This is a genomic window from Vibrio halioticoli NBRC 102217 (assembly GCF_000496695.1).
Classification (GTDB): domain Bacteria; phylum Pseudomonadota; class Gammaproteobacteria; order Enterobacterales; family Vibrionaceae; genus Vibrio; species Vibrio halioticoli.
On sequence record NZ_BAUJ01000030.1, the window covers coordinates 1 to 57,671 of the forward strand.

Below are 57,671 nucleotides of genomic sequence, written 5' to 3' on the forward strand. Positions count from 1 at the left end.
GTGACAAGCCTTTCTAATACTAATGTGTTTATTCGCCACCGAATACTGAGCCATTAAACGACGCTCACAGGGATTTACCACTTTTTTGCCATAGCTTCAGAGATCACTTCGGCTTTGAGGCGCTCCTCTGCATACATCTTCTTCAGTCGTCGATTTTCATCTTCTAACTCTTTCATACGCGCCATTAATGACGCATCCATGCCGCCATATTTTGAACGCCACTTGTAGAAGCTAGCTGTGCTCATTCCATGCTCTCGGCAAAGCTCAGGGATCGGTGTTCCAGCTTCAGCTTGCTTTAAGATCGCTAAGATCTGACTGTCCGTGTAACGTGATTTTTTCATATCGAATCTCCTGTATTAACTATACGAGAAAATTCTACTTTTGCATGCTGTTACTTTGTGGGGGGATTACCCTTCCTTAGCGAAAGCTTCAAGTTCTTTCTTATTCATATTGCCTATCCTTAGCCTTTAAGGCTTAGTTTAGGCAATTACACAGAATTTAGGACAGTCTCTACTGAGGTAATATTCAATGATATCATCAAATTTATCGGTGACTCGATAGTAGTTGAGTCACTCCGTGCTTTTGTTGAATTTCTTCTATCTCTATGAATTGTGTGGTTTATAGAGCTCTTTAGTGTAAGGGTTAGTGATTTCCGAAATTTCCCCACTTTTTAGGAGAAGAACCCTATCTGCAGTTGCAATCATCTTTGGACGATGAGCGATCATGAGTATAGGTAAGCCTGTATCTCTTAACGTCTTGCAAATCAATGATTCGGTTTCTATATCTAAGCTACTAGTTGCTTCGTCTAGGATCAAACAAGCTGGTTTCTTATATAATGCTCGCGCGATTAATATGCGTTGCTTTTGACCTGCAGATAGACTAGAACCCATTTCTCCTATTAGAGTGTGATACCCCATATTTAAGCGTTCTATATCCTCATGTATGTGAGCTCTTTTAGTGCAATAAACTAGCCATTCCTCATCAATATCTGTACTCCAAAAGGTTATATTATCAATGATGGAGCCACTAAATAATTGGTCTTCCTGACAAACAGCGCCTATACGCATCCTTATTTCTTTAATTGAAAGCTTAGAAGAACCAAAATACTCTATGCTTCCGGATGTTGGCTCGTAAAGACCAAGCAACAATTTTAAAATGGTGGACTTTCCTTCCCCAGAAGGACCAACAAGCGCAACAACCTCTCCTTGATTCAGCTGAAATGAAGCTTTTTCTAATAAAAGAGGTTCGGATACACCATAGGAGAAAGAGAGGTTACATACATTTATACACTCACTGCTTTTATCCACTTTTTCTTGTTTTATCTGCATCAAGTTTTGTCTACTACTCGCTTCTTTTTGTGTTAATACGATATCTGCTAGTCTCTCACTGTATACAGAAAGCATTTTGTATTCGAAAAATATATTAATTAATGAACTAATACTCCCAGAAAAACGTCCTTGATAAGACAAAAAAGCCACAAGCATTCCAATGGAAAATTGTTCACTTAATACTAAGTTTGCGCCAAGCCAAAGCACCGTTGCAGAAACTATACTGATCACACTAACATTGATTGTGTTGTAAATCATTTTTAGCTTCAATTCATGAAGTTGAGCATTTCTCCGGCTGATATTTAAATTTTTCCAAACAGACTCACGCCACGGTAGTGTTCCATTAACTCGTAAGCTTAAGACTCCTCTGACAGTTTCTAAAAAGTAACTATTTTCTCTAGCATGTGATTCCCAAGTATTTTCTTCGGCATGCTTAAATGTATTGAACCATGCGCAACGCAATAATATATATACTAGGGCAGCGATAATGGCGACGAATGAAAGCATTGGGCTATAAATGAGCATTACTGTTAGTGTTCCTAGTACAAGAATCGTATCAAGTAGAGCTTGTATTAGCCCAGTTGTGAGTGTGTTTTGAATAGTACTAATTGCAGAAAACTTGGCATTAATACCACCTATATTTCGTTTTTCAAACCATTCAATTGGCAATCGAAATAAGTGATAAAAGATATTTGCGGTCCATTGCATATTGAAATTTACAGACAAAGTGATGGTGGCCCACTCCTTTGCTAAACCGATTAGAGTTTGAGTAGCAACAATAAGAAGCATAGATAAAATGATTAAGATTAGTAAATTTTCATCATAGCCGACGAGCACTTCATCAATAACTATCTGGTTAAGCATTGGAATGAGTAAAGCGAGAAACTCTAAAACTAGAGCAAGAATAAATATTTTAAATAAAGATAATTTCAGACCAATAGTATTACCAATTAATGTCGAAATTTTAATTTTTTCTTTTACATCTTTCTCTTTGAATTCGTGAGTAGGTGATAGCTCAAGTGCTATACCAGTGAATTTTTTGTTGACATCACTTAAAGTTAGGTGCATTACTCCGTTAGCAGGATCATGAATAACAACTTTTTTTCCTGTAACAGATTTAAGTACTACGAAATGATTTAAATCCCAATGAAGAATGCAAGGCGTGTTTAATTTTTTTAGTTCATCAAGTTCGAGTTGGAGAGCTCTCCCTGAGAGCTTTATCTCTTCAGCACACTCCATGACCCTAGAAAGCGACATGCCGTGTTGAGTAGTTCCAAACATCTCCCTTAAACATCTTAAATTAACTTTGTATCCATGCCAGTCTGCGACCATGGCTAAACAAGCAACACCACATTCTGCATTTTCAGTTTGGCGCACTAAAGTTAATTTTTTGCCCCATCCCCAATCTAATTTACTATCTATTCTCACGCGTTAGATCTTCCCTTTAATGGTGTACAGCGGCTCTAATATCCACTCATAAATTTTCCGAGTATCAAGCTCTACATCTGCTGTCACCATCATGCCTGAAATGAGTGGTTCTTCTCGTCCATATACTGTGATAGTTGGCTTGGATAGCTTTACTCTGATTTGATACAAGCCTTCTACCATATGATTTTTTATTAATCGTTGGTTGTCGATCATGTCAGGAGCTACTGCTGACTTTGAAATGCTATCAATGACACCTATCTTAGTTCCAAATTTTTCATAGGGGAAAGCATCAAATCGTAGCCTCACTTTTTGTCCCACTTTCATGAATCCGATATTACGACTCGAAGCATATAGCTCAACAAAGGTATCATTACTTTCTGGAACAATTATGAGTAAAATTTGTCCCTCACTAACGGAATGCCCTTTTTCGATTAATATTGACGTTACAATGCCTTTAGTAGGAGAGCGAACTTGACTGTCACCGTGGGATAAAAACTCCACCTTATTTTGTGTTATTACTTCAAGTTGACTATCGAGGTTTTTAAGAGTTATTTTTAAATTAATATCGAAATTTTTACGGGTAGTGATCAAGTTTCGCCTCTCCCTCACTAACCTTTGAAGGCTCAAATTGTGACTTTCAACGTTAGATTGCTTAGACAGAAAATCCAATTGTTGCTTTTGATATTCGACTTCTGACAAATAGTTTTTATCAAGTAATTTTTTTTGCTTTCTTAATAAATTATTTGCTAATTTCAGCTCTTGTTTAGATAATTCAAGTACATTCTTCAAAATCCCTATTTCTATATCTAAGCGTTCTATATCCTCTGTTACAGCTTCATGTTCTAACGTAGCTTTATGTGATTCTTGTGATTTACGCTCTACAAGCAATTGATGCTGTTTCTCAATAGAAGCCAGTATCCTTTCTTTAGTCCCAATACCAGAACTATCAAATCGCTCGGTTTTTATTTTATAGAGAGGGGTTAGGTTATTTACCTTGTCACCCTCCTTGACAAATATTTTGTTGATATAGCCAAAGTCATTGGACTTAACTTTAACCATCCCCCCGATAGGGCTAACGATACCAGTCAATGTATCGCGCTTAGTGTATTCACCTAGCGCTACAAAGGAAACAATGAAAATTAGAATAAGTACTGAGAAAAAGAGAAAAATATTCTGATTAAAGGAAGAGACAATTAGTATATCACCACTATTATTTGTACTTTTTTCTTTAAAGTATTCAGCTCGATATAGTCCTTTATTTCTCTGCATAGATTTGATTTTACCAATCATATAATGGAACGCTTTGATGGTTCCATTGAAATTTTCCACGGGCAAGCCCGTGGAGGTTTTATTTCTTTAAATTTAAATGTTGTTCAATCGCACTTAATCGTTTAGATAGAATAAGCTCGTCAACGCTAAAATAAACTACACATAGTGCAATTAAAGTAACAAACTCAGTATTGTGATATCTATAAAATGTCGCTATTAATAAACTCGACTTTATAATTCTACCAAGCAATTCCGTGTTTTTGAAAGTCATCAGTGATTTCCACCATTTCTTTCCCATCCTCCAGCGAGTGCAGTTCCAGCACCTACCGCACCAACTATACGTCCAGGAACTCCTGGGACTACAGCACCAATGGCGGTTAAAGCCAAGCCAGTATTACGCAAATCTGAACGAAGTTTATCAGTATCACCGGGATTATTCTCACGCATGGCTTGTGCTCTGGTTCTATCTGGGCCATGAGTATTGTAGGCTCCTTCTGCCTCGCGGCCTCCAGATATTTTATTTACTTCAAACTTTGTTAATTGCTTCATTTTTATCTCCTTTTTGTTAATAAAGCACATATATTAGTAACATTCTGCAAGTGTTTGTTTCAAAGAATAAGGTGGATGTTGTGAACTAAATCAAATCGATATGCATGCATGAGATTATGCTTTACTATTAAATCTACCATTTAATATGCATCACCATTCACACGGTGCAGTAAATATACCTACTGAAATGAAGTTAAGCCCGAAATATATGAATATGGTATTATTCCCGTAGTTCAATATAACTTTGCGACAGAATCATATTAATAACCTGAACAAAGAGTTAGTCGATAATACCAATTCCGTTAATTTTATGATCTAATAATGAACTCTTAAAGGAGTAATGCCGATCAGTTAAGAAATTTTTCAGATCATTTGACCGATCTTTAAATTGCTTCAAAATACGATATTAGGAAATTAATATCGGATTTTTTATGTCTCTAGAAATCCAACTAGCCACTACCTTTAAGTCATGTAATACCTTCCATCACTTTGATAGATACTCTTATATTCTTAGTCCAGAGCTTATTCAGCAAGGCTTTGAGAAAGCAGGTGTAGCAACGGTTCGAAGACGACGGTTACCTCTTGAGGCCTTGCTTTGGTCTGTTGTTGGTATGAGCCTTTTTCGTCAGCAATCAGTTTGGGACATAGCTAACCAACTCGATATTGTCCTACCAGACAAACAGCGCTTTGTTGCTCCAAGTGCTGTCGTTCAAGCAAGGCAGCGGCTTGGCGAAGAAGGGGTTAAACAAGTATTTAAGGCGATGGCAGCTCAAAGCTACAAAACTTCTAGCTTTGAAAAATGGTGTGGATTAAATTTGCTTGCCGTTGACGGCGTTGTTTGGAGAACGATAGATACTCCCGAAAATCATCAAGAGTTTAAAGCCCAACATAATGGTGGAGCAGAAAATATCTACCCTAAGGTCCGAATGGTTTGCTTGATGGAACTGACAAGCCATCAATTAGTTGATAGCATTTTTTCAGACTATCGCACCAATGAAATGCGCCTTGCGGAAGAGCTTATTGAGCAAACTCCAGATCACTCCCTGACAATTTTCGATAAAGGGTACTACTCTACAGGGCTGCTTCATAAATGGAATAAAACAGGGTAAGAAAGGCATTGGATGCTTCCTATTAGGAATGACTTTCAATGCGAAGTTGTTCATAGATACAACAGAAATGACGCTATCGTGGCAATTAAAACAATGCCTCAGGCAAGGAAAAAGTTTGACGAACTTCCTGAATTTATTGAAGCGAGGTTAGTGTCTAAGACTATCAAAGGTAAAAAATATCAGGTGCTTACCTCAATGCGGGATGGACTAAGATTTCCAAGTGAAGAGATTGTTGAGCTCTATCGATATCGCTGGGAAATAGAGCTAGGGTATAGGGAAATGAAACAAACGCTGCTCGACAGCGAATATACATTGCGTAGCAAGCGTCCAGACATGGTTAAACAAGAGCTATGGGGGATTTTGTTGGCTTATAATCTGATAAGACAGGTCATGACAAAAGCATCAGAGCGACTAGCCAAATCAATTGAGCTTTACAAGTAGCGCAATGGCGGTCACTCAATATTTTGCCACACTGCCATTGACTAGCCCAGGTAATTTACCTAAGTATTACAAACAGTTACTTCAATAAATATCGTTGTTTATGTTGCCCGCACGACGGGAAGATAGGCGTTACCCACGCTGGGTGAAACTGAAACCAAAGAAATATGCTACAAATAGAAAAAATGCCAGTCGGCTTAACTGACTGGCATTACTACAAGACGACATCATTTCAAAAGGTGGAGACTATTGGTACAAAGAATCTTAACAAACGCTTCAAGTCGGACTCGCGAACGCGTGCTCATTTCGCTGCGCTATATTTTAGCGCACGTTGCTCGCCACTTAAGCGGGCGTTACTTTGCCATACCTCAGTTAATCCGTTTTATCCTAATTTAGTAATATACCTGACACAGAATTGTCCAATTATGAGTTACAACACCAACTGGTGGTGTGTGATCACCAAGGGATTCTGTCGTACGACTTTGTCATTGTTCGCGTTTAAGAGGGCTACTAGAGCTATTATTAGCAAAGGGCTGAGAGCCCACACTGGATTTTTTGCTGAGATAGGCGCAATTGAATGTTATTCGATATTCAACATAATGTATACAATGTGTACTTTAACAATGTAATCCGACCATCACTAATGAGTGACACTGTCACTAGAGTTGAAACAGAATAAACCGCAACTAATTAAACATAGCAATTAGCTGATCTGCACTGTAACCACCGTGCAACTTCTGGCCATTAATGAACAAAGTTGGTGTTCCTGTTACTTCAAGTTGAGCACCTAATGTTCTGGTTTTGGCTACTTGCGCTCTTGCTTTTTCGGCTTGAGCATTAACCGTATTGAGATCTACACCAAGGCCAACAATGGTTGAGTCGATAAACTCTTTAGAGAGCTGTCTAGCTCCCATAAGTGCATTGTGAAATTGATGGTACTTTTCAGAATCCGTGTAGAACAATGCTATACCCATGATCGCAGCATAAGCCGAGGTCGGTTGGTTCTGAAAAATGGGATACTCTTTTACGATAACTTTACCTTCAGGGTTCTTAGATAAAAATTCTTCAAGCGTTGGAGACAGGCGTTTGCAGTAACCGCAGTTGTAATCTACAAACTCAACAATTACGTGCTTGCCGTTGGGATTGCCCATTACTGGATCGTTAGCATCGTTGTATAGCGCACCGGTTAAAGTTTGAATCGCTCTTGATTTTTCGTGTTGTTTAATTTGGTCTTGCTCAAAGCGATACTTCGCAAGTGATTTGACAATCGTTTCAGGGTTATCCATGAGCTGTTTGTTAAAATCGCCAATGCTGTGATTATTCGACTGTTCGATGGTAACAATAGAATCGGCTACAGCAGCCACCGATTGTTTACTTGCGTAAGTGTTTTCCATGCTACTGAGTTGAGAGTATAAATATATGTTGCTTACCGTAAGTCCAGCAAGTGCGATACCAATGCCTAAGTAAATTCTGTTTGTATTTGTCATAGTAAATCCCTTTAATGATAAATTGTTTTAGAACCGTCCGAATCCAAGCCTTTGAGTTTGCTTACATTTATAAGAAAGTTAGCAAGATCACCCCTGGATTCATTTAAGACTCTTACTAGAGCTGATTGCTCTGCAATCACATCGCAACCACTATCAAAGAAATACAGTTTTTCGTCAGTTATTGTTGCGTCCAATAACCCTATAACGGGAATATTGTTCGCAAGTGCAAAATCGACTAGCTGATCTAGTAGTCGCTTTGCTTCGGCCATTGCTTCAGGTGAAGGTGCTGAATTTTTGTTCATTTATGACTCCAAGCTGATTTTTTGCACCTCCGCTCGTAGTTCGTGAGTGAATGAATGCAAGTATTTATCGGTACTTACTAAGCTCGTTTGGCCCAATAAATCTCTAATCTTTTCAATCGTTGTACCACTTCTTACTAATTGCAATGCGAAGAACTTACGCCAGCTGTGTGTCCCAAGTTTGAACTTTAGTTGAAGGTCATCTTGCACTGCGGAGTGGTGTCTATCCGCTGAAACTATGTGCATGGGGCGAGTAATTACACCGCCAAATTCGTCTGTTGTTTTACTTCTTGCATTAGCAAAAAGAAAATCTGAACCGCCTGAGAACAAGCGTGTTTCATCGACAATTTTTTTGATCTCATTAGTAGTGTATAGCGTGACAATCGACTTCCTAAGTGCATTTCTTTCTTTTTCTGCACTAAACTCACTATCTTTTCGACCCATTCTCATGTTGAAGGGCTTTTGCTGAACCACAGCTACAGAATCTTTAAAGTTCCCGTAGCTATCGTAAAAATCATCGTATCGTAACCATGTTGAGTCGCTGTAACGTAAGCCTGTTAGAGCTGACATTTGACAGCATAAACTTAGTATTGGACTTCGCTCATAGAGAGCGTCCAAAATACGATTTGCGTCCTTGACCGACTCAGGCGGCATTGAAGCCGTTTTTCTCTTTTTCTTGGGTGCTATTGAATCGAAATTTCTACCACCGATCAGGTTAGCGTCAACTCTTGGGTTAATTCGCCTCATCATCACTCTCTAATGTCTACTTGCTTGGTTAAGTTATACACAGAATTAGTGGATAACTTGTTTAGCCTTTAAATTATCATCATTTTGGAATTTCCAAACTCAATCTTAGCTAAAACACCAAACCCTTAATAATCAGTATCTTACGACACGCGCATACTGATTATTATAGCAAGTTTACGTTAAAAACTATGTAGTTTTTAACTTTATTCTATGCTTATTCATATTAATAACAAGTTGTGTTGGCGCATTATAAGATAGCAATAGTGTTACGCTGTCACGTAGTGCATTTATAGTGGTAATACAAACGTAGTTGCATAACCTTACACTTTGTATGGGTTTGTTACAGTGGTATTTACGACGTAAATGTATCTACTGTGTATGATTAATGAGAATTATTTATTTTTAGTCTAGAAGGAGATATTAAAATGGATGATTCTCCACTTTGGAATAATTCATGCTATCAAATTCATCAACAAAAATGTATTCAATGTCGTAATTGTGAACCAATATGTCCTGTTAATGCTATTAGAGATGAGACGGTAGGAGTTGGACCTGGCGGTACCGTTCATGTGATTTATATACATGAGAGTTGTATATGTTGTGCAAAATGCTTAGCTGTGTGCCCTGTTTCAGCTATCGATGAAATGTACGTTAATTCAAATAATGATTTGAGGTGTCAAAATGAATAGAAGAGATTTAATTAAACTTTCAATACTAGCTCCAATGTTGAGTATTGGAATTTTAGGTACAGGAGTACAAGCTCAACCGTTGTCTTCATTAGAAAATGGTTTGACATTTTTTTCTGATGGTACTCAAATAATAAAGAGTGATCATAGTACTTTAATTAGATTTAACAGTGGGGATATATATGATGATAATCAGATTATTTCCAATTATATAGCAACTACTAATAATACTCTTGTTTCATCTGTAGTCCGCGAGAGAGATAATATTGCTATTGATTTTAATCGTGCAGTTATCACAAGAAAATCATTAGGTGATGGAGAGTTAGATGATATAGCAGGAACAGAAGTGACTATAGTTTACAGTAATACTGGTAAAGTTCTTGAAACATACGATACAAAAGGTTTAGGTGAAACTAGAAAATTTATATATGTAGATGATAATACAGTTCATGTAGATAGCTCTATATATGGTTACTCTAAAAACTCAGAAGAATTTATGGATAACGTAAAGTCTACACTTTATGCGGTAAACTAGGCAGAAAGTTATAAGGGGTTATTCAATGATATGATAACCTCTTTTTAATCTTCTTTCGTGCTCAGACTCGAAGTAATCAAAAGCACTGCTAAAATCATCAAATGGCTTCTTACGTCTATGTTCAGCGCGTCCATACGTCCCGCCATAGCTTTTACAAACACACCAATTGAACATATCTCGTTCCAAAGATAGTGCGTAATATCGAGTGTCTTTTCGGTATGCAATGATCATAAAAAAACCTTGAACCATACAGGTGAAAATATAGTTCAAGGCGGAGGTTAAAACTATTAATTCTTTCTAAATAACTTAGGATTGTACCAAGGTGAATCTTTAGCCTTTAGCTGATTTTCAGTTATTGGTACAGTCGTAAATGAACAGTCACTACATTCAAAGTACGATTTTCCTTTATTTGGCCATTTCATGTTTATTTTTTTATAATCTATCGAATTACAATTAGGGCAACTACTACCCATATTACTTTTAGTTCTCTTTTCTTTCTTATATCCTATTGATGAATTTGATAGGTCAGCTAATATCATGTTAATTTGTTGACTGTAGTTTGTACCTGTCTTAACCCTAAAAAATGTGACTCCCGCACTCTTTAAAGCTATATTTTTTACTTTATCTCGTTTTAACGCGCTTGGTGTTAAATGTGATCTATCATCCAACTCTATTGCACATAATATTTTACTTGTTTTGCTGTCAGTAATAACAAAATCAATATGTTTACGAGAGATTTTATTGAATGATGTAATGTCTTTAGGGTTTCTAGGTAAAATAATATCCGCTAATCTTACTTTTTGAGCTATATCAAATTGATGACCATTGAACATGCTTTTTAATACCAAGTAGAATTTCTGCTCCGTCTTGGTATTCAAGTTAGATATTGGCTTATATTTATGTTTAAATGCTGATACTGTATTCATTAAGAATACGACACCTGTAAACATAAGTAATGCAAATAATAAGTAGATTAGATTTTGACTACTTAGTAAGTCTAATGCTTTTTCAACCTGCATAATGTCATCCCTCTTTTTATATCTTATCTTTCAGATTGAATGAAATCGTATCGTTCTCCTTGAGAATATATAGATGGTATTATGTGAGTATTTAAACTATATATTGTTTTATCAAAACAATCGCAATTCCACGCTGAATTATCGGTATTTTCCATAAACTGAGTTCTTGGCAAAGTAGATGAATAGTATTTGTAATTTTCGGGTAAGGTAGCAGTAAGATCTTTTATAAATTTCTCGTATCCATCAAGTCCTTTATAACCTTTAACATAGTTTTTGTCGAACACCATAAAATTAGCAATCTGTACTCCCCACCAGTTTGTATCACCAGTGACTACATACTTTGTTTTGTCACTATTTAATTCAAAGGCATTTTTATTATCATAATAGTGGTTAGTAACCATGCCAAAAATAGCTTTATCATTTATTTGATAGGCTGTTGTTCCTGACCTTTTTTTTGTTCTCTCTTTTAAGGTCACTTTTTCTATTTTATTACCTTTGCTTTCAAGTAATTCAATAGTTTTAGTTTGAATTATTTTGGTTGCTACCTGTTTTGCTTGTACGCCATCACTTGCTTGTGTTGCATCAACACTGACAATCCAACCAGAGCGCGAGCTTGGATGTTTAGATGATGCTATGTTAGCGGCTGTACCGCCTACAACATCGATCACACCAGTAAAGTTGCCTGTTAAGATGGAAATCGCACCAAAGAACACAGATGCGTTTCCGCCATTTGGCTTGTTAAATTCTTTCTCAATAGTTTCGACTTCATCTTGAGAGAAGTCTTTAAGTGGGCTTTGATAAGTCCTTCCACCGAAGCTATACGGTTGCGTCAAATACGTTCCGTAAGCCATATTATAAGCATCACTTGCTTGAGTGAGATCTACGGGTTCAGGCTTACTCGAACATCCAGTAACAATTAAACCTAATGAAAAACTTATAATAATATTCTTAATCATATTTTAATTCCCTTAATGATTACCTATTAATATTAGATTAGCATACCTTTTTATATTCCAAACTATTCATCAATAGTATATGATGTATTCCACGCATCTTCATAAGCATCGCGCCTTATTTGGTCTGCATCTATATTACTTGCTCTTTCTACGTTACGTTCAATTACATTTTGACGGCTTAAATCTTTTTCATAATTCAAATTAGAGCCACTACCTGTTAGCGAATCGGCATCAATATTTATCATATCGGTATAGTTACCCGTTTTTATTAATATACCCATCCATTCATCTAGATTAATGTTGTCCCAATCTACATCTTCTAGTTGTTCTATAGCCAAGCCGGTACAGTTAGGATTTTTAGGTGTTCCCCAATCAAGGCCCATATGAGGTTGGGCGTAAACTTGTTCCATCATTATTCTTGATAATGGTGAATCATATGAGCAGTAGACTTGTCGTTTCTCTATACACGCTCCTAGAACTTCATCTTTGCAATAAGAGCCAATGTAGTGTGTTGAATAAAGGTCTTTCTTCATAGCTAAATCAAGCTCAGCTTCTTCACACTCATATATGATGTTTACGAGAAGATTAAAGACCACATACGCGAGATAAGCGTAATAAACCACCATTAGTGCATTTCCGACAGCAGCCATTTCCGCAGACCAAGCAACAGCTCCTTCAGCCGTTGTTTGGAAGAACATACCTGCAAGTTCTTCACCAAATCTTTCAGCTAAAAAGTCGTTCGTATACGACATTAAGGCTTGGCCCACTCCCGCCGAACCTCCCGCCCCTGCTGCACTTGTACTTTCTGTTAGAGTAATATCAAAAGCTGACGCAAATTCTGTTTTAACGGTACTCCACGCAGATCCAGCCGCTTCAGTCGTCCAATTGCTTGCTATATCCCACGCACCAGTGTAGCCCTCAAGTTCAAACACCTGTCCTGTTAAGGCATCGAATTGCAAGGTTTTGCTGATCAAACCAATGTAATCACCAAGTGATATAGTCGTTGGATTTTTACAGCAATCTTGAACACCACCCACGGCAATCTTACATTCTGAGGCTGTACCTTTGAAAAGTTCACAGCTTACATTTCCACTTACAACAGATTGAGTTGTTCCCGCTACGCTATTGGTCGAGGTACTTGTTAAGCTCATAATTTGCTGTTGTCCAACCGCGACCATATCTTTTTGTTGCTCAGCTTCTATAGCCGCCGCTACAAATTGCTCACCAACATAACTCTGCATGGAAGACTGTGTTACCTGTTCTTCTTCCGTCAGTGTGCCTATATCTTCCGCTACTGCCTTACTTGTCGTTAACGAAAGCATCATTTCAAATGGAGCTAATACACTCTCCAATATATTCTTCGTAACATCGTAATTAAGTTGTTCTTTACTCTCACTTTTTGCTGTAGTTGATATTGAGCACATATTTGTAGTTGCATCAAACACAGGTAGGAATGATGGACAAGTCCATGTAGGGCTTACACTACTATCATCTTTAATACATTGTGTTTGAGAGGAATTAAGACTGTACCCAACCGGGCAACTCTTTGTCGCAAAATACGTTTCAGGATCGCTAGTTCGACAAATGGAACTTTCCCACGCCGAATATAGACCTGGACTACCAAACCATTGGCAATCTTCAGTAAGCACATTTTGGGCGTTTCCATTCTCTGAATAAGTAAAGTTACCGACCTTAACACTAGGCATATCACCTGTTGGTGATGGCTCTGAGAACGCATAAACAAATTGGTTATCCCATCTGTAGAAACGTAAATCTTTTGCTCTACTACAGTAATAATCACCATTCGTTGTTGTATATGATGAATGATTGTATATATCTTGTCGGCATTCAGTATGTTCAGCTATTTGGCACTGATCATTATTTAAAACACCTCCCGTTGGGCAATCAAGTGTTGGCTCTACACTATCTGCAACACACATTGAAGACGCTGAATCAAACGTATATCCAGTTAAGCAGCTAGGCGTTGCAGGTGCTTCATATCCATCAATAGGGCTGTATTCATTACTCTTACATACCGTTTCGTTTTCAAAGAAGTTTGGGTAAGACGGAGGGCAACTGTACTCTACGGGCATTGTGGGCGGTTGCTTAACACAATACTGTTTTGTTATATCAAGCTCATAACCACTTTCGCATACTTCTTGCGGGGCTGTTGTAATGGTTTGAGAACACACCCCCCTGATAGAGAGTATCCAGACGGACAATACAATGTTGCTCCAACTGTTGAGGTCACTGTTCTTTCACAGACACTACCGTTCGCAGTCCAACCTAGACCACAGCTTCCGTAAGTTTTTGCTATGGAAGTAGAGTACGGTAGAGGATTACCGTTACCACCGTAATTATCTGGCGTACAGTTAAATGAACAAGCCGTTGAGGTTTGAGATTGATAACGACATACGAACACGCCACTATTGAAGTTACTTTGATCGCAAGTTAAAGGACGAGCTGTAGTTTCTACCGTAGATTTGGTGCATTGAGTACCGTTTTGTGTGTAGCCCGATGGACAGCTATATTGGACATTCGAGGTTAGAGTTTGGCTACATTGGCCATTAACTAAAGTAAACCCTGCACCGCAGGTGTAATTTGCTTCTGTTTGTGGCGCGAGACAAATATCATCACTGTCATCAAACGGTGTTCCCGCACCAATTAATGTATAGTCAGGTTCAGTACACGATAGACTAGGCGGCACTTCACAGTACCCTGTTTTAGGGTTGATTTCGTGTAGAAGACTAGGGCAATTTTCAGGCGTGATCGCCCTTGCATCATTTGCGCAAACCTCATAGAACGTATCTGTTGCGAGTTTTTTCTTTGCTTCACCACAAGTGTATGTGATTGATCCTATTGTTATAGGTGAACAACTCGTAATACTATTATCATCAGCAATCACAGTATTATTCGTTAAGATCTGAATACCGTTTCGTGGACTAGCGGCGTAAAAATCATTTTCAGAGTAAGCACAAGAGAGTTGCTTTAAACACATATCCGCATCAACATTATATGTGTAGCCATAATCACACGTAGGAACAGGCAAATAGTCATCAGGCGTATTATTGGGATCATAAGCACGGTCAGGTATTCCCTCACAAGTCATATCTGCAAATGCAAATTTCAGCATTTCCATGTACGCATTGACTTCACCAAAACTGGTATTGGCTAGATCACGGTCAGGGCTATAACATCCCTCACCGACACACATTAACTGGCCATCACAGCGCAATACATCTTCTTCAGTCTCAGTACCTTCATTTACAGTAAAACCACAATCATAAGTGTCTTCTTGTACATAACAGTTACCAGAGTCAGCATCAGTTCCTTCGACACACTCAGTTTTAATATAACTACATTCAGGATTTGCTTCGTACTCCGTGCAAGTATTGCGGTTTTCAGTTGTATTATCGTAACAGTGCTCTACCCCTTGTAGATCTGTAGTACACCACTCGCCTTTATTGAAATCACATGTCGAACTCACGGAAACAGATTTGCAAAATGGACTTATGCCAAGTTCAGATAATGGGTTATCGCCGAAATTTGATTCACAGACTCTTAACCCATTAATCGTCGTGCATCCTTCCGCATCAAGTGTTGGCATGTTTGTGCATCGAATTTCACCAGTGCAAAAGCCATCATCTAATTGCTGTTGTATTTCATGCGCTTGAGCTATTTTTTCTGCGTCTGTCCATACATCGTTGTAAATTAGATCTTCATAGTTGTAATGAACTCTAACAAGAGAATATCCTTCACCACCGTCAGTAACAGAGGTACGAGTAAGGAAGTTCAAGTCAGAGTGTGGAGTCAATTCTGTAAAATAACCCAGCAAGTCAACATTTGGATTGAGATCCCATGATGTATTTAGTTCGCAAGAACCTTCGGTTTCAGGTGGAAACAACTCGTTTGGACCATTCCATACTTTTGTTCCGTTTAAATAGACTTGGTGATAATCATCAAACTTAGAACGAGCCAATGTAGCCGCTGTAATTGACTGTGGTTGAATGACCTCAATTGACATAGCTTCTTCATAAACAGAGCAATATCCGCCCCAATAGTCATCTCCGATAGTACCTAACCAAACTTCTAAGCATCCCAATCCACAAGGCGATAGATTAACAGGGCCAGATCTATGCTTGATAACCCCCACATCGTACTCATGATTAATCGTAAAACTGGCTTCTATGGCCGGTAATTTAGTGCAAATTTCGTATTTAGGTACGTGGATTTCTCGACCATTACTAACAAGCTCTGTGCTAATTTCACAGTTCGCAAAACCACTGGCAATTTCTTCTAGATTGTTAAAAACATCGTCAGTTACAGACCAAATAGGATCGTTTGATAAGTCAGGTTTTTGACGGTTGAATGAACTCTTAGTTATGTGATAAGCACGTTCACCCGCCGATTCAGCCGTGTCTAACGTCTTCTTATCATACGTTTTTTGAGCAGTTTCACCGCCCATTAATGTTTTAGAGTCACTACCGTAAGTGTTGGTATCAGCGGGAGCATAAGAGTTGTATTGTTGACCAGATAATTCTTCAGTCGAAAAGATGATATTTCCGTTGTGAGTTAGATTTCCCGCATCATCAAAAGTTGGTGTAGCACGTTGGTTTCTTAATTCTTTCGCATATTCATTTGCTTCATTTACCGCATTATAAAAATCATCTTGAGCATAGGCTAGATGTACAGTCATGCTTTGAGTCGTTAGCAGTAATAGCCACGTAATTGATTGGCCTATAAAACCTCTAATTCGATCATATAACAACATAACAGCACATCCCTATTCAAGTTTCATATGCGCCCCCTTGCGAGGGCTACATACCTACGCAACGGCTTTTGTTTCATCCTCTTTTTGAGGTACTTCTTCAGCTGTAATACTGGTTTCTTCAATATTGGTTTCTTTAGCATCGGTATCGGTAAGTTCTTTAATTGAAGCGTTCACTTCATCTTCTTTACCTTCACTTTGTGCCAGCTTCCTTGCAATTTTCGACATGTTGATAATCTGTCTAGAAACGTTGCGCATATGACGGCCAAGTTTAAGAACCTTACTGTTACGCTGTGAAGAAGACAGCTCACAGTTAAGCCAGAGGCGATCAATAAGATTCGTGTTCAACTCGAACTTATTAAAGAGCTTGAGGTACGTTGCGCACAGTGGCGAATAGACTTTGTAATCTTTAGAACGCTGCTCTGTGTATGAAATATCTTCAATGTCATTCTCATCTACAATGGCAAGCAATTTGTCTATCTCTTTATCAAAAAGCTGAAGTTTCTTTTCAAAGAGTTCAGCAATTTTTTGATTGGCTTCATCCGCAACTTCTTGGCTACCGATGTAGAACAAAATCACATCAATGCTGTAGATCGCCGACATTGTTTGATTGACGTATGTTCCCATCGCATCAATAGACGCTTCTGAGTTCACTACGACCGTTTTTTTTAGCGCAGGTCGTGAATATTTACGCTTCGCTGTTTTAGCCATAATCAGTTCTCCGTTGATTGATTGACTTGTTCCATCTGATTTATTTCATTAATCAGAAAGTTTTGCGGTACTCCGCAAATCACTGAATCCGCGCATCCTGTTAAAAATAAGCAGATTAATATCCCTATTTTCATTCGTTTAGCCTTGCTAGATTTGTTTGAACAATACCAATATATTTCTGTCTAGCTTTCTCGGTTCTGTTTGAATATCCTGCGTTATAAGCTCCAACCGAAAGCCAAGTCTCCCCTGATGTTTCAAAGTTTTGAGCCAATATCCATGCCCCAACAAAAACGTTTGTACAGGGATCGTTAATCACAACATCACGCGATATGCCTTTAGCTTCTAGTCGTTCAAACCAAGTCGAATTGATCTGCATTAGTCCGTAATCCGCCGTGCCATTTCGATTTTTATCGTTAAAAGCAGACGGGTTCATTGACGATTCTGTGAACGCAATTGCCTTCAGTAACTTAGGGTTCACATCGAACACTCTCCCGGCTTCTTCAAAGCAAAAAGCTGAAGCATTAGTTGAAATGAGAGCAATCGTTAGAAGAAGTTTTTTCATGGCCATTCTCCCTCAGTGCTTAATCGTAATATGTGGTGCAACAGTCGTTATAACGCCATAGCATATAGATCGCGTCTTCTTTACTTGGTATGTTGCGCCATTCTCCCCACTGCAATGCAGGTGCGCCTATTTGATGCGCAGAGCTACGTTCTGGTACGGGGTACATCATGTTCATCTTGTATTGAGATTTAGGAATTGTTGGGAATATTGGTGCTTCACACAGTGCATCGTCACCTACGGTTTGTCTGGCCAACATTCTTCTATGAAGTGCTGCGACTGAACGAGTTGCTAATAGACTCGTTTTAGAAGCGTTAGAACTTTTGTTCGATACGAACCCTGAAAATGGATATAAGCCACCCCATGCACCCGCGCACCAGTACAAGCTATCAATAGGTGGTCCAACTGCGGCGGCACTTGCATCACCTATACAAGCGGCAAGAGAAATAGGGTTGGCAAACATGGCAGATTCAGGCGAAGCGAAAAAAGAAAGTTCTGGATCGTTCCATGTAGGATCAAGCTCTGAAACATACAGTAAATCCATGCTTAAATAGCCATCACCACAGCGGTTTGCGACAACCATTTCCAACATCAAAAGTAATGGATAACTGAAATAATGGTAATGCCAAAAACCCGCTGATGCGCCTTGCCCAATACCTTGATCATTTGAGCCCGTAGTTCCTCTAAGACGCTTATTTGTCATACCAAGTTCAGCACCACCTAGAGTCATCATGCAATCTGGTGTGCGTGTCAGCTCAATAATTCGAGCAGGTTCAAACATCGACTGAGTGAAGCCAGGAACGAAAACACCTAAATCATCTTGGCAAGCACAAAAAGCCTTATTTGTTGCCCCATTTGGCACACCTGAACCTGATGGCCCAATTTGCGTACCGGCTAATCGAATTGGATACATTGCATTCCAAGGAACATCACTGATCATTGAAGCCGATAATATGTTTGCGTTATCACAAGAACCAAGCTCATGCGGTTCTGTGTCGTCAGCAAATGATTGAGGCATAGCCAAGGCAGTTAAAATGCTAAATGACAATAAAGAGCGCATCACTCACCCCCTACCAAAACTTCTCGTATGATGAAGTTTTTATTGGTGTTATCAGCAGTTATTACAGAGGGAATAACCATTAGATTAAACCCTGTAATTAACTCTTGGTTTAACTGCATCACAGGGGCATTAAGTTCGTTTTCAACCGCTTTAACAGCATCCCATTTCAATGCTCTATCGAAACGAGTAGTCACGTAAGTAGTTTTAAAATCTGTTTGAGGAAGTGATTTAACAAATGCCATTTGATCTTCATTAGTCGCATCAAAAATGACTAAACGCTGAGTGAACGGCATTACTTCTAATGTATTGAACTGTTGCCCTTGTGCGAATAAGACCGTGCCATCATCGAGCGCAATATCTTCATTCAGCGTAATTAGAGGCGTGAAAATACGTTCTTGTGAATAAGTCGCATTAGGTAGCTGATAGAACACGGCGTGTTCCCAATAGCGTTCTACCGCTTCTTTTTTGATTTTATCGGTATCCAAGTTAGCCATACGCTCTTTCATTACCTCATTTAAATCCCTTTCGGATATGGTAACGACTGACCCATGATTTCCTAAATCGCCTAACTCACCTCGTAGCACCTTATTTTCCATATACACAGGGTTTGCTAGGCCAGTAGCGGAAGCCAGCAACGTTTCACCGTGATACGTTAAAATCATCGGTGCGCTTACTGCTTGGACTTCTGCAAATGGCCTTGGATCTAGCACTACATGAGGTAGGTTCTGAAAACCATCCAATAAGTGCAAGATACGCATACCTACATCATTAATAGTTTTCTCATTTGGCAGTAAACCGCGAATCGCAAAGGAAACGTCATCGCGGTATTCTAGCTTCTTAAATAGCTGATGCAGTTCGACTAAACCCATTGCATCACTGATTAAAATCACATGATGCAAAGTCTCAGCAGTAAGATAGAGAGGATCTTTGTCGGTAGTCTCTACAACCCCTTCTTTTTGCAATAGTAGGTGTTCTAAAAAGCCATCTTCAAGCATCGCCTTACCCTTGCCGATAGAGCGAGCTACATTGCTATCTGAATGCTCATATGACGCTATGGCCCTTTCGTGGGAGAGAAGACCAAACATTAAGACGCTCAGACAGAGCTTTTTAATTGTGAGTGCTACCATAATGGATTTGCGCCCCCTACTAATTGGTCTTGATTGACCAAGCCGTAGTAACGGCTATCAAAAGAACGTGGTGCAGTACGACTACCGACAAAGAAAAAATGACCTTCAGGTATCACGAAGGTTTTATGATAGTGTTCAGGTGAAACACCTAATTTTTCTGCCGCAGCATAATTACCATCGGCTATCTGAGTGCCATTGATGAATACGCCATGTTTATTTTGAACAACATGATCCCCAGCGACTCCCGCAAGGTACTTACCTATTGGTTGACCATCTTCAAAATATGGAGTCATATTTCGAGCTGTGAATGTGTAAATTCCGCCTCTTTCAAAGGTCGTCACGGAGCGATCTACGAGATAAACTGAATATTCAGGAATGCAACGTTCAGCTTGAGTATCAAAAACGACTTGATAGCGTTGGCCAACTAAGTGAAAAAGTATGCTCGCACCAATGACCATGAAGATACCGAGCCATATCATTTTTGTTAGTATCCATAATGGATGTTGACGTTGAGTAGTAGCTTCCATGCTCAGACCCTCCTAACTCACACTGCGCAGTGGTACTAGGTCATTGTCGTCTGGATCAGTATCTCCGATTGCAGTACCTTCTTGGACTACGGGATTATTCAATATCTCTGCATCATGATTGGATTCAAGCTCGTAAATGTCTTCTTTTAAATACTCAGGCTTATCAAGTGATAATCTTGCCATGTTGTTGTCGGCAACAACCGCATTCATGGCATCTTCTATTTTTATCCCTTGGTTGGTATAAGAATCAATTAAAGCGTTGTCTTTAGGGTTCGATGAGTACATTAGGTTGCGGAATGGATCAACGATAAGGCGACCTACACCCATACCTGTTGATGTATTAAAGAAGATTTCAGAGTAGTGACCCGCCTCAGTCGAAACCTTACGCAACATACGATAACCCGCAGGTGGTAATGACATAAGATCGTCTTTTTCCGCTTGCGTAATAGCAGACGTTTTTTGAGCAAGGATAAAGGTATTAGCCGCATTTTCAGAGATTGCTTTACCTGCATCGGTCTTTTGCGTATCTCCTATCCCCTGAGTTACCAATGTTCCGTTTCCATTGTACTTTCTAAAACGGCGAAACCCTTTCTCTATAAAGGCTTCAACGGCTTTTGAGTTCGCTAATAGATCCCATGCTTCATCTATGATAACTAATCGTTTGATACTTCTATCTTGTTTAAACTCGTGGTACATGCTGTGTGATATTTGAACAACCAACATAAATAGCACAACCGCTTGCAAGCGAGGTGTTTCACTTAAACCGTCTAGCTCAAGAACGTTAAAATCACCTTTGAACTCAACATTGTGTGGCTTATTAAAATATTTACCGAACTGGCCAATAGATGTAAATGGTGATAATTGTTTACCTATATCTTTAATTCGAGTGTCTTCTTCTCGTAGACAGGCTTCAGCAACGTCATCAATCAACAAGTCGTGCTGTTTAATTTCCCACAGTTCACGTAAAATTCTCTCAATTTCAGACGCTTGTAAATCAGACGGTGAAGACTTAGTAAATGCCATCGCCAAGATTAATCCACCGAGCATTTCTAAACTGTCAATAAACGCCGTAGGATCATCTTTAGGTATCATGGTGAATGGATTTAAAGATAATTGCTTGTCATCTGAATTAAATGTCGTAAATTTTCCACCTAAGCTATCACTCAATTTTTTGTAAGATTCACCTGCATCAATGGCCCATGCTTTATTTCCTGTTGATAAATAAGCACGGATAATTTCATTCGTAAGATAACTCTTACCTGATCCACTTTGAGCAAAGATGTTGAGGTTATAATTTGTCTTTGAGTCAAATAGATCTACGCTCATGATCTGGCCTGTACGACTTACAAAATTTAAAGTCGGTGTGCCTGTCCCTTTCCATTCAGAAAAAATTGGTAGTATTGGGATTAAGTGCTGTGATGATAACGTAAAGTATCGGCGCGAATATCTCACTGCTTTTTGACATGCACCAAATGGCAGTAATTGGATAAATGATGGAATGGCAAAAGAATCTTCATTAACCATCGTACAACCTGCTTGCTTCATGTAACTTTGAAGTGAGGTTAAACCATCATCAGCTTCAGTTTCATTAGAACCAAAAACAGCGGCAGAAATAGTTACTTGTGTAATGCGCCCTTCGTTCGCAACGGACTCAGTAATAGAATCTAGATCAGCTTTCATATCTTTAATTTTTGGTGCGAACTGAGTTAGAGCCGAAAACGACTGCTTGATATAGTGACTTTTCTTTGTTTCTAACTTTCCTTTTTCTTTGAGTGAGTCAGGAAAATTGATATTTATCGTAATCAAAAAGTTCTGTGTGACACAGCCCATACCATCAAACGGATCACCAAACCAACGAAAAGTCGCCCCGGCCTGTGTGCGTCTAGGAAAACGTCTAACCGTCAGCATACGAGCGTAAGTAGGCTTATCTTTACTGCCTAAGACAACACCATTTCGTTGTTTAAAAACGCTAGTGTCATACTGTAAAAATTGCTCATTGATAGTCTTTTGTTCGTCTACAGGAAGATTGCGTTTTTGTAGCCACTCAGCATTATCTTGCCAATTCAACATAGCGTTCATGACGTTAATAAGCATTTTCGCTGTCATTTTTTTAGGTTGAAAAAATGCTTTCGTTAGACGTTGCTCCATAACTCGCTGAATCGCTAAGACAGCTGTTAATTCATCTTGGGCAATATCCATTTCAGCAAGCGGCATTTTAAGTGTGATGATTAGCTGAAAGTCACGTACTTTAGTTCGTTGGATCATTTCAATCGGCTCTCTAGTGCCGCTTTGTAAAAAACCAAGTGCGTTATTTTGGCTCTCTCTAAGTAGTGCCGACTTACACTCTCTACGCAAACGATCTGAACCTGAAATAACGTGACGAATATCTGGACTTGCCCACAATGAAAAGCTAATCATTGTGCCAATTGGATAAGTATCTTGATTTAACATTAACTCTAGCGATGAATTAATTTGTTCATCCCAACCACTCACGGGTTCACACATAAATGAGAAAGCTAATGTTTGGTCGTCACATAAGAACAAGTTGTGACCTTTATCAAACGCTAACGGCCTAAACAAACGGCTAGACTCGTTTTCTTTGAATTTATAATCAAACATACAACTCTCCTTAATTGCTGTTCTTAGCTAACCAAGTCATTAATTGGCTAGGCATACCCACACTCAATTCACTATTTGGTGCAACCAATGTTGGCGATGTTTTTATTTGTAAAAATGCGCTCAAACCATATGAGTTCATTGCTTTTGTCTGATCGCAACTTGCCTTTGCATCACTGAAGTTTTGAGTTATCAATTGATCTAAAATCACTGCATCATTCACTTTTTGGTGAGCGCATTGAAGCGCAATAAAAGGGTTTATGTGTGATGCTTCAACCGCAGTTAAAATAAATCGAAGTCTATAGTCCGTTGCGTACTTAGATAGCACTGAAACTACGTGTGAAGTGTTTTCCTCAAATGGATCTATGAAAATCGTAACGGTTTGCGATTTTGATGGATTCACTATGAAATCAAACACATCTTTGGTATTCACGTTGAGTTTATCTAGTGGTAACTTTCTCTCTAATGCTTCTAATTGAGCTGTGCCGTTCACTTCAACATTTGACCACATATCAAAAAGCTGACCTTTAATCACCCAACGAGGGTTATCCGAAACAACTACTGACTCACCACTATTTGCAAACAACACAACAGCGTTCGAGTGCAGTAGTTTCTTCGGTTTAGACGCGACCTTAACAGCCGCTTTTATTTGTTCACTTGCTGTTTCATTAGCTAAAGAGTGAAAGGCGATAACTTGCACTAAAAAGACAGTTAAAAAAATCTTGAGTAACATCATCATCGCCTTGAATCCCTTAGATAATCGCAGTAAACAGGTTGCCGATAATTGTTGGCGTGTAGTTCAAACCAAGCGCAGCACCTACACCGATAGCGAATGCCATCAATGACTGACGAACAACACCCATAACGATACCAACCATCACAAACGCAATAGCGATACCTTTACCAAGTGAGCCAGTGATCCAAGCCGTCATTTCATCTACCCATACATCAAACGTGGTATCTGCACCGCCAGCGTGAGCCATTGCCGCCATAACGAACGTAAGAACTGCTAGTGACGCAAAAAAGGCTAGGCGCATTTTCATATCGTCATTCATTGCTACTTTTGAAAAACCCATAACATATCTCCTTGTGGTTTTGGTCTTCAATTTTTACTTTGACTGTGTTGTTCAGTTAGCCGCTACTTGGTAGAAGTTTTAGTTGAACCCTGCACAGACACAGGTTTTTTCAAATGAGGTTTAATCAACCTTTGAGATTCCTTGTTAATTGTTCCCACCTCCCATTTACGCTTTTCTATGTCGGTATACACCAACGTTGATAGATGCAGGTCGTCCGAAGTATCTACCCAAGGTGCGACCCATATTCGTAAAACTTTTACATCTTTTCTCAGCACATCCCCGTCATAACTGAAGGAAAAAGGTACTGATACATTTGATTCTCCCACGCTTTTTTTAGTTTCCGAAATCGACTCAGAAGATACCCCTAAGCCATTGGTTTCATTGAGTTCATCAAGCGTTATGCTCTTTCTTTCACCATTGCTAACGTAAATAATTTCATCGTTTTCTTTCATTTCACCGTTGCTTGCTTTGTAGATTGTGCGTGAACTCGCACAAAGTGAGTTTTCATCACCTGACGCACAGTTAAATTCACTCTGACCAATGGAACATCCAGTGACCAACCCAAAAGAAAGTGATAAAAAAAGTAGATTATTCTTATTGTTCAAAATGCTCTTACCCACTCCTGAATCAATAAAAGAACGCTCAATTTTCTTGAATTTATTTAATGAAATCATAATGTTGTCCCCTCTGTGATCACCATATCGACCACACGCCCCGCACCAATTTCAATTACAGGGTGAATTGAGTCGGCTAAATTCATGTAATAGTCAGCAAGTTTCGTCATAGCCTCTGAAGCACCTTTGGCCGCACCACCTTGTAGTGCATCTGAAGACCAAACATCTTGATACTGTTGTTGCCCTGAACTGCTTGTTGAAATTACTGGCACAGGGTTCACATCAAACATTGAAGCCATACCCGCCGCAAAACCCGCCATCATTGCATTGGCCAATACTGTTGAATTACGTGTAACTAACGTGCCTCTTAAACCATTTTTGCCGTCTTCACCCACTGCGAAACCTTTGAAGCTCTGTTCAATCACTTGTCCATCGTATCTAACACATGTAATTGCTTCGCCACGTATAAAGGCTCGCTCTGAACTGAGATCTCCATATCCCGCCATAAGAGCAAAACACTCTCTTACATCATCTAAAGTATGAAAATTAGGCAAGATGGCCTCTTTCTTGAGGCGAACCAATAAAGGAACTGGATTTTGTTGAGCTGATGAAGCGGTAGGTGCATCAAGACCTGTCAATAACACACCAGTTAAGATCGCACCTTTAGGTAAATAGATTTCGTTTTCATCGACTACAGGTTCAACCGTTGGATCTTCAATCACGCTGAACAGTATTTCAGTTCTTCTATCACCGCTCGATGGTCGATAATTAACATCACCTGTTGGGTTTTCTTTGGTTGGCAACGTTCTAGTTGGTAGGGTTTTAGTTGAACTTGACGTATTTGAGTTGGTCGTCCCGCCATACGAAAATTGCCCATTTTTAACAGCTCTACGTTCAGGTTGGACAGGGAGTGTTTCCGTACCAGCTCCCGCCCCTGGCACAACAGGTCGTTCACTACCTAGAATTGTATTGACTTCAACCTCACCAAGTTCATAGCGCACAAGTTCTTCAACTCTTGCTTGAGTAGCGGCATCGGTTTCTGCTAATTGAGTTTTTAACTGACTAATCTCTTTAAGAGCTTGCTGTAACTCTCTTGCTAGAGCGACAGATTGACGCGAGTTAGCTTTCAGTGTCTTATTTTCTTCAGTCAGAATATCGACACGTTCTTTAGTCGCTAAATACTGCTTATTCAGGTCGGTAACTTTGTCATTCACAGCATCTAAACCAAAGTCACGAGCGTTTTTGGTTGTGATTAAATTCTCAACTTTAGGCTGAGTTTTTCGTACTGCTTGCTCAGGGCCAAGTGCTTCCATCGCTATAATAGCTACAACGATAATTATCATTGCACCGCCGACCATATAAGCCTTACTCATTTGGCTAGGGGTTAGATATTTCGATAAAAATTTATTCATCGTCTTATCCTCCAATTAACGAACGGCGAGTTTTCTGCTGTGTCGAAACTGGCTTGTTTCTGTAGAACATTACAAATACTTCCGTCTTCTCATTCGGTAGCAAAGTTGTTGTTGGGTATGCTGAAATCGCCACTACACCGTCTTTATAGCAACTGTTTTCTGTAAAGTTTACGGCTTGTGTAGAACGGTTTTCAGCAATACCAATTGACACTACATAATCACCACCAGTAACGAATTGGCCATTGTAGAAATTGAACGTAAGTCCAGATTGCTTGCAACTAGGCAAATACTGGGCGTTTACCTTTTTCATTTGATAGCCGTTCGGTAGCTCACCCCTGACCAGAGAACCCATGACATTTTTAATAGTTTCAGATCTTGGATTAGAGCGTTCAAAACGTCTGGCTAATTCAGAACCTTCATTGGTACTGCCTTTCAAGATCACTTCTTGTGGTGCAACAGGCATTGGTCTGAATATCACTTTGATAGACGTTGATTCATCGCCAGACTCAGTGATAAAACCCGCTATTGGTTGCGAAGATGATGTTGAAAGGTAAAGCACATTACCTTGTGATTTAGTAGCTACTCCTTCAACTGCATCGAGCTTAACTGATGGATTTTTGAAGGGTGTAACTATGCGATTTACATGTTTGGATGAAATTACATGAACTGCACTTTGCTTTTCAGAATTACCCGCTGAATTACTTTGGTTATTAGAATTAGTTGTACTTGGTACGACCGCTAACTCCGTAGCACTCACGGGAATCACACAAGGAAGCAAAGTAAGTATCAATAGATGTTTGATATTCATTATTTTTGCTCCTTTTTCTTTTGCTTCGCAGTCCACTCCGAGTCACGAGGCCCACCTTCATAGACATTTATGTAATGCAGTAGAGGTGTATAATTTTCGACACTAAATTGCATTTCATAAGTACGAGAGAAGCGATCTGTTTTACCTGTTGGGCCTACCATTTGGCCACGACCAGTAATAAAGACAGTACCGTTTTCGTATAAAGCACGTTCAGGTGAAAAGCTCATAACAACTCGCTCATTTACCAATTCGCCAAGTTGCGTTGATATTGAATCTCTTACATCTTTGTAAATTCGAGGGCCAACGAACGGCATAACTGATTTGATTGTGTATTCAGAGCTGTTAGGTGTGATGTTGCCAAGCATGTTTGCGATATAGAAACCTAATCGCTTGTGGTTGTCTTCACTCATATTTGTGCGAGATAATTCACTCTCTACACAATGCTCATTGAGGTTGTGAATTACGATTGTGTCTTTCTGTGTATTAAAGAATAACGACACACATAGCACTAATACGAGTACGACATTTGCTACGACAAGAAGTTTGTTGCTCTCCTTGAGTAGTTTAAAATCGGTTTTTAATCGAGAAAATTCCATTGTTCAAACTCCTTACTGCAAATAACCAACACGACTTATGAATGAAATTCATCTATTAGTGGTGGTTGCATAGACGAGTGTTCGGATACATGGTCAATCGTAAATCCAAGATCACGAAGCCGGTGAATAAAATATCCACGCGGTTTGCCGTCCCGTATTTTGCAATATTGAGTTTTTGCACAAAGACCAAGCACTAGGCCGATCATTGGTGAGTTGATGACAATGCCAACGACTAAACCGATTGCTACGGCGGCTATTTCGTCAAACTGCCAAATAAGAAAATGGATTGGTTCATCTACCAAATCTGGTATATCAATAGTGTTGTCATCTAACATGGCTGCACCTCCCACTGTGCAATTAGCTCATACCATTTAGTCTACAGACGAAAAAAAATTTCCAAAATCGACTGTTTTTAAAGGCTTTCCGTTGGATAGGAACGTTAGAATCGGCAAGAATTGAACGTCCAATTTGAGCTAAATAAACAATAACCAAATTAGTGACTAAATTTTTCTCATAGCTATCTCACTTAGCTATCACTCGTTTTCTCAAATATAGGAATTTTGAGAAAATGAGTAAGTGAGAAAAATGAGAAAACTAAAAAATGTAAAGATTTGAGTGTTTTAGATAGGTGGATACGTGCCAAAAAGCACAAACATGATTGTTTATGCTTTCAAAAATGAAACTGGCATAGCTAGGCTACATCTGCGGGAATGGGAATCAATGTATTTAAAGTGACCTTTTTTGCACCATGAATTGTAAACATTTTACTGCGTAGGTCTTTATCAAGTTTTAAATTACAAATAGCTTTGCGAATATAAAAACTTTCTGGCTTAGTTGGATTAACTTTGAATGCTATATCGTATTCATCGTGTGTTTTGTTTGGATGCCTAAATAGATATGTCATTAATCGGCAATTTTGAGATCCAGCATGAAATTTAGCAATGACTTCTTGTGTCTCTGCATTAATTACAGCACATTCATTTGGACAGAACGCTAGTTTAAGATAGTCATTATTACTTTTCTCATTTTGCACCTGTAGTGACGGTTGGTTTGGTAAAATCTCCATATCCCCTTCATCACCACGGCTTTGATTTGATTTGTTGTTCTCTCTGAACAGCACGTTACTATCGCTATAATAGAACTTCGCTAAAACAATAGTTATGACTAAGAAAAAGATAATGATGGCAATCAGCAAGTCTTTGCTAAATCTATATTCTCCAAGCGTGATTACTTCATTCATACAACTACCCCGCATTCCATAAAGCTGTTTTAACTCTTTTGTTTGCCTCTGTTTGGTAAACAAACATGATTTCATACACACTAATCATCTTTGCATCTAGACTCATTTCTTTTGATAAGGACACCTCTACTACTTCTTGTAAAAATCGCTCAAAATCAAAAACCGTTAAGTAATACTGACCCATTGAAGGGATTGGCATATTAAGCGCGTTTAGCTCTTGAGTATAAACTTCCGTTCTACGAATAAGCATTGACTTAATTAGCATCTTAATCTTGCCAATTTCTTTAGGATCATTTATGTCATATTGAGAAAGAATAGACCTCAGCTCTCGCACCTTACCTTCTGAATGAAACCATACTGTGTAGCGAGTATAATTATATGAAATCTCAGGTGTTAATTGTTCTTTGTAGATAACATCACTCGATTTTGTAGAAATAAGTAGTAATGCAAAACACCATCCCAAAATCGCCGACAATCCGAGTGCATACTGGCTTAAATATTTGCCCTTTCTGCCTTTTTCAAGGTCAATATTAGCCATAGTCGCATTCACTTTTTTATTTGCGTCCATTATCTAATACCTTCTGTTTTGTATGATTCATAGTCCGAAGCGAACTTTGAAAAAAAACGCCTGACAGTGTGTTCACTTACCTCTAATCCATTGTTTTTTAACCACTTAGATAATGAGTCATATGAATACCCTGAAAACCGTAAATTAAATAAACCGTCCTTATAAGCCTTTAAGCTTTCTAACTTTTTTGTTGGTTTACTGAGGTGTTTATATTGGTCTGCATCCATTAAAGACCCCCATTCAGTTGTCGGTAATTGTCGGTAATTGTCGGTTACTATTTACTAAATATCCCGTTGCCTTTAGAACTAAAGCCTGTAATAGCACAGGCTTCAATTGTTACAATTTACTTGAAAGCAACTTTAGAGCTTCACTAATACCTTCTTCTAACTCAATTAAGTTACTGGCTAACATATAAGCAGGTGTCGTAATCAGCTTATTTTCTTCATCCACACAAGACTCTACCACCGAGCAAGTAACATGATTAACACCCGTTGTAGCCATTGCTTCTATTGTTCCGCTATCACTACCAATTGTCAGTTTTGAACCTGAGACTACCTTTGCAAGCAGCACCGGGGCGATACACATTGCTAAAATCCATTTATTGTTCTGATTAAACTCTGTGATGACACTACCAATACTAGGAATGACAGAATATTCACTCCCCTTCACAGCAAAATCAGATAAATTTTTAGCAGCACCAAACCCGCCGACAAAAATAAGAGCATCAAAATCCCGATGGTTCAACTCAGTCAATGGCTGGGTTGTACCTCGACTAACACGATTCGATTCAACTAAAACGTTACGACCTTCGCTTGCTTCACCCGTTGAATGGTCTATTGTATGAAGTTGCTGAGTATCTGGAGCGAAAGTTTGATACTTCACTCCTAGCTTTTCTAAATGCAACATTGTTATGACAGTCTCATGCAACTCTGAACCATCAAACACCCCTGAACCAGACAAAATCACCGCTACTTTTGACATACAACCAACCATTCCTGCTTATCGAATTTTATTCAAACATCTCGCAATTTAACGCATAACACCATTCATATTTAGTGAGCAAATGTAAAATTATTAACCAAGTTTCATTTAAGTCATTGATTCATATTTAGTCAATTACAATGTATTTTTATGCAACAAGTATGACCAGTCCCATACTAAGATTATAATGCTCTAAGTTTGGTACGGGCGACACTTTATCAAAACTCACCTTGCGCATATATTATTAATATATACGTTATTATTTAACCAAGTATATTTCATCTTTTTCTCTTAATTTCACCTTTCCAATATGCGTAATCCTTGTTGCTATCATGGGATCATTTAGGCTCTTAGCTCGCAATTTTCTAGGTCGTGGATAGAGAATACTTCTCGGTGATAAAGGGCTAGGCGGTGACACAATAAACACCCCCCACCTCATATCTTTTCTTTCTCCATCCATGTAAGTAACCCTAGCTCGATACTGTGTACCCGTTAGCCAACGATACCTAACGCGACTAAATGAGATCTCAAGAGTACGAAAATACTCTAATAACGATTGCTCTGTGACATACACACTACACACTACACACGATACTAATTCTTCAACTTCCATACTTAAATGAAGTAAACCTTTACCCTCGCTCGAAAGTCTCTCTATGAGATCTTTTGCTTCAGGAATATTGTCTGTTTCAAACAAAAGCATCATTTTTTCTGCATTCTCACCCTCAATATCATAACCGCGATATGCTTTGTTCTTGCGGATCGTAATGCCTGTTACCTTGTCACCCAAAAATATCGGCATGTTACGATAGGGCCGGTCTTTTCCAAGTGCGTAGTATTGTTGATGAAGTTCATCAAGAGCACTTTTTAATTCTGAATACTCATAAGCGTTCGTTGCTTTTAATATATCTCGATTGAACGGGAGCTGGTATCCGCCCCTCACCTCTAATTCTCCTGCTTCTCGAATCGGTACTAACCGTTTTTCCGAAACCGCATCATCAACTAATTCATTGATTTTAAATACAATAGAATTAAGTGATTCTTCTATTTCTATACCTTCGTTATTCTCTGTCATATCACCACCTCATAAGCATATATTATTAATATATGCATTAAATACCAACAAAACAACAATTTGCATAAAGGGAAACGGGAAACAGGTGTTTCTTGATGTTTTGTGTTTCTAAATAGATTATAATCATCGTTTATGTATCAGCAATGTTGGAATAGAACAATGACTAGCACAGAAAACCAAAAATCAAGTGTGAATTACAATGATGTTGCCAGAGCAGCTATTGATATGATCCAACAAGGTATTAAACCGTCTGTTCGTAAAGTTATGCTGGTCACTGGCGGTAAGACGGACACTGTTTCTAAGTTCTTACGCGACTTTAACGATAAACGCGCCGCTGAAATTCTCACAATGTCTGATGAAATTGGTAGTAGCAATATTGCCAAGTTGCTTGCAGATGAAATGATAACCGTTGTTGACCGAAAAACATCCAACCTACAAGACCTAATTAAAGAGCAGAAGATTCATATAGATGAATATGTGAGCTTACTCGAAGAAGTTGAACTAGAAGCTCAAAACAGAATTGAGCTTGCTGAAAGTAAAATGACATTAGCAATTGACGAGGCAAAGAAACGAGCTGATTTAGCTGAAGCTCGTATTCAAACAGCAGAAAAAGACCGAGATACCGCATTAGCAAACTGTGAAAAAGTTGAGAGCCGCTGTAAATCAGATATTGATAAAGCGGAAAGTGAGGCTACTGCGCTCGTAAATGAAATCACTAAGCAACTAGAAAAAGCTGAAACTGAAACTAAAAGCCTCCGCGAACAGGTAAAATCACTTTCTATTGATGCGGCAAAACGAGACATCGAATCAGAACAACACGCAGAAACCAAACAGCAACTTGAAACTATGCGTGAACAATTGGCTGATCAGAAGACCAATATAGTTAAACTGACAGCACTTGAAGCAGTCTATCAAAAAGATATTACTCGATTGGAAACCGAATCAGAACACGCTAAGAAATCCAGTGAAGAACTGGCCAGAGTGCAGGGCCAATTAGTAGAACTGCAAAAACAGATCTCTCAGCAAGAAAATGAGTTAGCTAGTTTAAAACGTGAACGTGACTCACTCACCACGGCATTAAAAAGCAAAATAACAGAAAACGAAGACACTAAGAGCAGTAACGGTAAGAACCAATAATTTTATAGGTTCGGCTTATCTATGAAGCCCAAAACCAAAATAGGTATTGGGCTTCCCTGTTCTACTTACACACGCTTAATTGTGTTCGATACAATGAGCATGATAGCTAACCCAACAAAACCTAAAATTGTTGGATAGATATAAGGCGGCATAGCTAAAGGTGTAACCACTGTTAAGTAAAGCAACAAAGGTAAAATATAAAGCAGTCTTCGAGCTAAACCGTGCCTCAACGGTGATGAAAACTCAAAACCATGCTTTTTCACTTCACGTTGCATTAACCCCGTAACCAATGATGCTGTAACGACTAATAGCATCATCAATAACCAAGGCTTCACGGCATAGATTCTCAATATAGCAAACTCTGCATTCACAAAAAATCCATCTATTACTCGCTCAGATACATCCCAAAAGCCGGTATTAAAATTCTTCATATCTGTAACTTGCTTGGTACGGCGATATTCTTCAGGTAAGAAGAACGCTTTAACTTTCGACTCAAATCCTGAATCATATAAAACTTTATCACTCATATTTTGTGCATCGTTGTATATGGAAAATGTAGAATCATCTCCGTAAACCGTCCTCATATACTGAACTTCACTTACCATGCTTTCTCGTACAGACTGAGGTGAAACCAAACTAGCTAGGAAAATAATTTGTGATACTACGATAATGACCACTAACCAAAGAGGTTTAGTGCTAAATCTACCTTCAAATTCATCAGCCATTACTACCCTCCATATGCTTAGGTTCAGAGATAATGGGAATGCGACCCTTTACTAATTTACCGCCACTAAATGAAGCAACGTACTCCAAGTCAGGCAATTGGCCCATAAGTTCCTTAGCAAATAAATCAGCGTCTTCTTCCATCAAGCGTTCACCAATATTCGCACCTAAACCGTCCAGTTCTTCATTCGATGAATTAAAACCTTGTGTACGCATCACGTAACGCACTCTCGTTTGTGGTGTCTTAGCTACAACTCGATCTTGTGTCGGCTCATCGGCGCAACGGAACGAAATAAAATTATTCGTTGATGCTATTATTTGGTCGGCTTTCGCTTCACTACCAAGCTCAGCAACGAGATCGCTAATTGTTTGGGTTGCAATCCATAGCCTAAAGTTACTACCACGAGATTTGTTCACTAACTGGATCAGAGGTGTACACAACATTTCACTAGCTTCATCTACGAAGATATTAATCATTGGGCAATCACCATCCCCATAATTATATCGAGCGGCGGAAACTGCTGTAGCATCAGCTAGTATCATTTTACCAATTGCACTTGATACTAATCGGTCTGATTGTGAGTCAGTACCAATCACAAAAATCTTATTCGTAGAAAGCACTGTGGCCATATCGTAGCTTGGTCGAGTATCGTTCGGATCAGACGGTGACAACATTTCAGCTAACGCACCATTTGTAACTTTTGATAGATTGGCCATCAAGTTTGCTGTTGATTGTTCTAATATTCGACGTTTATCAATATACATTGACAATAAGCTATCAATTACTGGATTGGGGTTTTTTATGGCTACCTTGCTCTTGTAGAAATCAGCACAAATCATCGCTTTAGTTTCTTCATCTTTTGAGCTGTGTAAACGCTGGAAAATGACTGTGCGCCAATCAACTTTACAAGCATCAAACCAAGATAGTATTGACTTCTCAACAAGCTCACCAAAGTGTTCATAGTAATAACGTACTTTAACTAGAGTTACTTGCTCATTTATCATGTGCATCGCATCAATCATGTATTGCAGTACCGTATTTGCAATATCACGATAAAACGAGTCACCATCTTCTGGTATCAACGCTACTATTCGAGCCGCTAACTCAGAAGAACGATAGAAGTTTTTAAGTGGATTTAAACGAATTGAATCTCTTGGATGAGCAGGATGCCACATTAAATATCGGTCTGGTTCTCCCATCATCGCGCAAGTATCTTTAGCGATTTTTCGTATATCACTATCACCTTTTGGATCTAGAAAAATACAACATTCATTTCTTAATATGAGCTGCTTTAGTATCAAATCAAATAAGCGAGTTTTCCCTGAACCGCTCGCACCTGCAATTAATGTGTGACCATTGGCCCAATCGAGAGGAAACCTTATTTCTTCATCTTTTTCTAATACGCCGTGTATAAAACCTGAACCCTTAGCGTTCTCACGCTTACCTATGATAGACACCATATCGCGCTTAATAAGATCATAAACGAGCTGAGTTTGAGTTTGAGTCCAAACCCCTCCCCAACCAAGAAAAAGGCTATTTTTTCTGTCTATTTTGTTGGACACGATTAATCACCTCTTGCTCTATTCCAAACTTTTTCAGTAGACTTACATCATCAGCATCAACAAACTCTAATGGACAACCTTTCAGTCTTTGCTTGCGTATATAAATTTCGATTCCCTTCATGCCTACAACTAAACCAATTAGCATAGAAATACCGCTTAAAGTCCAATAAGCCATTTTAGGAACACCAAATAAATAAGGCGCGACAAAGCTAATACCACTGACAGTAAACCAAATAATCAAAATCCAAATTTCATAGTTCGTTCTATAAGGAAAGTTGTATTTAGTTGGATTATTCATTGATAGAAACCTCATGACTGTCAGTTATAGCCGCACGAGCATCATCTAGATCCCAACCCGATTCTTGCATTGCAATAATCACATCAAGTAAGTCGCTGGCCGGGACATTAATCGAACCATTCACAGTGTCGTAATCGAACTTTGAGTGTATAAATTTAGCTACATCACACTCAAAGCATGGTTGCGGCCCAGCTGTCTTATGTTCATCTTCGACTGTGCTAATTGTTTGTCCCAGGTCTTGTTTATTATTGTTTGTAGACATACCGCCAAGGACGCGATCAATGGTATCTAAAGACGACTCAAAACGTTTTTGATGCTGAGTCATTGGTGGAATTTCTGGAATATCTAATTCTTCAGGTGGAATATCAATGATTGGTGGTGCTTTACGCTTCTGTTTATGCTCACTTATCGAATAGAGCTTATTTTGCTCTATCACTAAGCGTTCTACATTTCGGATCTTCAATACCGAAAGTTTAACGGGTTTTTTTGCATCACCGAGTATTTCAGGATAGATAGCAAACAATGGCTCATCGCCATTAGGTAGGGCCATTCCTTCTTCTATCATTGTTCGAGCAAGAACTTCAGGTACTTGAGGAATCATATACCCCATAGCGTGCATATCTTCGAGTAAATCAGGAATTGCAGATGACCAAACAACATACAAATCCTCATTTACAAACCAAACAGGTGCATCTTTACGGTTAATATCCCATTTGTTTGTGAGAACATAATGTTTCATTAGATCAGCTAGAATTTCTGATAATGGAGCTCGCTTTACTTCTTTAGTGATATGACTATTTTTCGTCAGCATATCTTTTCTAGCTGAAGCACTGTCTGCTTCCGCCACTATCTTTGACACCGGGTGAGATAAATCTGCATTTGCAACGGCTGATAGCATTGCTGAATGAATTTGCTTGCCGTCATAGCATGTATCAATCCATGACCATGTAGCTTGTGGTATGAGTCTTTGCATCACCATAAGTGAGGCATTTTGGTGTTTTTGATGCCTCTGTTTTCGCCATCGAATAAAGTAACGCTCTATTTCATTTCTTGCCGCCCACTCATGGATAGTGCTCTCAGAATGAGCATCCCAGATTAATTCGTTATCGTCATCACCATTAGTAACTATTAAATCAGCAAGTATCTTGCCGCCATCATGTAGCAATGCTGATAAAACAGTACCGGCTTTCCATTGAATGTTAGATCGTTGAGTATCGGATAAAAAACCATGACCTTTAGGGAATTGCGTGTGCTGTGCGTCTCTCATTGCTCGTTTAGCTACATCGAACGAATGAGCTATTAACCCACCACCTGTACTATGGTGTTTATACTCAGAAGCAGGAAGCAAGTCTGCATACGTTATCAAGGTTTCCATCACAGGTAAGATATACAAATCAAAATCATCAAACGTCATGCCTAATTCATTTCTAATGAATTGTATTTCTGACTCTAAGCGTTCTCTTAAAACTCGTGGCTGAACGATTGGGATGCCTTGTGGATTTGGTGGATATCCTATTGAGTCATCGTCTAAATTATCTAAGCCGTAAAGCTCTATTCTTTTTATAGAACCTCTTTGATTTGAGCCAGTTAAGAATGTTTTTAGTCGAGTAAACATCACTAATCCTTGTGTCATTTTGGAAACTTTAAATTCACGTTATCATAATGTTATGGATTTCCTAAACTGGTATTTTGTATGAAAAAACATCCAATCTCAGCGAGTAGATTCTTAATGTGGGCTACCCACCCAAAAGTTGTGATTAGAATTAAAGCAATAGTCGAACATTACGCGCACCACAAAGCCGCTTCAAAGTATCAAAAACTTGTTTCTAAGCCTGTAAGTGTAAGTAATGATTGTAGTGCATGGATGGCCAATGAAAATATGCCGACAGATATAATGAATGCTAAGTTACTGTTATCTGAAACAGAAATTCAAGCCACATGGAAAGACCTACGTTTAATCGGTAGAGTTGATCAAGCATATGTAACTCAATCAAATAGAGTTACCTTGGTTGATTCAAAAGCGCACTCTACTGTCACTTTTAGAGATCAGCTTCAGTTAAGTTTCTATGCGTATATCTTGCTCAAAAACGGCTACCGTATTGATGAAGTCAGCTACATTCGTTCCTTTGCGTATGATGATATTGAATATCAAGAAGTTGATATTATCCCCGCACAGACTTTCATCGAAATCCTCGGTTTAATCGAGTAGTAAGTTAATTGTTCTATAAGCACATTGAAGGATTACAAAAATGGTTTTACGCGCAGCTCTTATTTCAGCAGTTTTATTACCAAACCCAGTGATCGCCGACATTGTTAAGTTGAGTAACAGCGGGATTTGCCACGACACCAATTCAGCAAGCTACAATCGCACAAAAAACTACTCACCATTTGATACACTCGAAGATTGTGTGGATGCAGGTGGTCGTCTGCCGAAGGGATACACTCCAAACTCTCTGTCTACAACGAGCAGTGAGTATTCACGCAGCAAATTTGGACACGGCTGGGCAGATGTAGATCGAGACTGTCAAGATTCCCGTACTGAAGTTTTGGTTGCACACTCTGTATCCCCCGTGAAGTTTAAAACAGAGAAAAAATGCAGCGTTGAGTCAGGCCGTTGGACCTCTCTTTTCACGGGTAATACCCTATATTCTGCTTCTAAGATAGATATTGACCATGTTGTACCGCTGAAGTGGTCTTGGGACAATGGAGCTGATAGCTGGACCGAGGATAAGCGCAAGGCCATCGCAAATGACCCCGCGAACTTAATCGCTGTAGAAGCATCGCTTAACCGTCAGAAAGGTGCAAAAGGCTTGGACGAGTGGTTGCCGCCGAGCAATCAATGCCAATACATTCTACGCTTCATGCGCATTAAACAGAAGTATGAAATAGAGCTAACTAACTCAAAAGAAGCTATCTATCAGTCTATCCAAAATAAATACTGTGAGCACTAAATTCCTCAGTCATCCTTACGATGTTTACTAAAAATTCTAATTACACTTTACGTCGAATTAATGTGTATGTGACATTTATTTGCAATTAACTACACGCACTCACTTTAGGTATTAACGTTAGATGCTCTATCAACCTAATGAGTGCGACTCATAAACACTACTAATTTTGTGTTCTATAACAAAATATCATCTATCTAATTCAGATAAACTGAATTTAGGTAATTAAACCTATATTCTGTGCCTTTCATACATAAAAAAAGCACCGCTATTGCGGTGCTCAATATTTGAATTTTTCTATGCTTTGACTGGCCCAGCAAGACATCCATAAGCAGATTTAGGGGCCTTTACCTTTAAAGCTTTAGCAAATGATGACTTATTTTTAGAAGCGTGAGTTTTCATACGCTTGATAGCTTCATCTACGTTCACATCTTTTGTTTTGTTTGTTACTACAGTCAACATGATAGCCCCCTTATTTGTTGTAACTATAACCGATTATAATCCCGTTGGAAAGTAGCTCAGTCTTCAACTATTGTAACGCGCTTGAACAACGCGTTGTTCCTTGGATCAAATGGATCACGCTCATTAAAGCCTAATTCACGATAGTAATTTAGCAGATCTTCATCATCTATTGGGTCTTGAATCCCAATCCAATCGGCTTCAACAGCAACAGCAAACAACTCTGCACAACGTGAAGCTATAGGAACAATAAACCCTTTTAAGGGGTTTTCGGCTTGACCGCCTTGAATATAGCTGATTTTAACAACCAGCTTCCCATCGCTCGCTTTGCCTATCATAAGACCACAAAGTTCATTATCATACCATACCGCAAGCTCTAATCGCGCAATATGGTCTCTGCGATATTGATTTCGTACTCGCCGCCAATCCCATCCTATTTGGCGATTTAATGGCATCTCCCACCTATCTTGAGAACAAAGAGCATCTTCATTGATTTCAGTTAAATCAATATGACCAATAAAATCTGGCTCGAATTGTTCAGTATCCCTTTGGGTTTGTGCTAATGCAGCAAGTCTAATCTGTTGATACCTATTAGAAATAACTTGGTTATTCATTATTATATATCTGCTCACCTTGAATGATCGTAAATGCTACTACATTTTTGATACGTAGGCATATGACGATAGTTAGACGACCAATTACCTTTTAGTAATGACACAACGCCTCTTTTCACTTATCAACTAAATGTAGAATCTGATCCGTGTTAAAAATTACGAGCTTTTGTATCACCTGGCACTTTAAGCAGCGAGTTTATCTATCAGTGCTCGTACTCTGAATATTGTGAAAAACATAACAGATATCCTCAAAGAAAAAGGGGCATTCGCATTACTATCTCACTATAGTCCTGTATCCATATCGTAAATTACGACGGCTAAAAATAACCAACGTCCCTCTATTTGATTGTTTTTTACGTTTGCTCTTTTCGTTGATTCATCGCGTTCTTTGGAAAAATGATCTGGTATTGCTTCTAGTAACAGTAAACCTATTACTAGATTACAGAACGAATTTTTAGCCCGTTACTAACAACCCGATGGACGATATCTACCGCAAGAACCAGTAGAACCAGTAAATACCCCGCCTAACCAACCTAATGCTTCCGCTACTATGAGGATAACAATGGCCACTTTTGCACCTAAAAAGAGAGCGTTACCAATCGAAGCCGAGCCTTTAGAACTATTGTCCATGTAAGAAATTAAAGAGACCGCAAAAAAAGTGATGGCCGAGATATAGATTGCATAGGATGCCAGTACAAACAGAATGATACCAAAGACGGAGAAAGCAACTACCCCCTTCCAGTTTTCGACCATAAGAGCGAGCATAACCACGAGTATTGCCCCACCCATAACTAAAAATAGTATATCCATTAACTTCCCCTCCAAAAACTTAGAGTAGTCAATAAAAGATATGATTGCGAACTAGGTGCTATTACGTATATATCAGTGGCCGACTTACCAACTATTGTATACATCATACTACCAAATACAGATTTCCTAAGAATTTACACCACTAATTTTTCAAATTAGAAAAGCTCATAATTTCATGTTTACCTTTAAAAATAATGTGATTTATTTCACATATTTAAGCAATCATAACAAATCTACTAATGACATTCTAAAACTCACATTGATTTTATTAAACACTCACCATTAATACTGTTATGTTATATAAGAATTTATCTATATATCGTATAACAATAATGAAGCTACACATTCTAGCTAGATGATTCTATTATTAACATTTCCTCAAATATAATATATGAAATTACACTTATATACCTGTACTCTAATGTTATAGTAACATTAATTTTCCAATTCAAAAGTTAATAAATTAGGTTTGACTTAGAAAGTTAATACTATTAACTATCTTCTATACATAATAGAATTGATGTAACATAAGTTATTGGCTACAAAAATAGCAAAGTATTTATAAATTAGACAACGAATTTAACATTGTTTATTGATGGGAGTTATCTTCAGTGCCTAATGAAGCGAAGAATCTACAAAGCTACTAAGTCAAGGATGAAAGGATTAAGTAACTGTTTTAGTTCAGTTAGAATTTATGAAAGTAATACTTGTATTTCTTCCATAATTACAGTCACTTATACAGCAATAGTGTTTTCTTTAAGAAAGAGATTTTTTTACACAAATGTAAATGGAGTAAGGGAAATGAAAGCAAACATATTAAAAAGTAAAGTGCGCACTAATACATTCAGTCTTGTTTTGTTATCGTTATTAACATTAGGGATATATAATGCGATGTGGTTGTTTAAAAATAATAGCGTGATTGAAGATATATTAGAAGATAAGGTCCTTGATCACAAATTCATAATTGTTCTAGCAGCATTAATGGGTTGGTCTTCTTTTCTTTCTGCTGAAACTGACTTTGCTACAGTTGGTGCCTTGCTAAGTATGCTATCTGGAGTAGTTTATATTATATGGGCATTTAAAGCTAAAAGATTGATTCAAAACATGATGTTAAATGATTATAAAATAGATTACTCAATGAACTCTATTTATACATTTTTCTTCAATATCTACTATATAAATTACTGTATCAATGAACTTGAAGAAGATATTAAAAAATCAAAAGTTCTGTCCGACAAATCCTAATTAAAAGCTATTCTATAAATACACTAATCATATCTAACACTATGATTAGTGTATTTGAATCACCGAATTAATCAGTGTACCGTTCTTGTACGCTATTCTTGATAGAATCGGGTAGTAATCGAACTTTCCATCTACTTCTATGCCATATTTCTTTGAAGCTAATTCTCTAGGGTTGAGTTAGACGCGTGTGAAGTTGAGATTTAAGGCAGTTAAACCACTCGCATAATTGAGTTGAATCAAAAGTGTAAACAGGTGGTTGGTAAAAAACTTGGGTAAACCTGACGTCGGTTTTGAACGAACTGCGATTATTCGAACTCAGGCGTAATCACATTATAACTGAGCTTCGAAAATCGCTCAGACATATAGTCAACAAACAATCGAATTTGATAAGGAATATAACGCGACTGTGCATACTGAAGGATCACTTCTCCTGAATAATTCCCTGCAATATGCCAGTCGGGAAGAATCTGAACCAATGTCCCATTCCGAACTTCTGATTGAACTGTGAAGTCTGGAAAGATAGCTATACCCAGATTTCGCAGTACGGCTTCTTTGCGGATTTCTGTGTGATTCACCGACATACGATTGTTGGTTTTAACGACGGTAGTTTGGTTTACGCTTGTCAGTCGCCATTCGTTATCACCCGCCCATTCCCCCAATACAATACATTGATGGTGTTCAAGATCATCGGGGTGACCCGGTACTCCAAATTGTTCTAAATAATCCGAGCTGGCACACATCAGCAAATTGGTGCGAGCCAATGTTTTCGAAATGAGTCCTTCTATTGGTTGATCCGTCAGTCTGAAAATGACATCAATTTCCTCACCAATTGGGTCGATATAAAGGTCCGTTACTTTGAAATGGATGGTGATCTTTGGATACGCAGCCATAAAATCTAATAACAATGGTGAAAGGATCTGTTTGGCAAATGCTTTCGGTGCCGCCACTCTAAGGACTCCAACCGCCTCATCCTGTGTACATTGCACCGTTCTAACGGCCAGCTTAGCCGATTCCAACATGGATTTGCACTGTGTATAAACCTCAGCCCCAGCAGTACTCATTTTTACCTGCCGGGTAGTTCGTTCCAGTAGCTTCGTGTGAAGCGCTTTTTCTAGTCTATTGACCGAACGGCTGACAGAGGACGGTGCCAGCCCCAGCTTTCTGCCCGCCTTCGAGAATCCGCCTTCTTCGGCAACCACAACAAATATGGCCATTTCAGGTAATAGAGGGATCAGCTCATTATTGCCCACTGTGCAAATATCCTTTGCTTTTAGCGTGTATTGTTTCGTAAGTGTATCCAATTATGATCGTTATTGTCAATTTGATAGGCAATTATTTCCAAACCCTAAAAGATTCAAGGATAGAACGATGAAGAAAATTAGAAGCATTGCTGATATTTCAGCGCTCAATGGACAAGTTGATCATATTTTGACTCTATTCAGTGGGGGGCTAGACAGTACCTACTTATTGGAGTTGCTGAAAGAATCCAATATAAAAGTGACCGCACTTGCGGTAGATATGGGGGACGGAATTGACTCGAAGTTGCTCTCTTATATTGCCGCGCATTATGGTGTGGACCTGATTATTGAAGATGGAAGACAAAGCTTTGTTGAGCACTCCATTGTGTCAGCTATTCAAGCTCAGGCGATGTATCTGGGTGATTACCCGGTAAGCTCTTCACTCTCCCGACCAGTCATTATCAAGCATGCTGTCGAAATTGCAGAGAAACTGAATTGTGGCGCCATTTGTCATACCGCCAATCAATCACAGAACAGCCTTCGCAGGCTCAACGGAGCCATTGAACGTAGTAGTTTTGATGGGTTCTACGGCTCCCCTTATGAGTACTCTGCGATTTCTCGTGAAGAAAAAATAACCAGTCTTTCAATGTCAGGTTTATTTGAATTTTCAGGTCGAAACGTCAGTGGTGATTCCAACCTCTGGTGTCGTGAATTTGAATCGGGTGTTTTGGATAACCCGGAAGGTTTCGATCTGTGTGAATCATTGTTTCATTGGTCTGTTTGGAACCCAGCCCTTCAATTGGCAGACAGCTCCGTCTCAATTACGTTTCAAAAGGGTATGCCAACTCGAGTGAACGGCACTGTGATGCCACTAATTAAGATGGTGGAATACCTCAACAAACACATCGGCAGTTATCAAATTGGCCGCTACATCGGTTTTGACCACCTGGAGAACGATGAAAAAGTGCTGGAGATCAGAGAGGCACCAGCTGCGAGCGCCCTTATGAGTGCTTATCGGCATCTTGAAGTCGCCGTACTTGAAACGGAGGTTCTGAGAATGAAAACCCTTCACAGTCAAACTTGGACCAACGAAGCCGTTGAGGGACGTTGGGGTAGTCATTTACATCAGGCAACACAGGCGTTTATCAGCCAGATTGCCCAATCCGTTTCAGGTACGGTGACCTTTTCTCTATCACAGGGGCAATTGTTTATGTCCAATATTGTTGCGGATAAAGCAAGGTATCTGACGGATCGTGACGCTTGGGAGATTCAAGTGGCTAACGAGCGAAGCCAAAGAACAATTACAACCGAAAATACACTCCAATTAATCAGTACATCAGCATAAAGGGAAATTCAATATGAGCATACAAGTTAAAACTCGAAACGCCGATAAATATTTTTTTCATATTAAAAAGCTGACGCAAGATTACTTCACGTTTATCCAAGGCGCGGATATTCAAGACATGCTCGATTGCACAGAGCTTGATATCAAAGAGTTTTCTGACCAGTGGAATTCACTTGAATTGGACCAGTATATGGGCCACGGTGGTCGATACCGATATCGCAGATACGGTCAGTTTAACAAAATGGCAATGGACCCAGATCTGACGTTGCTGCCCCACGCACCTTACGTTCAAAGCAAAGAAGTGAATTACCTTAACGGTGGTGTTAAACGAAAATTTGAACCACTGACCACAGAGTTCAGTCAGTCGCCAGTGTTAATTCAAGTTCTGTCACTGATGAGTGAGCTGTATGACAAGGCTGATGGGAAGGCAAATGATTGGAATATTCATCTGCACCCATACCGAATTGTAGCTACAGCTGAACAGATGGGTAAGCCTTCACCGGAAGGGTTACACAGAGATGGAGTGACGTTTATTGCGTCAATGATGATTAACCGGCACAACATATCTGGTGGTGTTACCACTTTGACGGATTCATATCGCCAACCTAAGGCAACCGTCGAGCTTACAAATCCCTTTGATATTATCATAGCTGATGATGCGAGAACCTTGCATGATGTGAGCCCTATCGAGGCTTCAGGTAATGATGCACCGGGTACTAGAGACGTTCTAGTCATTGCATTCACAAAGTTGGAGCAGGTGGACTGATGAATACGACCACTTCAGAATCATCTAAAAAGTTTATCTTCCCAACCATGGAATTCCTTTTACTGTTAGTTGCAGTATTTTGGGGAACAAGCTATGGCATGACAAAATCTGCTTTGCTGTATACCAGCGTCTTTATGTTCATGGCGATTCGTTTTTTACTGACCTTCTCGATATTGTTTTTATCAACAGTGAAAGACTTCAAAGCAGGGAGAAATAAGGATTGGAAAGTCTCCATTCCAACCGGAGGAATTTTACTCGCAATTTTTTGCTGTGAAATTATTGGGGTGTCTATAACTTCAGCCACTAATGCTGCCTTTCTGATTAGTCTTTCTGTGATTTTGACTGCGTTTTTAGAAGTTATTGTGAATAAACAGAGATTCAGTCCTCAGTTGTTGGTGCTGTCGCTGACCTGTGTATTGGGTGTCTACCTGCTGACATACAACGGATCACTGTCGCTATCGCTCAATACAGGTGACTGGCTGATTTTGACCGCTGCATTGCTGCGTGGATTGATGGTTACCACAACCAAACGATTCACTGAAAACCGGGAGATTACTTCATTGAGCCTGACAGCTTTGCAGTCGTTGGTAGTTGGATTGGGAGCGGTCGTTCTTGCGTTTACCTATGGACAAGGACTGACACAGGATTCTATTCCCAATAGCATGGAATTCTGGTTGATCACGCTCTACCTTGTATTGTTTTGCACACTGTTTGCCTTTTTTGTTCAGAACTATGCTGTACGAAGAACCTCTCCTACGAAAGTATCCATTTTGATGGGTAGCGAACCGCTTTTTGGAGCACTCTTTGCGGTACTTTGGTTGGGGGAATCTTTGAATGTTGTACAGTGCATAGGTGGTGCTGCGATTGTTGGTAGTGTATTGATGGCTACATTGAGAAAGAACAGTAGCTAGTATTCCTGTATAGCTCATCAGAAAAAACAGGGGTGATTGAATAGATCCCCCTGTATTATTTTACTAGACCCTTTACCCATATTACTCACCAAAGCTATTTCGATTTATAGCTTGATATACGCTTAACTATCTGAAAAGAATAAATCAATTGAATTTAAAGGGGCGAGCGACATTACCTATATTGCTACGGATTTGATCGGTATGTGAGAATATGACGGGAAGTGTTCTCATTACCATTTGGATACAGATCACTTACTGAAAATTCATGTCATTCATTTTAACCAAACGAAATGCAAACTCTTACATGCGCGCTGTAATTTAATAAAAAAGACACACTTGCACCTCATATGATAAATCACCGAATCACGCAAACTTGTTTAACAATCTACATTTATTGTTCTAACAAATTAGTTAGTTATAGTGCGTAAGAATTAATCTTTGAAGGTTCATCCCCGTAAGCACGGGGAACACTTCTGGTGAGCATGACGATCTGTTTTCTACAACGGTTCATCCCCGTAAGCACGGGGAACACGCGGGTCAGCTGAACGTCACTAATGCGCCTGCCGGTTCATCCCCGTAAGCACGGGGAACACTTTAGGAACCACTAACAGCGCAGCTCTTAATTCGGTTCATCCCCGTAAGCACGGGGAACACCTGCCGGCAAGCCACACCAAAACCAAAGAGACCGGTTCATCCCCGTAAGCACGGGGAACACGGTACAATAATCGGTAACATATTGACCCCTTACGGTTCATCCCCGTAAGCACGGGGAACACTTTAGGAACCACTAACAGCGCAGCTCTTAATTCGGTTCATCCCCGTAAGCACGGGGAACACAGTTGGATGCGATATACCCAATCGCCAAGGCGCGGTTCATCCCCGTAAGCACGGGGAACACACATAAACACGTTGCGTCAATTCATAAGCGAACGGTTCATCCCCGTAAGCACGGGGAACACATTTAGGCATAAGTTGGCGATTGCAAAAAACACGGTTCATCCCCGTAAGCACGGGGAACACTTTTAACCCCTTTTCAACTGCTACAATCCCTGCGGTTCATCCCCGTAAGCACGGGGAACACGGCAAAACAAAGTCCACATCAACACTGGTATTCGGTTCATCCCCGTAAGCACGGGGAACACTTTAATTGTCTCTTGGTATTGGTTTTTATTTTCGGTTCATCCCCGTAAGCACGGGGAACACATTATTGCGGGAATTGGCATACACTCCGCGTTCGGTTCATCCCCGTAAGCACGGGGAACACTTGTGTCGGTGATTTAATTATTAATGGTACTGCGGTTCATCCCCGTAAGCACGGGGAACACATGAAACCCATTAGATTTGATAGGTCTATATACGGTTCATCCCCGTAAGCACGGGGAACACTTATTTCTACGTTTCCGGCCTCGTCGCTTGTGCGGTTCATCCCCGTAAGCACGGGGAACACAGCGCCATTGTTTTAATATATTCTTGCATTTTCGGTTCATCCCCGTAAGCACGGGGAACACTAATGTAATATCAGAGACCGAATCAAGAAATGCGGTTCATCCCCGTAAGCACGGGGAACACATAAGTTGGTCCAGTAGGCAAGCGCACGGTTGCGGTTCATCCCCGTAAGCACGGGGAACACGTCATATTCGCGTTTTGGGTCAAATATCAATACGGTTCATCCCCGTAAGCACGGGGAACACATATTTACAGCGAGCGTAACTAGTGCAATTTACGGTTCATCCCCGTAAGCACGGGGAACACATTACCGCACTTGCTACAAGTAGCATCCAATTCGGTTCATCCCCGTAAGCACGGGGAACACTCTAAGTATATATGATTGATTTATAATCATAAATTATCACATATAACTTCTACCAACTTTTTATAGAGCAAAATAATCAAATTATGACTGAGGTATAAATCTAACCAATCGTAACCCATCCATATCCACAGGCTCTCGGCGATTAGTACCATAAGTAACAAAGTCATACCCAGATTCAGTATTAGTCGCCCAGGCCATAACTACATTACCTTCTTCAGCAAGCTCCTCAACTTGATACCAAATCATCTCCCTTATTCGTCGAGAGATATCACCTACATAAACCCCTGCTCGAACTTCTAACAACCACACAGCAAGTCGACCTCGAAGTCTTGCTGGTACAGCCTCTGTTACTACCATGCACATACTCATTTATTTTTTAACCTGTTCTATGCCCAGAGTCACCAATAGACTTCGGCTCAGGTAACGTAGGAGGCTGAGCATCCGGATACGGTTGTGGTGGTACAATCTCACCTGAAGCCAATACTTCCTCAATTAATGGAATAAGCCTTTTCAAAAGTTTACTGGTACGAAATACCTCTCGACAAGCTATTCGAGTTTGCCTATCAGGATTCGAACACGCTTGTGATGCAACTTTAAACGCTATAGGAATAACCGTTTCAAACTTAATAATATCAGCAATATCATAAACAAAAGAGAGGGGCTTCCCTGTATGTAAAAAGCCAATTGCAGGAGCATAGCCCGCAGCTAAGATAGCAGCTTCAGATATCCCATAAAGACAAGAAGTTGCAGTGCTAATACACTGATTAACAACATCACCTTTACTCCAATCTTTGGGATCATACCGCCGTCCTTTCCAATCAATATCATACTGCTTAGCTAATAGTTGATAGGCAGCTTTAACTCTTGAACCTTCAATACCACGAAGCTGATCAACACTCCGTCTTTCAGGAGCGGGCTCACCAAAGCGCATTTCAAACATTTTGCGCACTACCTTTAAGCGCAAACTCTCATCAAGCGCTAGTTTAGCTTGATAAAGTAGTTTATCAGATCGAGCCCCACCAGGTTGACCTACTGAATATAACCGAACTCCGGCCTCACCAATCCAGATGAGTAAGGTTCCTGTCATTGCTGCCAACTTTATCGCAGCATGACTAATTCGAGTACCGGGCTCAAGCATGATACAAACCACACTCCCTACAGGGATATGCATACGTTCGCCATTCACTTCATCAATGACAACAAACGCTCCATCTCGAACATCAATTCGACCTTTACTCACAAAAATCATCGAGTTACGATCTTTAATTGGGATCGGTTTTAATGGTACAAAAGCCATTCATCCCTCCTTAAATGAACTAGAACGATTAAGCTGACTCTCCCCTTTAACTAGAGCTCTAAATAACGGCAAATCATATTGATACTTACGCTGAACATCACTAAATATTCGGTGAGATACTTGGGTCAACCGCAATATAGCATCTGCTCTAAGTAACTTAGCCTCCTTTCGATCAACATCTTGTAGTATTTGCTGTATAATTTGTTGGGCGTTACAGATAAAACTCTGTATTGCTTGCTCTTTAATTCCTGAAACAAAATTCTTATCGTAGCCAATACCAAAGATTTTATTTAATGCTAATGAGAGCTTTTCTTTTTCTTCTAACCCTGCATCAATCACCTTAGTGATCTTCGAATTGTCGCGACTTAAACTTTCTGGCATTGCATACAGATCATAGACTCGTCCAACGATCGAACCTTGGTCTGCAATATTTCCACCTATCAATAAACTTGTTCGATTAATAGGTATCATCTTACGAAACTGACGAACAATATACGCTGGCTCTATCAAAGCCTTATTTACTTCTTTACCAACAACATACGAGCTTAACTCTTGCCATGACTGCCAATTCTGATCACGAGCACAGATTGGGTACACACCATCTTCTTTCACTGAAATAGGTGTATAAGGGAATAACCACCAACCTGCTTTACCATCACGACCATTTTTAGTAGAACCATAACTTCCAGTATATTTTACTCGTTGAAAAGTTGTCACAGATTGGTCACTAACCGCACCACATACACCACATACACAATCCTTTTCCTCGATCGGAAAGTTAATGTGATAAGCAAGGGCAAACAACCCTCTCTCTAAGCCAATAGTATGAGCATAATATATTTCTCCCTGAGGTGGCTTCTGCCACATAAAACTCTGCTCTGCCTCCTCAGTTAAGTGTGTTTCCTTGATAAACTCATCAATAGCAATGGTATTGGCAAATACAGTTTCTTTTAATGATGGGCGAGACACTAAGGTAGATATAGAACCCCCACCACGGATCCCAGTAGCTCCCGTCGGACCGAAACATTCGCCTTTTATATTCATATGTAAGTTGTAATTTAAGACATGAATACAATCTGGACATACAACATCAACATGTTCTACTTCCGAAAATAACCCCAAAGCATTGGCAGAACTTCCACACTCAATGCCAGAAACCAATTTAGTAATAGGTCCATCAGCAACTTTTACTCCTTGAGGCATTGGAGACTGCATAAAACACCCGCCTTCAAACCACTGCGTGTCCACCTTAATCAAACATTGATCATATTCTTGCTCACTGAGCCCATGAGTTAAGTAACGTTCTAAATCCTCAAGGTTGGGCTTTAGCACTACTGTAGTAAGTGATGGCAACAGCTGTAACATAGCAAGTTGAGTCTCATCAAAATAATATTGCAGCTGATAATCTTGTTCAGAGGTAAGTAGTTGTTTTAATGAAATCTTACCTTTCGTCGTTGAAATGAAAGGATCTTTAAGGAGATTCATTCCCCCCCCTCAGGTCTACTACAAACATAGACAGTACGCATAGCATATTTACGAGGTGTTGCTGTTATTAGATCCCGGACTTGCAACGTTGCGACTTGGTGTTGGCCAGCTTGGTCACTGAAAATTTGGCCTTTTCCTTCTAATGCTAAAAGTGCTTCTACAGGATTATTCTGGATACAAATACCTTCATATAAAGGACGAGTAAGAGGGCAAGACTTACGTCCTTGAAACAGGGTGAATGTCGGAAACCTGACTGATTGAGAGAGTTGCACAATTAAAGATTTTTCACCTGTAATCGCAAAGGTATGCTCGCTATCACACCAATAATCACGATAAGTTGGTTTCGTTCCTTTTTGTATTTTCCCCTGCGGACTACGAAAATTTTGCACTGTATGATAATCAGTAATCTTAGTCCCGGCATTGTTCACCTGCACTGCTATCAAAACCTCTTGTGAAAGCTGATAAAGTTTATGATGGTCACTACGCTTGATGCCCATAGCCGCTCCCAACAAACCAATTATCCCTGAGCGAGTAGGAAAGTGATTTGCTCTGCGATGCACATCAAAGGTTTGAAGACCATAAGCTGACATCCCTTCTGTTTTAAGCAAAAGGGTTTGTTGATTCAGGTTAGCCATTACAATCCTCAACCAAATCAAAATGAATATCATTTATCATTTGTACATTGCTAATAACGTTGCTCTGCATACTATCCGTCAAATCTAATGCTATAGCTTTAGAATCTAAGCCATACCCGTTGACTAATTTCTCATAATGCAAAACTAAACTTGTGATCGAAGCTTCCATCACTGAACCGCTATTTTCAATCGGCTTTCTAAACGCATTAGCAAGTGATAGAGCTTGATTGGACTTAGTCACTAGTACAAAGTCGGCTAAGTTGTGAGCAGCAAACGTTTTTTGCTTTGCATTCGGAGATACTTGAGCAAAACAACAAATCATAGTATTAATAATGCCACTGGTCTCTGCTACGCTTTTCTTAATATTTCTGGCCAAAAGGTCAACATTAATTGAAGCGTAGCGATAGAAAACACCTGAACTAAATTCATTGGTACCAATATGTCCTGACCCTTGTTCCGCCAAGTCATCACAGGCCGTAAACCAATCAACTTCAATATTGGCACTGTGAGTAGTTAAACTGTGTGCAACACTCATCGCGGCTTCTACGTTTCGCTCTGGACAACTCGCATCCATTCTTCCTGACAACGCAACATCTATAGTTGGTAGTTGCACAATCTTCTTGAGCTCTTTTAACTCTGTTCCTGCTTGCACCATATTAATAGCTTCTCGTATAGCCCCGAGCGAATACGGCTGAACTGCATCAAACTGGCGCTTACCTGTTTTTTTGTCTTTATTCACTTTAGAGCCAAGATTTACCAATACATCTTCAATTTGTTTCGGGTCAAACTCAGGAAAGTGCTGAATACAAAACTCAAGTAACTCGTCGAGTTTATTGGTTCGAATTGACAATTCTTCAACACTGTTTTTATACAGATCACTTTGACGAATAGCCCGTTTTAAGCACTGGCTAGAGATACGACTGCGAGTAGAACCACCAAATATTGCTGTTTTTTGTAACCCAGAATCATCGCGATTCATCATCGAAGATGGGTGGGAAATCAAGGTGTGGATATTTATAAATGTGGACATAAAAAATTCCTTTTTATAGGTCATAACTAAGTATGACCTATAGATCAAATAGTTAATCTTGTTGCTCTAAAATAAATGTTTTTAATAAATTTCTACGTGTATTGTCTCCCCAATACTGCGCTAATTGTCCAACGCTATCTAAGCACAGATTATCGCAGCGAATGAGTTGACGTTTGAGATACTCCAAGCCATTTTCACCACTTCGCACTATTTGATTCACCTGATGCTCTTTAACTTCTGCTTTAATCATTGCTTTCGCAACCGTATCGGCTTGTGATTGATCTGAGTTAATTTTTAAAGCAACCAATAGAAAAAGTATCCGCAAGGTCTGTTGATTATCTTTTAACCCCGTATATTTGAGTACTCGAAAATAAGCAGGGAGATCACGCATATTTTTTAAGTTGCTGCGTTTAAGTTGAGCTCGATCACCAGTAGCCAACTGGTTATAGGCTTGATAAATTTTCTGATACATAGCTTCTCCTCTTTAGTTTACTTTCGCCAAAGATAATAACCCCGCACCTGCGTGCTTTTTACGTCCAATCCCCATGACTAACGCACTATAAACCTGCTCAGAATTAATCACTTGTAAAACCCCTTCAAAGGTTACAAATCGACTATGGGATGACTTACGACTATTGGTTACATGGCTATCAATGGATGTAACGGTCACATTTGCGCCATTTAGTTTACGTTGTAACCATTCCACTTGCTGAGCTTCTGTTTTTAGCTCTACAACTTTTTTTCCTTCGCTCAAACACTTAGTTGGATTAGCGGTTAATTTAAATTTAAAATAATCTCCATTGGTGATTACCGGGTTAAATACCTTACTTTTCAAAACCTTAGCACTTTTACTGCTCATAGGTTGAGAGGTCGACTGTAATAATGCAACTAATTGACGGCCGTTTTTATTTTCTATACGAAACAGATGATCCCTCTTACGATCAGGCGCATCTGGAAACAAACTCCAAATCGCTTGATGCTGATCATAAGTATCAGTGACATCAAGTGTCACCATAGATATATACATGATCTTTCCTTATTTTTTTGGGTCGAGAACAACGCCTAATTCATTGTAAATAATATCTTTATCTACCACGGATCTTATACAATGAAACTCTTCGTCTTTAACTCCTTTTGCATGTTTTTTGTTCAATGCAACAGAGCTATTTTCTCTATCGTGCTGTTCTGAATAATCTCCGCCATACCACAACTCTCCATTTTGTTTAAATACCACAACAGTGGCACTCATCTCACCTTCACGAGTAAGCAAAGCACAGCGAGGATCAACGTCATTTAATGGTTTAGAATCTAAAGTGCTGTACATTTTTGCAGCATAATGACTGCCTTCTTGCTGCGCCATATAAGTTTCATATATTTGAGTAAGCTGCTTTGGTTCAAAATCATAACTGTCATGCCGATGAACAAACTCAATAGCATCACGATAGCAATCAGGGAACGTCAGAAAGTCGACTTTATTGAGGTAATGATGAGTACGATACAAGGTCCGAATATTAGAATAAACAAAACCAGTATCACGATAATGTATCTGCCAATCACTTGCTTCAATACTTGGCACTATTGTAATGAAAGTGGGCTTGTTAAATATATTCGAACGGGGAGCTAAATCTCCAGATTCTCTATCATGACGCCACAATCGTCCCATACGTTGCATCAGAAACTCTATTGGTGCGATTTGACTAACAAGTAAATCAAAATCCAGATCAAGCGACTGCTCAACAACTTGAGTCGCCACCAAAATCCGTCCGGTTCTTAGCGCTTCTTTTCCATAAGTAGCTAATACCTGCTTTTCTATTTTTGACCTATCCCCAAATACATAGCGAGCATGAAATAAATCGATATCGACATCGTTACTCTTTACGCACAATTCATGATAAAGCATCTGAGCATCATTAACGGTATTACAAATAATACCCACCATAGCTCCTTGCCTTGCCCATTCGAGTAACTCTTCCTGCTGTCCTGGTTCTGGCATCAAATTGCTACTTTGCCACAATTGAGAGTGAATGGTTTTACTCACTACTTTTTCAGTTTTTTCTGCTAGTGAAAACTCTGTAGTTATGCCATCCAATCCACTATGCGTAATAAGTGGATAATCATCACTTTTTGAACAACCCGCATAAGGGGCAAGCAATTTTTCTTTCAAAACTGTAGGTAACGTAGCGGATAGTAAAATAACACTCGCAAAAGCTTGATGCTGCCCTTTCAATACCTGCTCTATCAAAGCATACATATAAGCATCAAAGCTGTGAATTTCATCAAGAATTAAAACAGATTTACGAGTACCAAATGAACGGATAAATTGATGTTTTATACCAAGAACACCCATCAAAATTTGATCGACGGTTGCTACTGACATGGAACCCAAAAACGCTCGTTTATTTGATCGATATAAAAAGCCATTTTCATCAGGGACCAATTGCTCAGTAACATAACGGGATTTACCGTGCGCTAAAGTCACTATTGAGTCCGGAAAGAGTTTTTCAGCCGCTTCTCCAATACGATCATATAACCCATTGGCCGTTGCTTGAGTCGGCAAACCAAATACAACGCCATCCGCTAAATTTTGCGCTATAAGCTCTGAAGCATAAGACAATGCAAATTCGGTTTTTCCAGATCCAGTATCCGATTCAACAATAGTTAAACCTGCCGTTATTGGCATGGTTGGCAAGAGTGTTTGAATTCCTCTTGGTTCATAACTTGGAAATAAAAACTCAAAGCCAGAACCTTCTAGTTCATTAATCATTCCAGTTGCCAACAACGCTTTTTCTGCTTCTGGTTTTATCTGAACATAGTATTCATCTAATGTAAGAGTAGGCTCAGTGTAAAAAGGTGTTATCGAGGAACCTATCCAGTCGGACACACTGCATAACCCAGCTAACATAGGGATTTCACCAACATTAGGAATATTTTCCAGTCCCAGCCAATCAAGGCAGCATTTGATCCATACTTGGCGAGCTTGGATATCTAACTCAATTAACTCTTCATCTGCATCAGGTTCATCAAAATTCATCAAAAGATCACAGCAACCATGATGCCCAGCAACAGCCTTCATAGCTTCGTTATTACCATACAACTGGCGAAAATAGTGATAGCCAAACGAACCGTGCGAATACCGCTCTGGTTCGACTTCAAATTCATCCCCTTGTAGCTGAATTCTTATGCTCTCAATAAAACCTTGAAAACGGCAATCAAATTTCCCAAAATCGTGCAAGAGCACAAAAAAAAGGACTATTTTTCTCGCTTTCTCAGGGGGTTGGTTAACGTGTTGAGAGAACTGGTTCAATAATATATTGGAGTGTTTTAGCCATACATCTGCTACGGCTACGACATCTAAGCAATGGTAGACAAGTAAATGGAATTTATGATGTCCATCACTACACTTTTGGGCTTTTCCCCAGTATGAAAAAACAGGAGAGGAGATATTCATTAACATTATAATACTATATGTTTTTAATATAGCCTTATATACTATCCCTATTAGTTGTCTCTGCAATATTATATAACTGAAGATGGGATGGCATCCTAAATATATTGGGGATAACTTGATATGAAACCTTTCTCCCCCCTACACCCGTTTAGTACTATTCAATACGATCAACATAATAGCTCCCATTGCACCCAAAAATAACGGATAAATATACACAGGCAACGCTATAGGTTTCACTAAGGCCAAATACAGTAGCAAAGGAAAAATAAACAATAGCCGCTTTGCAAGTCCACGACGAAGTAGTGAAGAAAACTTAAATCCATGGTTTACCGGTATAGATCCTCAAAATGGCAAACTCGACATTGACCATCACTCCATCAATAATGTGTTCTGTTGCTGACCAAAAGCCGGTATTAAAATTCTTCATATCTGTAACTTGCTTAGTACGGCGATATTCTTCAGGAGAGTTAGATGTAGATTGTCCATGCTGGAAAGGCTAATTGGTACAACTCTAATCATGGTAGAGTTTGGACAAGTAAAAGTCCTTATAACCCGCAATTATAGCGAAGTTACTGCAAATTCTCAGGGTCTATTACAACTATTGCAAAAAGAGCAATAAAGATGGGAAAACTCCAGCCGAACGCATCGGTTTAGCGAAAGGTGCCGTGGAGATCAGGAAAATCCCATATCCCAATCAATAAATCTCGATATAGATAGTTGATTCGATTAGCAAATATGTTTAAAAATTCAATAGTATATAAATGCGTAATTCTACTACGCTTATTCATGGAAGATGGTGAGGAGCTTTAATGACTATAACGTTAAAAGAAATTGATGGGATTCCCATTCAAGAGAGACATAAGGCTACGTGTCATTGTGGCAGTGTAGAAATTGAACTCTATCTACCAAATGGTGTTGAAGATTTAAGGAGGTGCGACTGCTCATTATGCCGCAGAAGGGGGGCTATTGCAGCCTCTGTGCCGTTGTCAGGCATCAAGATCATAAAAGGTGAAGATAAATTAAAACTGTACCAATTCAATACCAACGAAGCAAAGCACTACTTCTGCGGAGAGTGCGGTATATATACTCACCACCAAAGGCGCTCCAACCCTAGTCAGTATGGCTTTAATGTTGCTTGCCTAGAGGGTATCAACCCCTTGAAAGTGCAAAAAATCCCAACCTACGATGGTGTAAATCATCCCGCGGATCGACAAAAATAACTCAATTTAACAGTTAGCAATACGAATCGAGTCATCAAAATTAATGGGGTGAACTAGTCGGCGGTGGCCTTCATAACCGGGTTGAGCTCCTTGCTTCTTTCCAGATTTCTTCCGATTCGACGACGTATTCTTGGCTTTATTATGCAAAGGCTGTTGAGATGACGGAATAGAAGAATTGCGACTATTTTGGTTTAGTTAGTCTTCAAGTTCGACTAGGTTATTCCATAAAAAATGGATAATATCTTTCGCCTCTTCAGTCGAATATGGGATCAAGTTAACCTCGTCACATAAACTTGCTGTCAAGGCTTCACGGGCGAAGTGTTGCCTCTCAATTACTGCTGTCTGAGTCTGAAATTCAAACACGGTAGCATGATTTACAACTCCTTGGCCGAGTTGACCAAGCGTGCATGACAGGTTTTATTTGTTGAAAGATCAGCTTCAACTCAGCTTTTACGCTTACATAATGGATATAAATGGCTATAAGGTGAGTGACTACGGGTACATACGTTCATTTGCGTATGATGAGGTTGAACATCTAGCAGTCGATATTATTCCACCCTCCCCTTTTACTGAGATTTTGCGCTTAATTGAGTAAGGTATTTTGTCGATTTTACTCACTAAGGGAGCGACAAAACACATATCAACAAGCTTAAGATAAGGGTTCTAATCGTTTGATAAACGACAAACATACACTTACTTGTTCTTAGTATCCGAGTTGGTAGTTTCAGTTTTCCCCATATTCAATAACAATACTTATTCAAAATACGCTACTTTTTCTTTATTTGAACAAGGATCATTCTTCAAACCGTACCCCGTGCAACCATAAAAACTGCCATAGGGTCCGGTTCTTAATTTCATAGGTCTTGCACATTTAGAGCACAAAGCTAGAGACTCTTGGCAGTTATCGTTGAGGCACTTACTGTGTTTTCGTCCATCCACTTGAGGAAAGCCACACGTTTTGCAGACTCTAGGTTTCGACTTACACGCTGAGCCTGAACTACAACGGTAAAACATGCCGTATTTCCCTTTATACTGTTGATAATACCCATCGGTACAAAACGGACATTTATACGCTTTGCTAATTTCTGATTTGAACCG

General features: G+C 39.3%; 56 protein-coding genes, 3 pseudogenes and 1 CRISPR repeat array (1 of these 60 running past the window's edge). Of the genes and pseudogenes, 11 read left to right on the forward strand and 48 right to left on the reverse strand.

Going from position 1 to position 57,671, the window contains the following annotated elements:
• The 4 genes and pseudogenes from VHA01S_RS10200 to VHA01S_RS10220 form a co-directional block, all read right to left on the reverse strand.
• A pseudogene (locus VHA01S_RS10200) lies at positions 1 to 341 on the reverse strand (transposase); the annotation flags it as partial.
• A gap of 261 nt (positions 342 to 602) precedes the next feature.
• A complete protein-coding gene (locus VHA01S_RS10205; RefSeq protein ID WP_023404281.1) occupies positions 603 to 2,756 on the reverse strand; it encodes a peptidase domain-containing ABC transporter in 2,154 nt (717 codons plus the stop codon).
• Positions 2,757 to 2,759: 3 nt separating this feature from the next.
• Positions 2,760 to 4,085, reverse strand: a complete 1,326-nt coding sequence (locus VHA01S_RS10210; protein ID WP_240432785.1) for an HlyD family secretion protein — start codon at positions 4,083 to 4,085, stop codon at positions 2,760 to 2,762.
• Positions 4,086 to 4,295: 210 nt separating this feature from the next.
• Entirely contained in the window at positions 4,296 to 4,574 is a 279-nt protein-coding gene (locus VHA01S_RS10220; protein ID WP_023404284.1) for a hypothetical protein, read from the reverse strand.
• Between the two features lie 431 nt (positions 4,575 to 5,005).
• On the opposite strand from VHA01S_RS10220, the pseudogene VHA01S_RS10225 reads away from it, so the two are divergent.
• Positions 5,006 to 6,326, forward strand: a pseudogene (locus VHA01S_RS10225) (IS4 family transposase).
• A 481-nt stretch (positions 6,327 to 6,807) separates the two neighbouring features.
• Here the strand turns inward: VHA01S_RS10225 and VHA01S_RS10230 are convergent.
• Genes VHA01S_RS10230 through VHA01S_RS10240 form a run of 3 tightly spaced genes read right to left on the reverse strand, consistent with a single transcriptional unit; the run spans position 6,808 to position 8,654 of the window.
• Entirely contained in the window at positions 6,808 to 7,608 is an 801-nt protein-coding gene (locus VHA01S_RS10230; RefSeq protein ID WP_023404287.1) for a DsbA family protein, read from the reverse strand.
• An 11-nt stretch (positions 7,609 to 7,619) separates the two neighbouring features.
• Positions 7,620 to 7,910: a hypothetical protein gene (locus VHA01S_RS10235; protein ID WP_023404288.1), complete on the reverse strand. Its 291-nt coding sequence runs from the start codon at positions 7,908 to 7,910 to the stop codon at positions 7,620 to 7,622.
• The gene (locus VHA01S_RS10240; protein ID WP_039970646.1) at positions 7,911 to 8,654 is read right to left on the reverse strand and encodes a tyrosine-type recombinase/integrase; all 744 of its coding nucleotides are present in this window, start codon (positions 8,652 to 8,654) and stop codon (positions 7,911 to 7,913) included.
• A 425-nt stretch (positions 8,655 to 9,079) separates the two neighbouring features.
• Between VHA01S_RS10240 and VHA01S_RS18115 the strand changes: the two genes are divergently transcribed.
• Positions 9,080 to 9,343, forward strand: coding sequence for a 4Fe-4S binding protein (locus tag VHA01S_RS18115; protein WP_023404290.1), 264 nt, complete (start codon positions 9,080 to 9,082; stop codon positions 9,341 to 9,343).
• The gene (locus VHA01S_RS10245; protein ID WP_023404291.1) at positions 9,336 to 9,875 is read left to right on the forward strand and encodes a hypothetical protein; all 540 of its coding nucleotides are present in this window, start codon (positions 9,336 to 9,338) and stop codon (positions 9,873 to 9,875) included. Before VHA01S_RS18115 ends, VHA01S_RS10245 begins: the two co-directional genes overlap by 8 nt.
• A gap of 18 nt (positions 9,876 to 9,893) precedes the next feature.
• On the opposite strand, the gene VHA01S_RS10250 is transcribed toward VHA01S_RS10245, so the two are convergent.
• The 23 genes from VHA01S_RS10250 to VHA01S_RS10360 form a co-directional block, all read right to left on the reverse strand.
• Complete coding sequence (locus VHA01S_RS10250) at positions 9,894 to 10,106, reverse strand: hypothetical protein (RefSeq protein WP_023404292.1); 213 nt, start codon at positions 10,104 to 10,106, stop codon at positions 9,894 to 9,896.
• A 56-nt stretch (positions 10,107 to 10,162) separates the two neighbouring features.
• A complete protein-coding gene (locus VHA01S_RS17835) occupies positions 10,163 to 10,894 on the reverse strand; it encodes a DUF2726 domain-containing protein (RefSeq protein WP_023404293.1) in 732 nt (243 codons plus the stop codon).
• Positions 10,895 to 10,917: 23 nt separating this feature from the next.
• Positions 10,918 to 11,850 (reverse strand): hypothetical protein, encoded by a 933-nt coding sequence (locus VHA01S_RS10260; RefSeq protein WP_023404294.1) that lies wholly within the window; start codon positions 11,848 to 11,850, stop codon positions 10,918 to 10,920.
• A gap of 62 nt (positions 11,851 to 11,912) precedes the next feature.
• A complete protein-coding gene (gene traN, locus VHA01S_RS10265; RefSeq protein ID WP_023404295.1) occupies positions 11,913 to 13,943 on the reverse strand; it encodes a conjugal transfer protein TraN in 2,031 nt (676 codons plus the stop codon).
• A 32-nt stretch (positions 13,944 to 13,975) separates the two neighbouring features.
• Complete coding sequence (locus VHA01S_RS17840) at positions 13,976 to 16,546, reverse strand: hypothetical protein (RefSeq protein WP_156916968.1); 2,571 nt, start codon at positions 16,544 to 16,546, stop codon at positions 13,976 to 13,978.
• A 129-nt stretch (positions 16,547 to 16,675) separates the two neighbouring features.
• On the reverse strand, positions 16,676 to 17,329 hold the full coding sequence (locus tag VHA01S_RS10275; protein WP_023404297.1) for a hypothetical protein: 654 nt from the start codon (positions 17,327 to 17,329) through the stop codon (positions 16,676 to 16,678).
• Positions 17,330 to 17,459: 130 nt separating this feature from the next.
• Positions 17,460 to 17,891, reverse strand: coding sequence for a lytic transglycosylase domain-containing protein (locus tag VHA01S_RS10280; RefSeq protein WP_023404298.1), 432 nt, complete (start codon positions 17,889 to 17,891; stop codon positions 17,460 to 17,462).
• Between the two features lie 19 nt (positions 17,892 to 17,910).
• The gene (locus VHA01S_RS10285) at positions 17,911 to 18,948 is read right to left on the reverse strand and encodes a TraU family protein (protein ID WP_023404299.1); all 1,038 of its coding nucleotides are present in this window, start codon (positions 18,946 to 18,948) and stop codon (positions 17,911 to 17,913) included.
• Positions 18,948 to 20,033 carry a hypothetical protein gene (locus VHA01S_RS10290; RefSeq protein ID WP_162891012.1) on the reverse strand — a complete coding sequence of 362 codons (1,086 nt, stop codon included), beginning with the start codon at positions 20,031 to 20,033 and terminating at the stop codon, positions 18,948 to 18,950. Before VHA01S_RS10290 ends, VHA01S_RS10285 begins: the two co-directional genes overlap by 1 nt.
• A gap of 35 nt (positions 20,034 to 20,068) precedes the next feature.
• Positions 20,069 to 20,602, reverse strand: coding sequence for a signal peptidase I (lepB, locus tag VHA01S_RS10295; protein ID WP_023404301.1), 534 nt, complete (start codon positions 20,600 to 20,602; stop codon positions 20,069 to 20,071).
• 12 nt (positions 20,603 to 20,614) lie between these two features.
• Positions 20,615 to 23,221, reverse strand: coding sequence for a type IV secretion system protein TraC (gene traC, locus VHA01S_RS10300; RefSeq protein ID WP_023404302.1), 2,607 nt, complete (start codon positions 23,219 to 23,221; stop codon positions 20,615 to 20,617).
• Positions 23,222 to 23,231: 10 nt separating this feature from the next.
• Positions 23,232 to 23,957, reverse strand: a complete 726-nt coding sequence (locus VHA01S_RS10305; RefSeq protein WP_023404303.1) for a thioredoxin domain-containing protein — start codon at positions 23,955 to 23,957, stop codon at positions 23,232 to 23,234.
• 13 nt (positions 23,958 to 23,970) lie between these two features.
• Positions 23,971 to 24,294 (reverse strand): TraA family conjugative transfer protein, encoded by a 324-nt coding sequence (traA, locus tag VHA01S_RS10310; RefSeq protein ID WP_023404304.1) that lies wholly within the window; start codon positions 24,292 to 24,294, stop codon positions 23,971 to 23,973.
• Positions 24,295 to 24,356: 62 nt separating this feature from the next.
• Entirely contained in the window at positions 24,357 to 24,968 is a 612-nt protein-coding gene (locus VHA01S_RS10315) for a TraV family lipoprotein (protein ID WP_023404305.1), read from the reverse strand.
• Complete coding sequence (locus VHA01S_RS17845) at positions 24,965 to 26,320, reverse strand: TraB/VirB10 family protein (protein ID WP_023404306.1); 1,356 nt, start codon at positions 26,318 to 26,320, stop codon at positions 24,965 to 24,967. Before VHA01S_RS17845 ends, VHA01S_RS10315 begins: the two co-directional genes overlap by 4 nt.
• A 4-nt stretch (positions 26,321 to 26,324) precedes the next feature.
• Complete coding sequence (locus VHA01S_RS10325; protein ID WP_023404307.1) at positions 26,325 to 27,128, reverse strand: TraK domain-containing protein; 804 nt, start codon at positions 27,126 to 27,128, stop codon at positions 26,325 to 26,327.
• On the reverse strand, positions 27,128 to 27,724 hold the full coding sequence (locus VHA01S_RS10330) for a TraE/TraK family type IV conjugative transfer system protein (protein ID WP_023404308.1): 597 nt from the start codon (positions 27,722 to 27,724) through the stop codon (positions 27,128 to 27,130). The genes VHA01S_RS10325 and VHA01S_RS10330 overlap by 1 nt, the downstream gene beginning before the upstream one ends.
• A gap of 35 nt (positions 27,725 to 27,759) precedes the next feature.
• Positions 27,760 to 28,059: a type IV conjugative transfer system protein TraL gene (gene traL / locus VHA01S_RS10335; protein WP_023404309.1), complete on the reverse strand. Its 300-nt coding sequence runs from the start codon at positions 28,057 to 28,059 to the stop codon at positions 27,760 to 27,762.
• A 356-nt stretch (positions 28,060 to 28,415) separates the two neighbouring features.
• A complete protein-coding gene (locus VHA01S_RS10340) occupies positions 28,416 to 28,964 on the reverse strand; it encodes a hypothetical protein (RefSeq protein ID WP_023404310.1) in 549 nt (182 codons plus the stop codon).
• Positions 28,965 to 28,968: 4 nt separating this feature from the next.
• Positions 28,969 to 29,532 carry a hypothetical protein gene (locus tag VHA01S_RS10345; RefSeq protein WP_023404311.1) on the reverse strand — a complete coding sequence of 188 codons (564 nt, stop codon included), beginning with the start codon at positions 29,530 to 29,532 and terminating at the stop codon, positions 28,969 to 28,971.
• Positions 29,532 to 29,759: a hypothetical protein gene (locus VHA01S_RS10350; RefSeq protein WP_023404312.1), complete on the reverse strand. Its 228-nt coding sequence runs from the start codon at positions 29,757 to 29,759 to the stop codon at positions 29,532 to 29,534. The genes VHA01S_RS10345 and VHA01S_RS10350 overlap by 1 nt, the downstream gene beginning before the upstream one ends.
• 109 nt (positions 29,760 to 29,868) lie before the next feature.
• Complete coding sequence (gene elbB / locus VHA01S_RS10355) at positions 29,869 to 30,513, reverse strand: isoprenoid biosynthesis glyoxalase ElbB (protein ID WP_039970651.1); 645 nt, start codon at positions 30,511 to 30,513, stop codon at positions 29,869 to 29,871.
• A gap of 259 nt (positions 30,514 to 30,772) precedes the next feature.
• Positions 30,773 to 31,588, reverse strand: coding sequence for a hypothetical protein (locus tag VHA01S_RS10360; RefSeq protein ID WP_023404314.1), 816 nt, complete (start codon positions 31,586 to 31,588; stop codon positions 30,773 to 30,775).
• A gap of 159 nt (positions 31,589 to 31,747) precedes the next feature.
• On the opposite strand from VHA01S_RS10360, the gene VHA01S_RS10365 reads away from it, so the two are divergent.
• The gene (locus tag VHA01S_RS10365) at positions 31,748 to 32,725 is read left to right on the forward strand and encodes a V-type ATP synthase subunit I domain-containing protein (protein WP_023404315.1); all 978 of its coding nucleotides are present in this window, start codon (positions 31,748 to 31,750) and stop codon (positions 32,723 to 32,725) included.
• Between the two features lie 65 nt (positions 32,726 to 32,790).
• Here the strand turns inward: VHA01S_RS10365 and VHA01S_RS10370 are convergent, their stop codons facing one another.
• Genes VHA01S_RS10370 through mobH form a run of 4 tightly spaced genes read right to left on the reverse strand, consistent with a single transcriptional unit; the run spans position 32,791 to position 36,942 of the window.
• The gene (locus VHA01S_RS10370; RefSeq protein WP_023404316.1) at positions 32,791 to 33,450 is read right to left on the reverse strand and encodes an IncC plasmid conjugative DNA transfer DtrJ family protein; all 660 of its coding nucleotides are present in this window, start codon (positions 33,448 to 33,450) and stop codon (positions 32,791 to 32,793) included.
• The gene (gene traD, locus VHA01S_RS10375) at positions 33,443 to 35,011 is read right to left on the reverse strand and encodes a conjugative transfer system coupling protein TraD (RefSeq protein WP_023404317.1); all 1,569 of its coding nucleotides are present in this window, start codon (positions 35,009 to 35,011) and stop codon (positions 33,443 to 33,445) included. Before traD ends, VHA01S_RS10370 begins: the two co-directional genes overlap by 8 nt.
• The gene (locus tag VHA01S_RS17850; protein WP_023404318.1) at positions 34,983 to 35,309 is read right to left on the reverse strand and encodes a hypothetical protein; all 327 of its coding nucleotides are present in this window, start codon (positions 35,307 to 35,309) and stop codon (positions 34,983 to 34,985) included. Before VHA01S_RS17850 ends, traD begins: the two co-directional genes overlap by 29 nt.
• On the reverse strand, positions 35,302 to 36,942 hold the full coding sequence (mobH, locus tag VHA01S_RS10380) for a MobH family relaxase (RefSeq protein WP_084309130.1): 1,641 nt from the start codon (positions 36,940 to 36,942) through the stop codon (positions 35,302 to 35,304). Before mobH ends, VHA01S_RS17850 begins: the two co-directional genes overlap by 8 nt.
• Positions 36,943 to 37,002: 60 nt before the next feature.
• On the opposite strand from mobH, the gene VHA01S_RS10385 reads away from it, so the two are divergent.
• Together VHA01S_RS10385 and VHA01S_RS10390 are read left to right on the forward strand one after the other, a co-directional pair.
• A complete protein-coding gene (locus VHA01S_RS10385; protein WP_039970653.1) occupies positions 37,003 to 37,518 on the forward strand; it encodes a PD-(D/E)XK nuclease family protein in 516 nt (171 codons plus the stop codon).
• Positions 37,519 to 37,558: 40 nt separating this feature from the next.
• On the forward strand, positions 37,559 to 38,260 hold the full coding sequence (locus tag VHA01S_RS10390; RefSeq protein ID WP_023404321.1) for an HNH endonuclease family protein: 702 nt from the start codon (positions 37,559 to 37,561) through the stop codon (positions 38,258 to 38,260).
• Positions 38,261 to 38,554: 294 nt separating this feature from the next.
• Here the strand turns inward: VHA01S_RS10390 and VHA01S_RS18385 are convergent, their stop codons facing one another.
• The 3 genes from VHA01S_RS18385 to VHA01S_RS10400 form a co-directional block, all read right to left on the reverse strand.
• A complete protein-coding gene (locus VHA01S_RS18385; protein WP_023404322.1) occupies positions 38,555 to 38,719 on the reverse strand; it encodes a hypothetical protein in 165 nt (54 codons plus the stop codon).
• Between the two features lie 56 nt (positions 38,720 to 38,775).
• Entirely contained in the window at positions 38,776 to 39,330 is a 555-nt protein-coding gene (locus VHA01S_RS10395; RefSeq protein WP_023404323.1) for a hypothetical protein, read from the reverse strand.
• 465 nt (positions 39,331 to 39,795) lie between these two features.
• Entirely contained in the window at positions 39,796 to 40,140 is a 345-nt protein-coding gene (locus tag VHA01S_RS10400; protein ID WP_023404324.1) for a hypothetical protein, read from the reverse strand.
• Between the two features lie 801 nt (positions 40,141 to 40,941).
• Between VHA01S_RS10400 and VHA01S_RS10405 the strand changes: the two genes are divergently transcribed.
• On the forward strand, positions 40,942 to 41,385 hold the full coding sequence (locus VHA01S_RS10405; RefSeq protein WP_023404325.1) for a DUF4234 domain-containing protein: 444 nt from the start codon (positions 40,942 to 40,944) through the stop codon (positions 41,383 to 41,385).
• Positions 41,386 to 41,690: 305 nt separating this feature from the next.
• Here the strand turns inward: VHA01S_RS10405 and VHA01S_RS10410 are convergent, their stop codons facing one another.
• Positions 41,691 to 42,635: a LysR family transcriptional regulator gene (locus tag VHA01S_RS10410; RefSeq protein WP_023404326.1), complete on the reverse strand. Its 945-nt coding sequence runs from the start codon at positions 42,633 to 42,635 to the stop codon at positions 41,691 to 41,693.
• Between the two features lie 118 nt (positions 42,636 to 42,753).
• On the opposite strand from VHA01S_RS10410, the gene VHA01S_RS10415 reads away from it, so the two are divergent.
• Genes VHA01S_RS10415 through VHA01S_RS10425 form a run of 3 tightly spaced genes read left to right on the forward strand, consistent with a single transcriptional unit; the run spans position 42,754 to position 45,645 of the window.
• Positions 42,754 to 43,968, forward strand: coding sequence for an argininosuccinate synthase-related protein (locus tag VHA01S_RS10415; protein ID WP_023404327.1), 1,215 nt, complete (start codon positions 42,754 to 42,756; stop codon positions 43,966 to 43,968).
• Positions 43,969 to 43,981: 13 nt separating this feature from the next.
• Positions 43,982 to 44,734: a 2OG-Fe dioxygenase family protein gene (locus VHA01S_RS10420; RefSeq protein ID WP_023404328.1), complete on the forward strand. Its 753-nt coding sequence runs from the start codon at positions 43,982 to 43,984 to the stop codon at positions 44,732 to 44,734.
• The gene (locus VHA01S_RS10425; RefSeq protein ID WP_023404329.1) at positions 44,734 to 45,645 is read left to right on the forward strand and encodes a DMT family transporter; all 912 of its coding nucleotides are present in this window, start codon (positions 44,734 to 44,736) and stop codon (positions 45,643 to 45,645) included. Before VHA01S_RS10420 ends, VHA01S_RS10425 begins: the two co-directional genes overlap by 1 nt.
• A gap of 442 nt (positions 45,646 to 46,087) precedes the next feature.
• Positions 46,088 to 47,458: direct repeats of the CRISPR family, unit length 29 nt; unit sequence CGGTTCATCCCCGTAAGCACGGGGAACAC.
• Between the two features lie 81 nt (positions 47,459 to 47,539).
• Here the strand turns inward: VHA01S_RS10425 and cas2e are convergent.
• Genes cas2e through cas3 form a run of 8 tightly spaced genes read right to left on the reverse strand, consistent with a single transcriptional unit; the run spans position 47,540 to position 55,359 of the window.
• Positions 47,540 to 47,815 carry a type I-E CRISPR-associated endoribonuclease Cas2e gene (gene cas2e / locus VHA01S_RS10430; RefSeq protein WP_369689492.1) on the reverse strand — a complete coding sequence of 92 codons (276 nt, stop codon included), beginning with the start codon at positions 47,813 to 47,815 and terminating at the stop codon, positions 47,540 to 47,542.
• 19 nt (positions 47,816 to 47,834) lie between these two features.
• Positions 47,835 to 48,755, reverse strand: coding sequence for a type I-E CRISPR-associated endonuclease Cas1e (cas1e, locus tag VHA01S_RS10435; RefSeq protein ID WP_023404331.1), 921 nt, complete (start codon positions 48,753 to 48,755; stop codon positions 47,835 to 47,837).
• Positions 48,756 to 50,240, reverse strand: a complete 1,485-nt coding sequence (locus VHA01S_RS10440) for a type I-E CRISPR-associated protein Cse1/CasA (protein WP_023404332.1) — start codon at positions 50,238 to 50,240, stop codon at positions 48,756 to 48,758. It lies immediately after the preceding gene.
• The gene (gene cas5e, locus VHA01S_RS10445) at positions 50,237 to 50,875 is read right to left on the reverse strand and encodes a type I-E CRISPR-associated protein Cas5/CasD (protein ID WP_023404333.1); all 639 of its coding nucleotides are present in this window, start codon (positions 50,873 to 50,875) and stop codon (positions 50,237 to 50,239) included. The genes VHA01S_RS10440 and cas5e overlap by 4 nt, the downstream gene beginning before the upstream one ends.
• The gene (gene cas7e, locus VHA01S_RS10450; RefSeq protein ID WP_023404334.1) at positions 50,868 to 51,905 is read right to left on the reverse strand and encodes a type I-E CRISPR-associated protein Cas7/Cse4/CasC; all 1,038 of its coding nucleotides are present in this window, start codon (positions 51,903 to 51,905) and stop codon (positions 50,868 to 50,870) included. Before cas7e ends, cas5e begins: the two co-directional genes overlap by 8 nt.
• A gap of 52 nt (positions 51,906 to 51,957) precedes the next feature.
• A complete protein-coding gene (locus VHA01S_RS10455; RefSeq protein WP_023404335.1) occupies positions 51,958 to 52,377 on the reverse strand; it encodes a CRISPR-associated protein in 420 nt (139 codons plus the stop codon).
• Between the two features lie 12 nt (positions 52,378 to 52,389).
• Positions 52,390 to 52,932 carry a type I-E CRISPR-associated protein Cas6/Cse3/CasE gene (cas6e, locus tag VHA01S_RS10460; protein WP_023404336.1) on the reverse strand — a complete coding sequence of 181 codons (543 nt, stop codon included), beginning with the start codon at positions 52,930 to 52,932 and terminating at the stop codon, positions 52,390 to 52,392.
• A gap of 9 nt (positions 52,933 to 52,941) precedes the next feature.
• Positions 52,942 to 55,359, reverse strand: a complete 2,418-nt coding sequence (gene cas3 / locus VHA01S_RS10465; protein WP_023404337.1) for a CRISPR-associated helicase/endonuclease Cas3 — start codon at positions 55,357 to 55,359, stop codon at positions 52,942 to 52,944.
• Positions 55,360 to 56,162: 803 nt separating this feature from the next.
• Between cas3 and VHA01S_RS10470 the strand changes: the two genes are divergently transcribed.
• Positions 56,163 to 56,573 (forward strand): GFA family protein, encoded by a 411-nt coding sequence (locus VHA01S_RS10470; protein WP_023404338.1) that lies wholly within the window; start codon positions 56,163 to 56,165, stop codon positions 56,571 to 56,573.
• A 6-nt stretch (positions 56,574 to 56,579) separates the two neighbouring features.
• On the opposite strand, the pseudogene VHA01S_RS18670 reads toward VHA01S_RS10470, so the two are convergent.
• Positions 56,580 to 56,756 (reverse strand): annotated as a pseudogene (locus VHA01S_RS18670) (IS66 family transposase); the annotation flags it as partial.
• Positions 56,757 to 57,326: 570 nt separating this feature from the next.
• Positions 57,327 to 57,671, reverse strand: partial view of a UvrD-helicase domain-containing protein gene (locus tag VHA01S_RS10475; protein WP_023404340.1) — the 3' portion only. The gene runs 2,556 nt beyond the window's last position; 345 of the gene's 2,901 nt are visible here — the last part of the coding sequence; the start codon falls outside the window, past its right edge — the gene reads right to left on this strand; its stop codon occupies positions 57,327 to 57,329.

What these genes read in the sequence shown, in the direction of transcription:
- VHA01S_RS10220 (WP_023404284.1), bottom strand. Translation starts at nt 4,574, where the DNA reads ATGAAGCAATTAACAAAGTTTGAAGTAAATAAAATATCTGGAGGCCGC.
- VHA01S_RS10230 (WP_023404287.1), bottom strand. Translation starts at nt 7,608, where the DNA reads ATGACAAATACAAACAGAATTTACTTAGGCATTGGTATCGCACTTGCT.
- VHA01S_RS10235 (WP_023404288.1), bottom strand. Translation starts at nt 7,910, where the DNA reads ATGAACAAAAATTCAGCACCTTCACCTGAAGCAATGGCCGAAGCAAAG.
- VHA01S_RS10240 (WP_039970646.1), bottom strand. Translation starts at nt 8,654, where the DNA reads ATGAGGCGAATTAACCCAAGAGTTGACGCTAACCTGATCGGTGGTAGA.
- VHA01S_RS18115 (WP_023404290.1), top strand. Translation starts at nt 9,080, where the DNA reads ATGGATGATTCTCCACTTTGGAATAATTCATGCTATCAAATTCATCAA.
- VHA01S_RS10245 (WP_023404291.1), top strand. Translation starts at nt 9,336, where the DNA reads ATGAATAGAAGAGATTTAATTAAACTTTCAATACTAGCTCCAATGTTG.
- VHA01S_RS10250 (WP_023404292.1), bottom strand. Translation starts at nt 10,106, where the DNA reads ATGATCATTGCATACCGAAAAGACACTCGATATTACGCACTATCTTTG.
- VHA01S_RS17835 (WP_023404293.1), bottom strand. Translation starts at nt 10,894, where the DNA reads ATGCAGGTTGAAAAAGCATTAGACTTACTAAGTAGTCAAAATCTAATC.
- VHA01S_RS10260 (WP_023404294.1), bottom strand. Translation starts at nt 11,850, where the DNA reads ATGATTAAGAATATTATTATAAGTTTTTCATTAGGTTTAATTGTTACT.
- traN (WP_023404295.1), bottom strand. Translation starts at nt 13,943, where the DNA reads ATGCCCGTAGAGTACAGTTGCCCTCCGTCTTACCCAAACTTCTTTGAA.
- VHA01S_RS17840 (WP_156916968.1), bottom strand. Translation starts at nt 16,546, where the DNA reads ATGACTGTACATCTAGCCTATGCTCAAGATGATTTTTATAATGCGGTA.
- VHA01S_RS10275 (WP_023404297.1), bottom strand. Translation starts at nt 17,329, where the DNA reads ATGGCTAAAACAGCGAAGCGTAAATATTCACGACCTGCGCTAAAAAAA.
- VHA01S_RS10280 (WP_023404298.1), bottom strand. Translation starts at nt 17,891, where the DNA reads ATGAAAAAACTTCTTCTAACGATTGCTCTCATTTCAACTAATGCTTCA.
- VHA01S_RS10285 (WP_023404299.1), bottom strand. Translation starts at nt 18,948, where the DNA reads ATGCGCTCTTTATTGTCATTTAGCATTTTAACTGCCTTGGCTATGCCT.
- VHA01S_RS10290 (WP_162891012.1), bottom strand. Translation starts at nt 20,033, where the DNA reads ATGTTTGGTCTTCTCTCCCACGAAAGGGCCATAGCGTCATATGAGCAT.
- lepB (WP_023404301.1), bottom strand. Translation starts at nt 20,602, where the DNA reads ATGGAAGCTACTACTCAACGTCAACATCCATTATGGATACTAACAAAA.
- traC (WP_023404302.1), bottom strand. Translation starts at nt 23,221, where the DNA reads ATGTTTGATTATAAATTCAAAGAAAACGAGTCTAGCCGTTTGTTTAGG.
- VHA01S_RS10305 (WP_023404303.1), bottom strand. Translation starts at nt 23,957, where the DNA reads ATGATGATGTTACTCAAGATTTTTTTAACTGTCTTTTTAGTGCAAGTT.
- traA (WP_023404304.1), bottom strand. Translation starts at nt 24,294, where the DNA reads ATGGGTTTTTCAAAAGTAGCAATGAATGACGATATGAAAATGCGCCTA.
- VHA01S_RS10315 (WP_023404305.1), bottom strand. Translation starts at nt 24,968, where the DNA reads ATGATTTCATTAAATAAATTCAAGAAAATTGAGCGTTCTTTTATTGAT.
- VHA01S_RS17845 (WP_023404306.1), bottom strand. Translation starts at nt 26,320, where the DNA reads ATGAATAAATTTTTATCGAAATATCTAACCCCTAGCCAAATGAGTAAG.
- VHA01S_RS10325 (WP_023404307.1), bottom strand. Translation starts at nt 27,128, where the DNA reads ATGAATATCAAACATCTATTGATACTTACTTTGCTTCCTTGTGTGATT.
- VHA01S_RS10330 (WP_023404308.1), bottom strand. Translation starts at nt 27,724, where the DNA reads ATGGAATTTTCTCGATTAAAAACCGATTTTAAACTACTCAAGGAGAGC.
- traL (WP_023404309.1), bottom strand. Translation starts at nt 28,059, where the DNA reads ATGTTAGATGACAACACTATTGATATACCAGATTTGGTAGATGAACCA.
- VHA01S_RS10340 (WP_023404310.1), bottom strand. Translation starts at nt 28,964, where the DNA reads ATGAATGAAGTAATCACGCTTGGAGAATATAGATTTAGCAAAGACTTG.
- VHA01S_RS10345 (WP_023404311.1), bottom strand. Translation starts at nt 29,532, where the DNA reads ATGGACGCAAATAAAAAAGTGAATGCGACTATGGCTAATATTGACCTT.
- VHA01S_RS10350 (WP_023404312.1), bottom strand. Translation starts at nt 29,759, where the DNA reads ATGGATGCAGACCAATATAAACACCTCAGTAAACCAACAAAAAAGTTA.
- elbB (WP_039970651.1), bottom strand. Translation starts at nt 30,513, where the DNA reads ATGTCAAAAGTAGCGGTGATTTTGTCTGGTTCAGGGGTGTTTGATGGT.
- VHA01S_RS10360 (WP_023404314.1), bottom strand. Translation starts at nt 31,588, where the DNA reads ATGACAGAGAATAACGAAGGTATAGAAATAGAAGAATCACTTAATTCT.
- VHA01S_RS10365 (WP_023404315.1), top strand. Translation starts at nt 31,748, where the DNA reads ATGACTAGCACAGAAAACCAAAAATCAAGTGTGAATTACAATGATGTT.
- VHA01S_RS10370 (WP_023404316.1), bottom strand. Translation starts at nt 33,450, where the DNA reads ATGGCTGATGAATTTGAAGGTAGATTTAGCACTAAACCTCTTTGGTTA.
- VHA01S_RS17850 (WP_023404318.1), bottom strand. Translation starts at nt 35,309, where the DNA reads ATGAATAATCCAACTAAATACAACTTTCCTTATAGAACGAACTATGAA.
- mobH (WP_084309130.1), bottom strand. Translation starts at nt 36,942, where the DNA reads ATGACACAAGGATTAGTGATGTTTACTCGACTAAAAACATTCTTAACT.
- VHA01S_RS10385 (WP_039970653.1), top strand. Translation starts at nt 37,003, where the DNA reads ATGAAAAAACATCCAATCTCAGCGAGTAGATTCTTAATGTGGGCTACC.
- VHA01S_RS10390 (WP_023404321.1), top strand. Translation starts at nt 37,559, where the DNA reads ATGGTTTTACGCGCAGCTCTTATTTCAGCAGTTTTATTACCAAACCCA.
- VHA01S_RS18385 (WP_023404322.1), bottom strand. Translation starts at nt 38,719, where the DNA reads ATGTTGACTGTAGTAACAAACAAAACAAAAGATGTGAACGTAGATGAA.
- VHA01S_RS10395 (WP_023404323.1), bottom strand. Translation starts at nt 39,330, where the DNA reads ATGAATAACCAAGTTATTTCTAATAGGTATCAACAGATTAGACTTGCT.
- VHA01S_RS10400 (WP_023404324.1), bottom strand. Translation starts at nt 40,140, where the DNA reads ATGGATATACTATTTTTAGTTATGGGTGGGGCAATACTCGTGGTTATG.
- VHA01S_RS10405 (WP_023404325.1), top strand. Translation starts at nt 40,942, where the DNA reads ATGAAAGCAAACATATTAAAAAGTAAAGTGCGCACTAATACATTCAGT.
- VHA01S_RS10415 (WP_023404327.1), top strand. Translation starts at nt 42,754, where the DNA reads ATGAAGAAAATTAGAAGCATTGCTGATATTTCAGCGCTCAATGGACAA.
- VHA01S_RS10420 (WP_023404328.1), top strand. Translation starts at nt 43,982, where the DNA reads ATGAGCATACAAGTTAAAACTCGAAACGCCGATAAATATTTTTTTCAT.
- VHA01S_RS10425 (WP_023404329.1), top strand. Translation starts at nt 44,734, where the DNA reads ATGAATACGACCACTTCAGAATCATCTAAAAAGTTTATCTTCCCAACC.
- cas2e (WP_369689492.1), bottom strand. Translation starts at nt 47,815, where the DNA reads ATGGTAGTAACAGAGGCTGTACCAGCAAGACTTCGAGGTCGACTTGCT.
- cas1e (WP_023404331.1), bottom strand. Translation starts at nt 48,755, where the DNA reads ATGGCTTTTGTACCATTAAAACCGATCCCAATTAAAGATCGTAACTCG.
- VHA01S_RS10440 (WP_023404332.1), bottom strand. Translation starts at nt 50,240, where the DNA reads ATGAATCTCCTTAAAGATCCTTTCATTTCAACGACGAAAGGTAAGATT.
- cas5e (WP_023404333.1), bottom strand. Translation starts at nt 50,875, where the DNA reads ATGGCTAACCTGAATCAACAAACCCTTTTGCTTAAAACAGAAGGGATG.
- cas7e (WP_023404334.1), bottom strand. Translation starts at nt 51,905, where the DNA reads ATGTCCACATTTATAAATATCCACACCTTGATTTCCCACCCATCTTCG.
- VHA01S_RS10455 (WP_023404335.1), bottom strand. Translation starts at nt 52,377, where the DNA reads ATGTATCAGAAAATTTATCAAGCCTATAACCAGTTGGCTACTGGTGAT.
- cas6e (WP_023404336.1), bottom strand. Translation starts at nt 52,932, where the DNA reads ATGTATATATCTATGGTGACACTTGATGTCACTGATACTTATGATCAG.
- cas3 (WP_023404337.1), bottom strand. Translation starts at nt 55,359, where the DNA reads ATGTTAATGAATATCTCCTCTCCTGTTTTTTCATACTGGGGAAAAGCC.
- VHA01S_RS10470 (WP_023404338.1), top strand. Translation starts at nt 56,163, where the DNA reads ATGACTATAACGTTAAAAGAAATTGATGGGATTCCCATTCAAGAGAGA.